Raw genomic sequence first — 40,632 nt, 5'->3', positions numbered from 1 at the left:
TTCCCTTCCCGTCCCCGAGGGCTTCGCCCCCGGACCCCCCGATCGGTCTCGTCCGCAGGCTCCCCCGGAGGTGGTAACCCCAGGCGGGCCGGAGGACGACCCTCACGCCCTGATCACCGCCGCCGTCCAGGCCGGTGACCATCCCGCCGCCGACGTTCTCGCCGCCCGGTGGGAGCACGCCGCTCTCCTCGCGCACGGGGCCGGGTCGGCGGAGGTCCTGCACTGGTCCGAGGTGCGGGCGGATCTGGCGATGTTCGCGGGCGACGCGGAGCGCAGCTGCCGTACCTGGATGGCGGTCGCGGCGGCGCGGCTGGCCGCGGGGCAGCCGGCCGACGCGGTGCCGGTGGAGGCGGCCGTGGACCGGGCCCATCACCAGTGGGGGCGCATCACGGACCGGGACCGGGCCCGTGCTCTCGGGCCGGCGCTCGCGGAGCTGCGCGGCCGGGTGCCGGGCCGTCGGCAGGGTGCTCTGGACCACGTCCGCGAGCAGCTCCGCCACCTGCAGACCCAGAGCTGAGCGGGCGTCACCCGTCCGGCGGTCCCGCGAGGCCGGACGCCCTGGTGACTGCTATCCAGGACGGAGGGGGACGCTCGTCAGCCGAGGAAGGTGCCACGTATGGCCACCACCCACGCCACCACCCTTGCCATCGACTTCACCCAGGGCCTGGACGATGCCTGGTCGAAGATCGCGCAGTTCGTGCCGAAGCTCGTCGGCTTCCTCATCATCCTCGCCATCGGTTGGTTCGTGTCGAAGATGATCACCCGGATCCTGGACCGCGTCCTGCGGAAGGTGGGCTCCGAGCGGCTCGCGGAGAAGGCGGGCACCGACCGCTATCTCCGTGACTCCAAGTACGACATGACGGGCATCGTCTGCAAGATCGTCTACTACGCCCTGATCCTGATCACCCTCCAGCTCGCGCTGGGCGTCTTCGGCGCCAACCCGGTCAGCAGGATGATCGACGGCATCGTCGCCTGGCTGCCGCGCGGCATCGTCGCCGTGGTGCTGGTCGTCGTGGCGATGGCCATCGCGAACGCGGTCCGCTCGATCGTGGCCGGCGCCCTGTCGTCGGTGTCGTACGGCGGGGCCGTCGCGACCGGTGTGTGGGCCTGCATCCTCGTGCTCGGCGTGTTCGCCGCGCTCGGCCAGGCGGGCATCGCGATGACCGTCATCCAGCCGGTGCTGTACGCGGCGCTCGCGACCGTCGCCGGCATCATGATCGTCGGTCTGGGCGGCGGCATGATCGGGCCGATGCGGCAGCGCTGGGAGCGCTGGCTGACCACCGCCGAGCGGGAGTCGTCGAACGCCCGCGGCAGCATGTCCGCCTACCAGGCCGGCCGTGCGGACGCGCTGGCCAACCAGCCGGTGCGGGAGCGGACCGACCTCAACACCGACCCGATGCGGCGGCAGGACCCCGGCATGCCGCCGCGCTCCGGCGACATGTGACGGGTGGGGGACCTGCGCGGACGTGAGAGCGGCCGTCGTCGGAGGGCGGAGAGCCTTCCGACGGCGGCCGTTCGCCGTGCGCGGTCGGGCCGTCAGCGGTGCTTGGCCGGGCCGTTGGCCGGGTGCGTCAGGTCAGCGGGCACGCCCGGTCGGAGCACGGGCCTACGGCTGATAGGCCTGCCAGGGCGGCGGGCCGGGGGCGGCGGCGAACGCGCTGCCCGCGAGCCCGATGGCCAGTGCGGTGGTGGTGCCGGCCACGAGGGCGGCCTTGCCGAGGCGGGACATCGTCTTGCGCGTGCCTGTCTTGACTGCCTGGGGCATGAGGTCGTTGCTCCACGTGCGGGTGCGGGGTCGCCCGGCTGGTCGGGCCGGGCCGTCGCTGCGGCTCGGTGCAACCGACGTTCACAGCGCGGGAGTTGATTGGCACCCCTCTCCAGCAGGCCAATCAATGCAGAAACCGCTCTCTTCTTTGTTAGGACATGCTTCACTCACGTGTCATCGAGGCACCGTACGAAGGCGTATGGAGCAGCGCGGAAGCAGGTGACACATGGGGCGACCCGAGAGACCCCTGGACCCGGAGGCCGGACCCGTCCAGCGGCTGGCGCACGAGCTGCGCGCCCTGCGGCGGGCGGCCGGCGGGCCGTCGTACCGGGAGATGGCCCGCGAGGCCGGGTTCTCGGCCACCACGCTGTCGCAGGCGGCGGCCGGGGAACGGCTGCCGTCACTCGCCGTCCTCCAGGGCTACGTCCGTGCCTGCGGCGGCGACCCCGGTGACTGGGAGCCCCGCTGGAAGGAGGCCGAGACGGCCGTCGCGGTGTCCGGGGACGGGGACGACGGAGCGCCGTACCGGGGGCTGGCCCGCTTCGAGCCCGGCGACCGGCACCTCTTCTTCGGCCGCGACCGGATGATCGAGGAGCTGTGCAGGCTGGTGTCCGACCACCGCCTCGCGGTGCTGTTCGGGGCGTCCGGCAGCGGCAAGTCCTCGCTGCTGCGGGCGGGGATGATCCCCAGGATCCGCGAGGAGATCACCCGCCTCGGCGGTACGGCCGTCCTGCGGGTGTTCACCCCCGGCGAGCGGCCCGCGCAGACGTACGGGCGGCTGCTGGCGCCGTCCGCCGCGGCCGGGCCGGTGGGCTGGGTGGTCGTCGACCAGTTCGAGGAGGTCTTCACCCTCTGCCGGGACCGGGCCGAACGCGCCCGTTTCATCGACCTCCTGCTGGCCGCCCGCGATCCCGGGAACCGGCTGCGGGTCCTGCTCATCGTCCGCGCCGACTTCTACGCCCGCTGCGCCGAGCACCGCGCCCTCGCCGACGTCCTGTCCGGCGCCGGGATGCTGCTCGGCCCGATGACCGCGGACGAGCTGCGCGAGGCGGTGGTCCGTCCGGCGCAGGCGGCCGGGCTGCTCGTCGAACGGGAGCTGACCGCACGGATAGTGGAGGACGTCCTCGACCAGCCGGGCGCCCTGCCGATGCTCTCGCACGCCCTGCTGGAGACCTGGCGCCGCCGCAAGGGCCGGATGCTCACCCTCGCCGGGTACGAGGCGGCGGGCGGGGTTCGCGGCGCCATCGCGGCCACTGCCGACCAGGTCTACGACGCGCTCTCCCCGGCTCGGGCGGAGACGGCCCGCAACCTGTTACTGCGCCTCGTCGAACCGGGCCGTACGGGGGCGGTGACTGGGGCTGGGACTGGGGGCCAGGACGCGTCCGCCGGTTCCGGCCCGGTGGGTCAGCTCCCGGCCGGGGCCGTGGGCGGGGAGCCGTCCCCGGTCCTCCGTGATCCCTCCCGCCGGCTGCTGTCGCGGTGGGACGGGGCACGGCCGGGACGCCCGGCGGCAGCCGCGCCGGACACCCGACGGCCGGTCAGCCGGGCCGAGTTGGCGGAATGGGCCGATCCCGGTGTGCCCGCGGTGGTGGAGCGGCTGGCGGAGGCGCGGCTGGTCACCGTCGACGAGGAAGGGGTGCAGCTCGCCCACGAGGCGCTGCTGACCTGCTGGCCCCGGCTGTGCGGCTGGCTGGACGAGGAGCGGGAACGGCTGCGCCACCACCGGGCGCTGACGGACGCCGCCCGCGTCTGGCGCGAGCACCACCACGACCCGGGCAGCCTGTACCGGGGCAGCCGCCTCGCGCGCGTGGAGGAACTGTTTCCCGACCGGGCGTGGGACCGCGCGCTCACCGCGCCGGAACGCGACTTCCTGCGGGCCTCGCTCCAGTCCCGTACGGCGGAGCGGGACGCGGCCGAGCGGTCCGCGCGCCGGGCGCGAACGCTGGTGACGGCGCTCTCCGCCGTGCTGGCCCTCGCGCTGCTCACCGGCGTGGCCGCCTGGGATCAGGCCTGCGAGGCCCGGCGCCAGCGCACCGACACCGCCGCCCGCCGGATCGCGGCCGTCGCCGACGCGCTGCGCACCACCGACCCGCGGGCGGCGATGCGGCTCGGCGTGGCCGCCTGGCGCATCTCCCCGCTGCCCGAGTCGCGGCGCGCACTGCTGGGTGCGCTCACCCAGCCGGAGCGCGACGCGTTCTCCGACCCGGCCCCCGGTGACGGGCCCCGGCGTTTTCTGATCGGCTCCGGCCGGACCCTGCTCAGTGTGGCCGACGGCCGCTGGACGGCCTGGGACGTGGCCGCGCACCGCCGTACCGGCTCGGGGCGGCTGCCCGCGGGCCCGCACACGGTGGACGCGGTCTCCCCGGACGGCCGGCTGCTCGCGCTGGCCACGGCGGAGGGCCCGCGCCTGTGGGACACCGTGACCGGCACCTGGACCGGCGGCCCGCCCCGCCGGACCGCCGCCCCGTACGACCTGGTCTTCACGCCGGGCGGCGACGGGTACCTCCTCAGCGGAACCGGAACCGGAACCGGAACCGGCAGCGATATGGGCAGCGGCGGGCGTGTCGAGGACGCTGCCGACGACGACCGGGTGGAGCTGCGGTCGGTCGTCGACGGCCGTCCGCTGTCCGTGACGCGGGGCACGGCGGGCGCCGCGAACGTGGCCGTCTTCCCCGGTGGCCGCACGGTGGCGACCTGCCCGGTCGGCGGCGCGCCGACGGTGCGTGAGGCGGGGCGGGTCCTGGCCGGGGACTGGGACCGGGCGCGCGGAATGTGCGGGGAGACGTCGGCGCTCGTGCCCGGCCCGCGCGGCACGACCCGTTTCGCCGTTCTGTCCGAGTCGGGCGTGCGGGTCTGGGACACCGTCACCGGCCGCACGGTCGCGGACCTGCCCGCGCCCCTCCCCTCGCACGCGGCCTTCAGCCCCGACGGCGCCTTTCTGGCCACCGCGAACCGCGGCGAGATCTGCGTGTGGCGCCTGGCCGCCCCCGAGACGCCCGTCTTCCACCACGCCCTGAACAACCAGCGCCTGTACGGCGGCCTCGCCTGGGACCCCGGCCGCCCGGTCCTGCGCTACCTGGAGGGCGGCACGGTCCACTCCCTCGACGTGACGGCACCGACGACCGGCGCCTGGCGGAACCGCCCCCTGGACCGCGTCCTGCTCAGCCCCGACGGCCGCACCCTGGCCACCGCCGAACGCACCGGCACCCACTACACGTTCCGCCTCATGCCGACGAACGGCGCCGGCACCTCCCGCACTCTCCCCGTCCCCCCGCCGCCCGTCTCCCGTGACCGCGCCCTGCCGGTCGTCCCGGCCGACACCGTCCCGCTGATGGCGTTCGGCCCGGACGGCTCGACGTTCGCCTACGGCGTCTCGGCGCCCGGCCGGCAGGCGGCGCCGCAGCGGATCACGGTGTGGGACGTGCGCGCGGGCCGCCGGACGGCGGCGCTGGACGCGACGACCCCGGACGAGGCCGGCGCGGTGATCTCGCTGGCGCTCTCCCCCGACGCCCGCACCCTCTACACCGCCCGCACGGACGCCTCCGGCGAGACCGTCGACGAGGAGTGGGACGTCTCCTCGGGCCGTCGCACCACCGTCCTGCACGGCCTGGCCGGCGTCCATCTGGCGGTCCACCCGGACGGCAGCCTGCTGCTCGCGGACGACGGCATGGTGACCCGCCCCCTGGGCCGTCCGGTACGGCGCGCCCTGGTCCGGGGCGACCAGGTCGGCGCCCTCGCCTTCGACCGCTCCGGGACGCTGCTGGCGGCCGGGGACGTCTCGGGCCGGGTCGCGCTGTGGGACGGGGAGCTGCGCCGCCGCTCGGGCGTGCTGCGCAACGTGTTTCCGTCACCGGTCGGCGACACCCCGGAGGCGGTGGGCGCGCTGGCCGTGAGCCCCGACGGCCGCACCCTCGCGGTGGGCGGCGACGCGGGCACCCTCCAGCTGTGGGACGTGGCGACCCAGCAGCCGCTGGGCGGACCGGTGCCGACGGCGGGCGAGGGCATCCAGTCCGTGTCCTTCAGCGCCGACAGCACCACCCTGTACGTGGCCGCCCCGCACGTCCCGCTCCAGCGGTACGCCGTCGACCCGGCCCGTGCGGTGGACAGGGTGTGCGCGCGAGCCGCCGGCGGCCTCACCCGCGACCAGTGGCGCACCTACGCCCCGGAGACGCCGTACCGCACTACGTGCGACCAGGTGGTCCCCGCCGCACCTCGCCGACCGGTCGCCTAGCCGCCCTGGAGGAGGCCGTGGTGACGGACCAGCCAGGTGATGGCGGTGAGGCGGCACACCGCGTAGTCGTGGCCGACGGGCTCGCGCCAGTCGATCTCGGTGAGTGCGTCGAGGAAGCCGATGGCGTAGTCGGCGAGGTCCTCGCGGTGCGGCGGCCGGGGGATCAGGCCCGGCGTGGTGGCGGCGAGGCGCTCCCTTATCTCCGCGACGTGCTGGTCCACGGCGGCCGTGAAGGCAGGCTCGAAGGCGAACTCCGCGAAGCGGGGCGCGTAGGCACTGCTGATGCCGGCCAGGGGGGACATGCGTTCCACCGTACGGCGGGCGGGGTGGGAACAGGGACGGCTGTTTGTCATGGTTTCCGTCACATTCGCGGATCGCGCCGACCGCCACTCCGGACGCGCTCGTCCCCGGCCGTCGTCCCCGGCCGTCACTTCCCGACGCGCTCCACGCCGGTCGACAGTTGGGGGGTGTCCGTGGCGCGGGCCGGGACCGCGTTGGCGGCGGCGATCAGGGCCGCCGCCGCTATGACGGCCGCCGCGACGGCTCTGGCGTACCTCCAGGAGGGGCGCCCGTAGGGTGCGGATGTGCGTCCTGGCACGGCAACCTCGCAACGTCGGCGGCGACAGTGGACAAACGGCGGCGGACGAAAGACCGCGGACAAAAAGCGACAACGACAGCGGCTGTTACGTCAGCGGTGTATTAAGCATGCTTAACACGCCGTTTAACCTAGGGGCTGCGCGCTCCGAACGGCAAGAGGGTCAGGGTGAGTTGGGGTGATTCGGGCCGTGGGTGAGCGGGACGAACCGGAGGTCATCGGACGCCGGGTGCAGCGGCTGCGGGTCGGACAGGGGCTGACGCAGCGGCAGTTGGCCGAGCCGACGTACACCCCCGCCTATGTCTCGACCCTGGAGGCCGGCCGGGTGCGGCCCTCCGACGAGGCGCTCAGATACATCGCCGAGCGCCTCGGCGTGGACTTCGAGGAGCTGGCCACCGGCCGCTCCGCCCGGCTCGTCACCGATCTGCGGCTGCGCCTCACCGAGGCCCAGCGGGCCCTGGCCACCGGGGAGGCGGAGCAGGCGGCACGGCAGTACGCGGAACTGCTCGCGGAGGCCGAGGAGCACGGCCTCGTGGCGGAGCGGGCCACCGCCCTGCTCGGACTCGGGGAGTGCGGGATCGAGGCCGGTGAGCTGGAGACGGCCCGGCTCCACTTCGAGCGGGCGGAGGAATGTCTCGCGCACGCGCCGCTCCCGGCCCGCGTCCCCGCCCTGCGCGGCCGGGCCGTCGCCCACTACCTCGCCGGGGAGCTGCGGTACGCCGTCTACCTGCTCGAGTCCACCCTCGACGAGCTGAACCGGGGCGGCCTGCACGACCCCGACGCGCTGCTGCTGCTCTACGCCTCCGTCATCGGCCCGTACATGGACATGGGTGCCCAGGCCCGCGCCGCCCAGGCCGCCGAGTTCGCCCTCGCCCTCGCGCCGCAGGCCGGTGACCCCGCGCTCGTCGCCCGGATGCACCGCTCGGTGGCGCGCACCCTCCTCGCCGAGGGCCGGCTCGCCGAGGCCGACGCCTCCCTCGCCAAGGCCGCCGAACTGTACCGCCAGCTCCGGCTGCGCACCGAGCTGGCCAACTGCCACTGGATGCGCGGCTACGTCTACGCCCAGAACAACCAGCTGGAGCGCGCCGAGGACGAGTTGAAGCAGGCGCAGGCCATGCTGTCGGCCCAGCGGGCCGCCCTCTACACCAGTCAGGTCGCCGTCGAGCTGGCCGACGTCCTGCACCGCCGCGGCAAGTCCGAGGAGGCCGCCGCCCTGCTGCACGAGGTGCTCGGCGACCTCTCCTCCGAGCGCGGCGCCGTGCACGCGGCGGGCGCGCACCGGCTGCTCGGCATCATCGCCGAGGACGCCCGCGACACCGACTCCGCCGAGGAGCACTACGTCCGCGCCCTGAGCCTGCTGGAACGCGCGGGCGCCGCCGGTGACCTCGCCGACCTGTGCCGTCTCCTCGGTGACCTGCTGCGCCGCACGGGCCGGGTGGAGGCCGCCCTGGACGCGTACCGCACGGGCCTCGGGCACCGTACGGCGCCGGGCACGACGACCCTGGGCCCGGCCCCGGCCCAGCCGCCGCTGTAGCGGGCCGCGCCGAGTCGGTGGGTGGTTGCCGTGAGGCGGTCCGGTGGTCCGGCAGCCCCGCTCCCGCCGGTTTCCCCCGCCCCTGCGAGCGGTACCCGGCGGGCGACGAGGACTCCGGAGCCGTACCCGCGGGCGGAGGTGATCACCGTGCCCGACCGGAACCGGCAGCGGGTCGCCGAGGTGATCGCCCAGGAGATGCGCGGTGCCGAACCCGGTGACGTACCGGAACGGCTGTGCGCCGCGGCCGTACGGCTGCTGCCGGTGATCGACGCGAGCGTGTCGCTGCGCGGCGAGGGGATGCCCGTACCGGTGAGCGCGAGCAGCGAGCGGGCCGCGCATCTCATGGAGGTGCAGGCCACGCTGGGTGACGGACCGTGCCTGTGGGCGGCGGAGACGGGCGCGCCGGTGTTCGCCTCCGACCTCACGGCGGGCCGGGACGCCTCCCGCTGGCCGGTCTTCGCCCAGCAGGCCGCCGCCGCCGGAGTGGGCGCGGTGTACGCGCTGCCCCTGGGCGACCGGACGGTGTGCGTAGGCACCCTCGACCTCTACCGGGACCGCCCCGGCGAACTGGCCGCCGACGAGGTCCGTACGGCGCGGATCGTGGCGGACGTGCTGACGGTGGCCCTCATGGCCCTGCCCCGCGGCGAGGAGGCCGGCCGGTACGGCGACGACGTCTGGCTGAGCCCCCTGGCCACCGGCCACGACGGCGTGCACCAGGCGGTCGGCATGGTCATGGCCCGACGCGGCGTGAGCCCCGAGGAGGCCCTCGCCCTCCTGCGCGCCCACGCCTTCGCGGAGGGCCGTACGGTCCTGGACCTGTCCCAGGACGTCGTCCACGGCACGACGCGCTTCGACGGGACCGAGGAGGGGGACTGAGCGCGCCCGGACCGGACCGAACCGGTTAGCCGCCCCTACACCTGTACGCGCCCCTGCTTGCGGACCTCCGTCAGCCGCTGGACGCCCAGCTGGACCGCCGCCTGGGTGGCCTCGTTGGGGACGTCGGTGAGGCCGCCGTTGGTGAGGGTGAAGGTGTCCTGGCCCGCGCGGACGGTGGCGACGTCGAGGGCGAGGGCGACGGGGTCGCCGTCGGTGTTCCAGTTGGTGAGGATGACGCGCAGGCCCTGGCGGGCGTCGCCCACCTCGGGCAGCGGCTGCTCGGCCACGGTCGCGTCGAGGACCGTGCCGTCCGGCGCCTTGGCGGTGAAGCGGGCGCACCTCTCGGGCAGCGTCTTCAGCCAGCCGAGGGTGCGGTCGACGTCGGCGGGGCGCCGGTCGGTGAGCTGGTATCGGAGCTGGGCGCCGGTGTCGGCGTCGTCGAGGGCGACGACCGCGCGGGGCGGGGCACCGAGGAGTTCGTCGCTGTAGAGGCCGTCGAGGAGCTTCTGGCAGTCGGCGGTCGGGGTGGTGGCCTTGAGCATGCCGTCCCGCCAGGTGGCGATGGAGCGGCTCGGCGTCCACGGTTCGCCGAGGTCGGTGCCGGTGATGAGCGCCTCGTGCGCCTGCGCGTCGGTGAGGACGGGCGAGGCGGCCGGCGCGGTGGGCTTGGCCGAGGACTGCTCGACGGTGGGCGCGGCGGGCCGTGCCGTCGGCGGGTGTTCCAGACCGAGGGTGGCGCAGGAGGTGACGCCGAGCAGCCCGGTGACGACGAGGGCGGAGACGCGGGCGGAGGCGCGGGCGGAGGCGCGGAGGGTACGGCGGGTCATCGGAGTGCCTCCTGGAGTGGCCGGTGCGCACCGGGTCGTCGGGTGTGCCGCGGGGCGGGGCACGAGGCCCCGCGTCCCGGCACCGCGGGGTGCTCCCTCCCACGGCACCACCGCCACCGCCGCCCGACCAGCGAGGCGGTCCGTCCGGGCTAACGGCCGACCTGCGCGGCGATGCGTCCAGGCTGATGGCCGCCCCGTCGGCGCCCGTCCGCCGCCGTCCCGCCGGCCCCGCCGCCGTCCCGCCCGCCGGTTATTCGCTCGCCCGCCGTCTCCGCCCGTTGCTACGGTCGCCGTATGAAGCGCGCCGTACACCCGTCTCTCACGACGACGCCGGAGAGTGTCCCGGCGCGCTGACCACTGGACGCCATGTCCGAAGCCCCGGGGCGAGTGCCCCGGGGCTTCGTCGTGCGGGTGCTCGCCTCCTCACCGCAGGAGCGACGACCATGCACGATCACCGCAAGCTCGGCCGCGAGCTGGATCTCTTCGACACCGACCCGCTGATGGGCGCGGGCCTGCCCTACTGGCTCCCGGACGGCGCGATCGTGCGCCACACCCTGGAGGAGTACGTCCGGGAGGCCGAGCGCGCCGCCGGCTACCGGCACGTGTACTCGCCGGTCCTCGGCAAGCGCGACCTGTACGAGATCTCGGGTCACTGGGACCACTACCGCGAGGACATGTTCCCGCCCATGGACCTGGGCGCCGAGCAGGTCGTCCTACGGCCCAGCCTCTGCCCCCACCACGCCCTCATCTACCGCTCCCGCTCCCACAGCTACCGCGAACTGCCCCTACGCATCGCCGAGTTGGGCGGCATGTACCGCGTCGAGCTGTCGGGTGTGCTCGGCGGGCTGACCCGCGTCCGGGCGATCCACCTCAACGACGCGCACATCTTCTGCACCCTGGAGCAGGCCGTGGAGGAGGCCCGAGCCGCCCTCGCCCTCATCGCGCGCGCCTACGCCGACCTCGGCATCCGCGCCTCCCGGTACCGTCTCTCGCTGCCCGGCGAGGGCGGCAAGTACGTCGCCGACCCGCGGCTGTGGCGCCGGGCGACCGCACTGCTGCGGGAGGTCCTAGACAGCTCCGGCATCGACGGCTCCGGCATCGACTACGAGGCCGCCGAGGGCGAGGCCGCCTTCTACGGCCCGAAGATCGACGTGCAGATCACCGACCCGGCGGGCCGCGAGTCCACCCTGTCCACCGTGCAGATCGACTTCCACCAGCCCGAACGCTTCGACCTGCACTACATCGGCCCCGACGGCGCGAAACACCGCCCGGTGATGGTCCACCGCAGCGTCATCGGCAGCGTGGAACGGGCCGTCGCCCACCTCCTGGAGGAGCACGGCGGCGCCTTCCCCACCTGGCTCGCCCCCGTGCAGCTGGTGGTGCTGCCGATCGCGGAGGCGCAGGAGGAACGGGCCCACGAGGTCGTACGGCGGGCGGTGGCCCGTGGGCTGCGGGCCGAGGTGTCCGGCCCCGGCGACGGCACCCTCGGCGCCCGTGTGCGGGCGGCGCGGCTGGTGCCGTACCAGGCGGTCATCGGGGACCGGGAGGCCGACGCGGGCCTGGCGGCCGTACGGCTGCGGGACGGGAGGCGGCCGGGGGCGGTGCCCGTGGCGGAGCTGCTGGAGCGGATCGCCGCCCGAGCCGCGGATCGTGGAGCCGAACTGTGGCCCGCTGCGTAAGGTCACAGACGTAGACGTAGACGTAGACGTAGACGTAGCTCGCACGCATGCAGAGGAGCGCCGCCGTGACCGGTCAGCCCATTCCGGTGATCATCGACTGCGACACCGGGGTCGACGACGCCCTGGCCCTGCTCTTCGCCGTACGGCATCCAGGGCTGGACGTGCGGGCGATCACCTGCGTGGCCGGGAACACCGACGTGGACGGCGTCGTCCGCAACACCCTGACCGTGCTGGAGCAGGCCGGGGCCGGTGACATTCCGGTCGCTCGGGGTGCCGAGCGCCCGCTGATCGAGCCGGTGCGCACGGCACGGCATGTGCACGGGCAGGACGGGATGGGCGACCTGGGGCTGCCCGCGCCCACCCGCCGCCCCGTCGACGTGGACGCGGTGACGCTGCTGCGCCGCGAGATCCTCGCCTCGCCGAGGCCGGTGACCCTGATCCCCACCGCGCCCCTGACGAACATCGCCCTGCTGCTGCGTACGCACCCGGAGGTGGTGCGCAACATCGAGCGGATCGTGTTCATGGGCGGCGCGGTGGCGACCGGCAACGCGACGGCGGTCGCCGAGTTCAACGTGTGGCACGACCCGGAGGCGGCGGCGATCCTGCTGACGGCCGGGGTGCCGATGACGATGTACGGGCTGGACGTCTTCAAGGAGGTGCTGGTCCCGGCCGGCGACGTCCAGCGGCTGCGCGCCAGCGCGGATCCCCGCCTGCGGCTGGCGGGCGAACTCCTCGCCCACCGCGACCCGGCGACCTCGGGCGACCCCACCCCCACGGGTGGCCTCGGCGACGCGGGCGCGGTCTGCGCGGTCGTCGACCCGGGCGGCCTGACCACCGAACTGCTCCCGGTCGAGGTGAGCCTGGCCCCGGGCGCCACCCGGGGCCAGACCATCGTCGACCGCCGCCCCCGCCCCGGCGAATCCGAGATCCACCACGGCCCCCGCGAACAGTCCCTGGTGGACGTTGCCCTGGGCGTCGACGTGGACCGCTACGTGAAGCTGTGGCTGACGGTGGTGGAAGGGGCGTAGCCCCGCGCCGCTAGAGGGACCTGCGGCGCCTGGTCGCCATGACGATCGCCGCGCCGCCCAGGAGGAGGGCCGCCGCGCTCGTGGGCGACGCGGTCGGCGGTCACCCGGTCACGGGCCCCGCGGTCGGCCGTCGCACGGTCACGGGCCGCGCGGTCGGGGCTCCCGCGTTCGGCGGCGATGCGGGCGAGGAGGTCGAGGGTGAGGCCCATGCCGACCACGTCGTGCACCGCGAGCTTGAGGCGGAGCGCCTCGCGGCCGTGCCGCTCCGCCCGTTCCCAGTCGCCCTTCACGGTGTGGGCGAGGGCCAGCATCCGTTCCACGTACGACAGCACCCACTGCTCGCCGTGGGCGGCGCACAGCCCGCGGGTCTCCTCGCAGACGGCGATGGCCTCGTCGGCGCGGCCCAGGAAGCCCAGGGCGCAGGCGAGTTCGACGCGGTCGAGGCCGACCAGGCTGAGGTGCTGACCGGGGACCCGGCCGCGGTCGACACCGGCGCGGAAGTGGGCCAGGGCGCCCTCCAGGTCGTCGCTGAAGAGGCGGATGACGCCGATGACGTAGTCGGCGTGGGCCGCCTCCGCCGCGTCACCGAGGCGGTGGGCCAGGTCGCGGGCCTGTCCGGCGCGGTACCGGCCGCGGGTGAGGTCCTCGGGGCAGCCGGCGAGGAGGCCGGACACCCACAGGGCGCGGGCGCGTTCGGGGGTGGGCTCCGGGTTGGAGGCCAGGGCGCGGTCGAGCCAGTAGCGGCCCTCGCGGGGGGCTCCGCAGGCGTGCCAGTGGAACCACAGGGTGCCGGCGAGGCGGAGGCCCGCGAGCGCCTCGCCGGGGGTGGTGAGGCTGAAGTCCAGGGCGGCGCGCAGGGTGTCCTGGTCGGCACGGAGGCGGGTGACGATGCCGGGCTGGCCGGGGCCGAACCAGTCGCGCTCGCAGGTGGCCGCCCGGTGCTGCATCCAGTCGCGGAGGCGGGTGCGGGTGGCGTGTTCCTCGCCGGGCTGTTCGCGCAGGCGCTCCAGGCCGTACTCCCGGAGGGTGTCGAGGAGCCGGTACCTGGCGCCACCGTCGGGGCCGGTCTCCCGGCACAGAACGGACTTGTCGACGAGCCCGGCGACGGCGTCGAGGACGTCGTACGGCTGGAGGGGCGGGGATCCCTCCCCCGCGTCCGCATCCCCGTCCGCGTCCGTGTCCGCGCCCACGCCCGCCTCCACGCCCCCGCACACCGCCTCCGCCGTCTCCAGGTCGAAGCCCGCCGGGAGGACCGACAGGCGGGCCCACACCCGCTGTTCCGCCTCCTCGCACAGTTCGTGGGACCAGGCGACCGCCGCACGGAGGGTCTGGTGGCGGGGGGCGGCCGTGGGGCTGCCCGCGGTGAGGAGCCGGTAGCGGTCGTCGAGGCGGGCCAGGAGCTGGTCGACGTCGAGGACGCGCATCCGGACGGCGGCCAGTTCGATGGCGAGCGGGAGGCCGTCGAGACGGCGGCAGAGGCGGGCCACCGACGACCGGTTCGCGGCGGTGAGGCGGAAGCCGGGGACGACGGCCGCGGCCCGGTCGGCGAACAGGGCGAGGGCCGGGTAGCCGTCGGCGGCGGAGAGGTCGCCCTCCGGGTCGGGGACGGGCAACGGCCGTACGTCCATGAGGTGTTCCTCGGTGAGGCCGAGCCGGTGGCGGCTGGTGGCGAGGATCCGGACACCGGTGGTGCCGTGCAGCAGCGCGCCCGCGAGGGCGGCGCAGGCGGTCAGCAGATGCTCGCAGTTGTCGACGACGAGGAGCAGCCGCCGGTCCTGGAGGCGTTCCACGAGGGTGTCGAGAGCCGGGCGGGCGGAGTGGTCGTGCAGGCCGAGCGCGTCCGCGACGGCGAGCGGGACGAGTTCGGGATCGCGCAGGCCGGAGAGGTGCACGAAGCGCACGCCGTCGGGGAAGGCGCGGGCGACGCGGGACGCGATCCGCCCGGCCAGCCGGGTCTTGCCGACGCCGCCGGGGCCGGTCAGGGTCACCAGCCGGGCGCCGGCCAACAGCTCGCGCCCTTCCGCCAGTTCGCCGCGCCGGTCGACGAAGCTGGTCGTCTCCACCGGCAGGTGGCCGTCCCTGCCCGGCGCTGATCCGCCCATGATCAGCCAGTCCTCTTGGGGTGGGGTCCTCGAAGGAGCCGGAGGGCCGGACTCCTCTTGTACGCGGACCCTCAGCCTTCCCTGGGGCGTACATATATGCACGCGCCACTCACACACACGGGTGCACTTTGCCAGGGTCCGCCTCATGAGGGCCGGTCACGCGTACACTGCGCGGCCGTTATCGGCGCGGCAACCCCACTCCGGCGCGCGGTCGTTCCGTACGATTCCGGCCATTCGGCGCCTTGCGCACTCTTGACCTGACCATGTCACGCACCGACGATGAGCGGCACCCCGCACGCACAGCCCGCACACAGTTCCGTCCCCGCTCCATCCCCCACGTGTCCGGCGATCCCGGACTTCTGGAGAACCGAGGAGAACCCATGCGACTCCGCACACGCGGCGCGGGCAGCCGCGGCGCAGGCACCCGCAGTCCCGGCCGCAGCGGCAGGCGAACCGCCGCGCTGGCCGCCCTGATGGCCCTCGCCCTCGCCGCCCCGGTCTCGGCGACGGCCACGAACGCGGCGGCCGGCAGCGCCGCGAAACCGGCGTCCTCCGCCGACGACATCCGCCAGTACGAGATCCACGTCCACCACAGCACGTCGCGGATGCGCACCGCGATCGCCGCGTCCGGGGTGAGCGTCGACGAGGCCGACGAGGAGACCGTCGTCGTCTCCGGCCGCGCGGACCAGATCAAGAAGCTGCGCGCGCAGGGCTACGAGGTCGCCCCGCTCGGCGCGGCCCCGAACCGCGTCGCGGAGGGCGAGACCCGGCTCTACGACTTCCCGTCGGCCGACTCGCGCTACCACAACTACGCCGAGATGAACGCGGAGATCGACCAGCGCGTCGCGGCCTACCCGAACATCATCAGCAAGCGGGTCATCGGCACCTCCTACCAGGGCCGCAACATCGTCGCCATCAAGATCAGCGACAACGTCGGCACCGACGAGGCCGAGCCCGAGGTGCTGTTCACCCACCATCAGCACGCCCGTGAGCACCTGACGGTGGAGATGGCCCTGTACCTGATCCGCGAGCTGGGCGCCGGCTACGGCACCGACTCCCGCGTCACCAGCATGGTGAACAACCGCGAGATCTGGATCGTGCCCGACCTCAACCCGGACGGCGGCGAGTACGACGTCGCCACCGGCTCCTACCGGTCATGGCGCAAGAACCGCCAGCCCAACTCCGGCTCCACGGCGGTCGGTACGGACATGAACCGCAACTGGGCCTACCGGTGGGGCTGCTGCGGTGGCTCCTCGGGCTCGGCATCCTCCGAGACGTACCGGGGTACGGCGGCCGAGTCGGCGCCCGAGGTGAAGGTGGTCGCGAACTTCGTGCGCAGCCGGGTCGTCGGCGGCGTCCAGCAGATCAAGGCCGGCATCGACTTCCACACGTACAGCCAACTGGTGCTGTGGCCCTTCGGCTACACCTCGGCGGACACGACCACCGGGATGACCGCGGACGACCGCAACGCCTTCGCCACGGTCGGCCGGTCGATGGCCGCGAGCAACGGGTACACCCCGGAGCAGGCGAGCGACCTGTACATCACGGACGGGTCGATCGACGACTACCTCTGGGGCACGCACAAGATCTTCTCGTACACCTTCGAGATGTACCCGGGCTCGTCGGGCGGCGGCGGTTTCTACCCGCCCGACGAGGTCATCGAGCGGGAGACCGCGCGCAACAAGGACGCGGTGCTGCAACTGCTGGAGAACTCGGACTGCATGTACCGGTCCATCGGCAAGCAGGCCCAGTACTGCGGCTGATCAGGACGGCGACTCTTCGGCCGCCTTGCTGTCCGCGTCCTTGCCGTCGGCGTCCTTGCCGTCGGCCTCGTCGTCGAAGTAGGCGTCGAGAACCGCGTCCAGCTGCTCGTCCCACTCCTTGAAGCGGCCCCTGGCCGTCGCCTCGATCTCGATCGGGTACCAGCGACGGTCAGGGGTGTGCACCGTGATGGTCAACCGCTTGCCGAAACGCGGGACTTCGGTCTCGATCGCGCCGATCTCCTCCCAGCGGAACTCGCACTCCTCCTCGTCGAGGCGGAGGCGGACGCCACGGGAGTCGGCGACGATCCGCGCCCGGCGGTCGGCCGCCTCGAAGACGGGACCGTCCGAAGCCTCGCCGGACTCCGGGTCCTCGGACTCGGTGTCCTTGGACTCGGCGTCCTCGGACTCCCCGGCCGCTGCCGCCGGTTCGCTCTCCGAGTCGACCTCCGGCTTCGCGTCCTCCGGCTCCGCGTCCTTCGGCTCCGCGTCCTTCGCCGCCGCGGTCACGGGTGAGGTGAGCCCGGGGATGAATGCCGGATCGAATCCGGCGCCCTCCAGGGGCTGGCTGCTCGAACCTATACGCTGCTCCACAGCGGGCAGTATGGTCGACGATCCTGTGCCGGACACAGTCAGCCCCCACTTCGTTATGAGACGCCTACACGTGACAGAGCGACCGCGGCCGGACCAACAGGCTCAGTCCAGGACGGCGAGCGCGTCGATCTCGACGAGGAGCCCCGCGGGCAGGCCGACGTAGACGGTCGTACGGGCGGCGGGCGGGGCGGTGAGCGCCTGCTGCTCGAAGTAGGCGTTGTAGAGGTCGTTCATCTCGGCGAAGTGGTCCACGTCGGTCAGATAGACGCGGATCATCATCACGTCGTCCCAGCTCGCGCCGCCCTCCTCCAGGATCGCCTTGACGTTGGCGAGGGTCTGGAGGGTCTGCTCGCGCAGGGTGGGGCCCGCCGGTGTGGGAGGCCTGCCCTCCTCGGCGGGCAGGAAGCCGACCTGGCCGGCGACCTGGAGGATGTTGCCCTTGCGCACGCCGTGCGAGAACCTCGCAGGCGGGGTGGTGTGGGTGTTCGGGGTGAGCGCGATCTTCTCGGTCATGGTCCTACGGTGTCCTTCGCTGGGGTCCGGCCGGAGTACTCGCCGCTGATGTCGTCCGCCGTGCGGCGCACCTGCGGGAGGAGGGTGAGGAGTTCGTCGGCGGTGACGACGACGTTCGGCGCGGAGACCGACATCGCGGCGACCACCCGGCCGTCGGCGCCGCGGATGGGGGCGGCGACGCAGTTGATGGACTCCTCGTGGCCGCCGAGGTCGGTGGCCCAGCCCTGTTCGCGCACCTTCGTCAGCTCCCGCAGGAAGGCGGGGGCGTTGGGGGTGGAACGGGCCGTGTAGAGGGGGTATTCGAGCCGCTCGGCGATGGTGCGCCGCTCCGGCTCGGGCAGGTCGGCCAGGAGCAGCTTGGCGACTGCGGCGACGGTGATGGCGACCGGCTTGCCGATCCGGGAGTACATCCGCACCGGGTAGCGGCTCTCCACCTTGTCGATGTAGAGGACCTCGCCCTCCTCGTACACGGCGAGGTGCACGGTGTGTCCGCAGCGTTCGTTGAGCCGGGCCAGGTGGGGGTGGGCGATCTCGCGGACGTCGAGGTTCTCCATGGCCTCCTGGGCGAGGGCGAAGAGACGGGCGCCGAGGCGGTAGCGCTGGTCGGACTGGCGGTAGACGAGGCCGTGCTCGTGCAGGGTCCGCAGCAGCCGCAGGGCGGTGGACTTGTGGACGCCGAGGCGGTCGGCGACCTGCCCGAGATCGGCGGGCCCCTCGGCGAGCAGCGGCAGGATGCTCAGGGCGCGGTCGACGGTCTGGCTCATGGGGTGGGTACCTCCTCGGTGGCCGCCGCGGCTTGTGTCCAGCCGGGGCCGAGTCGAAGTCTGTCCCACGCGCCGTCGTCGAGGGCGGCGAGGCTGTCGGCGTGTGCGGTCCAGCCGGGGCGTGGCGCGGCCCCTCCCCGAGAGGCCGCGGGCGGGGGTACGGCGAGGTCGCCGGGGACGGTGAGGGCCGCGGCGGCCCAGAGGTGGCCGTGACGTAGGCGGGCCTTCATGGGCAGGCCGCGCAGGGTCGCGGAGAGGAAGCCTGCGGCGAAGGCGTCCCCGGCGCCGACGGCGGCGACGACGTCGACGTGCGGGGCGGGTACGAAGGTGACGTGGCCGGCGTCGAAGGCGGTGACGCCGTGTCCGCCCTGCTTGACGACGAGTGTGGCGGGGCCGGGCAGGGCCCGGCGGACGGTCTCGGCGCCGTGCGGGCCCCACACCTCCTGTGCCTCGTCGGCCCCGACGAAGACGAGGTCGGCGCCGCGGGCGAGCTCCAGCAGGACGTGTGGGCCGTCGTCGTCCGGCCAGAGTCCGGGGCGGTGGTTGACGTCGAAGGAGACGAGGGGACGGCCGGGGCGGGGCGCGGTCAGCTCGCGGAGGAGTCCGCGGCACTCCGCGGAGAGGGCGGCGGTGATCCCGGTGAGGTGCAGGACGCGTCCGGCGCGCGCGGCCGTGAGGTCCACGTTCCCCGCCGCCATCGCGGAGGCCGCCGACCCGGCCCGGTAGTACGCCACCTCGTGGGCGTCGGTCGCCCGGTCCCCGGCGGTACGGAAGTACACGCCGGTGGGCCGCGCCGGGTCCCGCCGGACGGCCGTGACGTCGACGCCGTACGCGCCGATCGTCTCGACGAGGTGGTCGCCGAATCCGTCGGCGCCGACGCCGCTGATCCATCGGGTCGAGTGGCCGGCGGCGGCCAGCGCGCAGGCCACGTTGGACTCGGCGCCGCCGATGGCCCGGCCGAAGGTGGGGACGTCGGCGAGGCGGCCGGACCGGGAGGGCAGGAAGGTGACCATGGACTCGCCGAGCGCGACGACGTCCACGACGTCGGGGGCGTTGCGCGGTCCGGTGGCGGTCACGATCGTCGTAGCTCCCTGGCCGGTGTGCGGGTCTGGTCGGCTCCGTTGACCCGCGTCGGCCGAAATGTTAGACAGCGGTGAGCGGCATACGCAATGAGCGTTGCATATAACGCAACGCAACCCGTTTCTCTTCAGGAGGCTCGCATGGCCCTGGACCCCGGAACCGAGGCGCTCGCGCGGCTCGCCGAGGAGCGCGTCGACCACCGTTTCAAGGGCCTCCCGCCGGACGCCGACGGCCTGACGGTCGGCGAACTGGCCGCCCAGCGCCGCAACCTCTTCACCGGCGGTTTCAGCACGCCGGTCCTCGCCCTGTCCGCCGAGCGCCTGGACCACAACCTGCGGCTCATGGAGACGTACGCGACCCGCCACGGCCTCGCCTTCGCCCCGCACGGCAAGACCTCCATGGCGCCCCGGCTGTTCCGGCGGCAGATCGAGCACGGCGCCTGGGGCATCACCCTCGCCGTCCCCCACCAGGTCCGCGTGGCGCGGGCGTACGGCGTCCGTCGGGTCTTCCTCGCCAACGAACTGGTGGACCCGGCGGCCCTGCGCTGGACCGCGGCGGAACTGGCCGCCGACCCCGGCTTCTCCTTCGTCTGCTACGTCGACTCCGTGCGCGGAGTGGAGCTGATGGACGCGGCTCTGCGCGGGGCGGCCCGACCGCTGGACGTGGTCGTCGAGCTGGCCGCGGGTGAGGGCGCCCGCACGGGGGTCCGCACGGAGGCGGAGTGCGCGGCGGTCGCGGACGCGGTGGCCGCGGCGCCCACCCTGCGGCTGGTGGGCGTGGCGGGCTACGAGGGCGAGGTGCCGGGGGCCGACCCGGAGCGCGTCCACGCCTGGCTGCGCCGGCTGGTGGCGCTGGCCGTCGACTTCGACAAGGCGGGGCGGTTCACGGGCGTGGACGAGATCGTCGTCAGCGCGGGCGGCAGCGCCTGGTTCGACGCGGTCGCCGACGTCTTCGCCGGCATCCCCGAACTCTCCCTGCCCGTACTGAAGTTGCTCCGGTCGGGTGCGTACGTCTCGCACGACGACGGCCACTACCGCAGGATCACGCCCTTCAACCGCGTCCCCGGGGAGGGTGCGCTGGAACCGGCGTTCCGTCTCTGGGCGCAGGTGGTGTCCCGGCCGTCCGCCGAGCAGGCCTTCGTGAACGCCGGCAAGCGGGACGCGGCCTACGACCTCGACCTGCCCTTCGCCCAGGCCGTCCGGCGTGACGGCGTCGAACGGGCGGCGACCGGCATCGAGGTGAGCGCCCTGTCCGACCAGCACGCCTGGCTGCGGACGGCCCCCGACGCGGACCTGGAGGTGGGCGACTGGGTCGGCCTCGGCCTGTCCCACCCGTGCACGTCCTTCGACAAGTGGCAGCTGATCCCGCTGGCCGAGGCGGACGGCACGGTCGTCGACTACATCCGTACCTTCTTCTAGGAGGCCCGCCGTGGAAGATCTCGTCATCCGGGACGCGGACGTGGTCGACGGCACGGGCGCGGACTCCTACCGCGCCGACGTGGTCGTCGACGGCGGCAGGATCGTCTCGATCGTCAAGGAGGCGGCGGCTGCCGGCTGCCAGCGTCCGAAGGCGGTCCGCGAGCTGGACGCCGAGGGGCTGGTCCTGTCCCCCGGCTTCATCGACATGCACGCCCACAGCGATCTCGCCCTGCTGCGCGACCCGGACCACGGCGCGAAGGCCGCGCAGGGCGTGACGCTGGAGGTGCTGGGCCAGGACGGGCTGTCGTACGCGCCCGTCGACGACCGCACGCTGGACGGAGTGCGCCGGTCCGTCGCCGGGTGGAACGGCTCGGGCGACGACATCGACTTCGACTGGCGGTCGGTGGGCGAGTACCTCGACCGGCTGGACCGCGGCATCGCCGTCAACGCCGCCTATCTCGTCCCCCAGGGCACGGTCCGCGCCCTGGTCGTCGGCTGGGACGACCGCGAGGCGACCCCCGCCGAGCTGGACCGGATGCGGCAGTTGGTCGCCGAGGGGCTGGAACAGGGCGCCGTCGGCATGTCCTCCGGGCTGACCTACACGCCCGGCATGTACGCAAGGAACGCCGAACTGACCGAACTGTGCCGGGTGGTGGCCGCCCACGGCGGCTATCACTGCCCGCACCACCGCTCCTACGGTGCGGGAGCCCTGGAGGCGTACGCGGAGATGGTGGAGCTGTCCCGGCAGACCGGCTGCCCGCTCCATCTCGCCCACGCCACCATGAACTTCGGCGTGAACGAGGGCCGGGCGCCGGAACTGCTGGCCCTGCTGGACGACGCGCTGGCCGCCGGAGCCGACCTCACCCTCGACACGTACCCCTACACCGCCGGCTGCACCACCCTGGTGGCCCTGCTGCCGAGCTGGGCGAGCGAGGGCGGCCCGCGGGAGATCCTGCGGCGGCTGGCGGACGACGGGACCGCCGAGCGGATCCGCCACGACCTGGAGACGGTGGGCTCCGACGGCTGCCACGGTGTGCCGGTCGACTGGGACACCGTCGAGATCTCCGGCGTCGGCGGTCCCGGACTCGGCGAGTACGTCGGCCGTACGGTCCGGGAGTCGGCGGCGCTGCGCGGCGAGACGCCCTGGACGACCGCCCGCCGGCTCCTGGTCGAGGACCGGCTCGCCCCGGCGATCCTCCAGCACGTCGGCCACGAGGAGAACGTCCGCGCGATCATGCGCCACCGCGTCCACACCGGCGGCTCGGACGGCATCCTCCAGGGCGCCAAGCCCCACCCGCGCGCGTACGGCACCTTCCCCCGGTATCTCGGGGAGTACGTACGGGAGTCGGGGGTGCTGTCGCTGGAGGAGTGCGTCGCCCACCTCACCGGCCGACCGGCGGCCCGCCTGCGCCTGCCCGACCGGGGTCTGGTCCGCGAGGGGCACCGCGCCGACCTGGTCCTGTTCGACCCGCGGACGGTGGCGGCGGGCTCGTCCTACGACGCGCCGCGCACGCCGCCGACCGGCATCCCGTACGTCCTGATCGACGGCCGGTTAGTCATCGAGGACGGGCGGCGGACGGACGTACTGGCGGGGCGGGCGGTCCGCCGCTCTCCCGTGGCCGGGTGACGGACCGCCCCTCCGCGTCGCCCTACGGCTTGGGCAGGGCGCACCCGGCGGCGCTCAGGTTGAGCTGGTTGCGGGTCGTGAAGCAGGCCGGGAACTGGTAGGTCTGCTGGGCGTAGTTGATGCCCTGGCGGACGGTGACGTTGCCGCTCGCGTCGATCTCGCACGGGTTGTTCACCGTGCAGGACTCGCCGTCCTCGTTGCCGGTGTTGTTGACGGCGACGACCTTGCCGGTGGCCTGGTCGACGACGGGCGAGCCGGAGGTGCCGCCGATGGTCTGGCAGGCGGAGGTGTAACGGACCGAGTCCTTCCAGGTCCAGTCGCCCTCCTCGATGCGGTACACGAACGCGTCGATGTTGCAGCTGTAGAGCCGCTTCCAGTAGCCGGAGGCGACGGTGATCGCGGTGCCGGCGGTGGGGTGCGTGTCCTGCACGGTGAGCGCGCTGATGCCGTAGGAGCTGCGGATCGTCGCGTACGTGCTGGTCAGCTGGTAGACCGTGGCGTCCGTGTCGGTCATCGTCGAGTAGGCGATCTTGCTGGCGCGCAGGGTGGCGACGCGGGTGCCGGCGGAGTTGAGCAGCCCGAAGGTGCGGCTGGAGGCCCGATTGACGATGACCTGGCCCGGCGCGGGGAAGCCCGTCTCCAGGCAGTGGCCGTTGGTGAGGACCAGGGCCGGGTCGGTGTCCAGGGAGTTCGGGAAACGGACCAGGGAGCCGGAACAGTTGCTCAGCGAGACGGTCCCGGCCAGCGTGACGGCCTGAAGGGTCGGCGAGGCCGCCGCCTTCGTGTCCGCGACCGGCTGCGCCGAGGTCCTGCTCACGGCTGCCGGCGCCTCGCTCACGGGCGCGGCGACCGCGGGCGCCGCACCGGCCCCGGCGATGGCCAGGGCGATGAGCGCGGCGACGAGAGGCTTTCTCATGTGGGGGTCCCCTCTGACGACAAGGCGACCGGAGATCTTCCGGCCGCCGCTGCTGTGACACGCGCGATGGATCATGCGCGCTTTTTGTCATGCGCATTGTTAGCGCAGGGGGAGGGGACGGCAAGGATCACTTTTCAGCCGCCGAGCACGATGGCTGACGGAAGCGGCGGGGGGTGTCAGGGAGTCCAGGAGTCGGGGACTCGGGGACTCGGGGAGAGCGGGCCGGGATGCTCGGTCGGCAGGAGGCGGTGCAGCCGCAGGGCGGCGGCACGCTTGTCGGCGGCGGCAGCGGCACCGTTCCGCGTCGCCGACCGGGGGGCGCCGGGAGCCACCCCCGCCGCCGAAAGCCGGCGTGAGCCGTGCGGCGTGCGCTCCGGACAGGTCCGAAGGTCAGCCGCCGGGGGCGGCCGGAAGGCGCGGGCGTCTCACCGCGTTCCGCCGCTCTCCCTTCCCCACCTACCTCGGCCTTTTGCCCCGCCCTTTGGGGTTCCCTTTGCCCGAGTCGGCCACCGGGGCGGAACTGGCCGCGGAGGGTGCCGAGCCGGTCGCCGGAGCGGCCGAAGGGGATGCCGCCGGCGGCTCGGAGGACGTGGGGCCCGACGAGGGCGTGGACTGCGCGCCGGTGGGCGAGGTGCCGGTCCCGGCGGACCGTCCGGCATCCGTCTCCGGGGAGAGGGACGGCGACTGCGCCTCCCCCGCCGAGTCCGGCGCTGCCGACCGGGTGCCCTCCGGCCCGCCCTTCTGCGTGCCGTCCGACGATCCGGTGAAGGCGAAGCCCGCGACCAGCGCGGCCACCGAGACGACGCCCACCGCACCGAGGGCGGCGACCGCGCGGCGGGGCCTGCGGACGGCCCGCCGCCGGTCCGCGCGCCCACCGGCCGCCTGCGGGTCGTCGTACGCCCGCGGGTCGTACCCGTCGGGGTCGTACGCGTGCGGGTCGTACGCGTGCGGGTCGTACGCGTGCGGGACCGGCTCCTGCGCGATACGGGGCAGCTCGCTGGTCTCGTCGTAGGCGTTCTCCCACCCGTGCGCCGCGGCCGGATCCCGGTACGCCTCGTACGGCGGCGGGTCGGCCTCGGCGTACGGGAGGTACACGTTCGGCTGAACCGGACGGTTCGTGCTCTCACCTGGCCTGGACATGGCCGGGGATTGTAGAGAGGCAAGGGGCCTCCGGGACAGCGGGCGGCGATACCGCCATAAACCCGGCGTCTCACGTGGCGGAAAACACGCCCCGAGGGGCGTTACCGGGCCGTAAGCTCCCAGACATGCAGGTGATCCAGTCGACCAAGCTCAGCAACGTCTGTTACGAGATCCGGGGCCCGGTTCTCGAGGAGGCGATGCGCCTGGAGGCGGCAGGGCACCGCATCCTCAAGCTGAACACCGGGAATCCGGCCGCGTTCGGCTTCGACTGCCCGCCGGAGATCCTGGAGGACATCCTCCGCAACGTCTCCTCGGCGCACGGCTACGGCGACGCCAAGGGCCTGCTGGCCGCGCGCCGCGCGGTGGTCATGCACAACCAGACGCTGGGCATCGAGACGGACGTCGAGCACGTCTTCATCGGCAACGGCGTGTCCGAGCTGATCGTGATGGCGATGCAGGGCCTGCTGGACGACGGCGACGAGGTCCTCGTCCCGGCGCCCGACTACCCCCTGTGGACCGCCGCCGTGGCCCTGTCCGGCGGCACCGCCGTGCACTACCGCTGCGACGAGCAGTCCGACTGGATGCCGGACCTCGCGGACGTCGAGCGCAAGGTCACCGACCGCACCAAGGCGATCGTCATCATCAACCCGAACAACCCGACGGGCGCGGTGTACGACGAGGCCATGATCCGGGGCCTCACCGACATCGCCCGCCGGCACAACCTGCTGGTCTGCTCGGACGAGATCTACGACAAGATCCTCTACGACGGCGCCACGCACATCGCGACCGCCAAGGTCGCGCCGGACCTGCTCACGCTCACCTTCAACGGCATGTCGAAGGCGTACCGGGTGGCCGGCTACCGGGTCGGCTGGATGTCGATCTCCGGGCCGCGCGCCCACGCCGACTCCTACATCGAGGGTCTGACGATCCTGGCGAACATGCGTCTGTGCGCGAACATGCCGGGTCAGCACGGGGTGGTGGCCGCGCTCAGCGGGCGGCAGACGATCAACGAGCTGGTGCTGCCGGGCGGGCGGCTCAAGGAACAGATGGACACGGCGTACGAGCTGCTGACGCAGATCCCGGGTGTGACGTGCGTCCGCCCGAAGGGGGCGCTGTACCTCTTCCCGCGCCTGGACCCGACGGTCTTCAAGATCAAGGACGACCGGCGGATGGTCCTCGACCTGCTGCGCCGAGAGAAGATCATGGTCGTCCAGGGGACCGGCTTCAACTGGCCGGAACCCGACCACTTCCGGGTGGTCACGCTGCCGACGGTGACGGATCTGCGGGACGCGGTGGGGCGGATCGGGCGCTTCCTGGACGGCTACGGCCAGCCCTGACGGCAACGCCCGGCGAGCCTTCAGGTCCGGTTTTAAGATCGACTCAACTTTAGACGAGTTCCAAGCTAGGATGGTTTCCTGCAAGCACACGGGAGGCCGTCTCATGTACGAACCGATCCGCACCAAGTCGGTCCACAGCACGATGGCCGGCACCTCCGACTTCCCTCACCGGACCCGCGAGGAGGAGCTGGACATCCAGCTCGCGAGTCATCTCGCGGCGCTGCTGGCCGTCACCGACGAGCTGCGCGCCCAGGGCCCCTCCACCGACCTCGACGCCGCGGCCGAACGGCTCGCACGGCAGGTCGCCCGGCTGCGCGGAGGCAGGCCGCCGGCCCGCGCCACGACCACCGGACCCACCCGCACCGCGGCCCTGCACCGACGGGCCCACGCCCTCGCCGGACGCGCCCTGGTCGTCGCCGCGTCCCGAGCCGACACGGCGGCGGCGATCCTCGCGGCGGAGCGCATGGACGCCCACGCCGCCGCCCTGGCCACCGACACCTCGGCGACCGGCACCCTGGCCGCCACCGCCTGACCCACCGGGTCCCCTGAACGGCCCCGGTCCGCGTGCACCCGCAGCGACGCGCGGACCGGGCGCCACAATCTCATTACCCTGAGCGCATGGGTATGGAGTACGCGAAGATGCGCGCGATCGCCGAAGAACTCGGGGCCTACGCCGAGCGCCTCGATGGGGCTTGGAGCGTCGAGATCGGCCCGTCCGGCCCGATACTGGCCATGATGTGCCCGTCGAAGCGTCACGAGGGCACGATCCGCCGCGTCTGCAAGCAACTGGACGCACAGCTTCCCGTCACCCACCCGGGGTACATCTGCGCGAACGGCCCCGAGATCGAGCACCCCGCGTTGGGCCGCATGCGCCTCCCCGACGCCCTCGTCGTCCCCGAGGAGGCTCTGGACGAAGAAGGCCTCGCCGTCGACGCCACGCAGGTGCTCGCCGTCGTGGAGATCATCTCGCCGTCCAACCCGAACAACGACTACATCGACAAGCTCGCCGACTACCCCGCCATGGGCATCCCCCACTACCTGATCGTCGATCCGCGCACCGGCACCGTCGAGGTGCACTCCGAGCCCTGCATGGGCCGCTACACGCGCAAGGATCCGTACATCTACGGAGACAAGGTCCCGTTCGGTCCCTGGACGGTGGAGACCGCCGACTTCCGCCGCTACGGCAAAGCCGGGAACAGCGCGGACTGAGCCGGGCTCCCGGCGCCGGACACCGCCGCAACAGGAACGGTCGGTTCCCGTTGTGTTCCGGGGCCGCTCCTTCACCCTCCGTTCATCCGGGGCACCCGGGAATGTGCGCTTCCGGGAGCACGCTCCCGGCGTGAGACGTATCGCAGGAATCGTCCTCGCGGTGCTGCTGATCGGTGGCGTGGTGGCCGCCGTCGTCGCAGGCCGGGACAACGAGGAGACAGGCACGGCAACGAAGACCGTGCGGATGGTCATCGGATCGGAGAAGGCCGAGTTCTTCGCCGATCCGGACGTGGTGAAGGCCCTCGCCGCCAAGGGCTACACCGTGAAGGCCGAGACCTCCGGGTCCTGGGCCATGGAGGGGCTGGACCTCAAGGGGTTCGACCTCGCCTTCCCTTCCAGCCAGGCGCCCGCGGCCGAACTAGCCGCCAAGTACAAGGTCACGGGGACCCTCCCCCGCCCGTTCTACTCGCCCCTCGTCGTCGTGGCCCACCGCGGGGCCGCCGAGGTGCTCGCCGGGAACGGGCTCGCCACGCTCGACGGGAAGAGCCGCGGCACCCTGGACATGGCCGCCCACCTGGACGCGGCCGGAGACGACCGCACCTGGCAGCAGCTCAAGGGCGCCGCGGTGTACGGGGAGCTGACCGGCACCCTCTACATCTCCAGCACCGACCCGGAGACCTCCAACTCCGGCGCCCTCTACCTGGCCGCCGCCTCCTACGTCGCCAACGGCGGCAAGGTGGTCGCGAGCGACGCCGAGGTCGAGAAGACCACGCCGCTGCTGCGCAAGCTGGTCAGCGTGCAGGGCGCCCAGCAGTCCAGCACCGACGCGGCCTTCCGGGACTTCGTCAGCGGCGCCGGCAATCCCCTCGTCCTCGTGTACGAGTCCCAGGTGGCCGCCCTCCTCGACGAGCAGGCCAACCCCGGCGACCTGGTCGTCCTCTACCCGGACACCACGGTCAACAGCGACCACACCGTCGTACCGCTGACCGAGCGGGGCAAGGCCGTCGCCGAACTCCTCGGCAGCGATCCGGGGTTGCGCAAGCTCGCCGTGCGGCACGGCTTCCGCCCGCAGGGCGACCTCGCCGAGTTCGCGGCGGCCACCGCGAGCCGCACCGCCTATCTCAAGCAGCAGCTGACCGGCGTCCGCCAGGCCCCCGTGCCCACCTCCGCGGTGCTGCACGAGCTGGCGCGGCGGGCGCGCGGATAAGGGGGAACACAGCAGATGAGCACCAGCGACAGCGACTTCACACTCACCCCGCCGGAGGCCGTCACGGCCGTACCGCGGGAGAAGGCCGGCGGGCTCATCCCGGTCGACGACGGGGTCCGCACCGACATGGCCGCCAAGGCCGCCGCCTACGTCGACGGTCTGGCCGCCCTGGACGCCCGCTCGCCCGAGTTCGCCGGCAAGGTCGGCGAGATCACCGCGCTGGGCGCGGGCGAGATGCGCACCGCGACCTCGCAGTCCAACCGGATGCTGGAGCGCACCGTGCGCAGCCTGCCCGACAAGGGCGGGGACGCCCAGTCGAAAGTGGCGGGCTCGCTCGTCGAACTGCGGCGCGTGGTCGAGGACCTGGACCCGCGGGACCTGCCCGCGAGCAGGGGCCGCAAGTTCCTCTCCCGGCTGCCCGGCGGCAACAGACTGCGCGACCACGTCGCCAAGTACGCCTCCGCGCAGGGGACATTGAACAGGATCGTCGGCTCGCTGCGGGGCGGGCAGGACGAACTGCGCCGCGACAACGCCTCGTTGCAGACTGAACGGGTCCGCCTGTGGGAGACCATGGGCAAGCTCCAGGAGTACGTCGTCCTCACCGAGGCCCTGGACGGCGCCGTCGAGCGGCACATCACCGGCGTCGAGGCCACCGACCCCACGCAGGGCGACACCCTGCGCGCCGACGTCCTCTTCCCGGTCCGGCAGAAGCACCAGGACCTGCTGACCCAGCTCGCGGTGTGCGCGCAGGGCTACCTCGCCATGGACGTCGTACGCCGCAACAACGAGGAGCTGATCAAGGGCGTCGACCGGGCGGCCACGACGACCGTGTCGGCGCTGCGGATCTCGGTGATGCTGGCCTCGGCGCTGGACAACCAGAAGAAGGTCGTCGAGCAGGTCAACGCCCTGCGCGGGACCACCGAGGACCTGATCCGCGGCAACGCGGAGATGCTCGCCACCCAGAGCGGGGAGATCCAGCGCATCGCCGCCGACCCGGCGGTCGGGGCGGAGACGCTGCGGACCGCGTTCCAGCAGATCTACCGCACGCTCGACGCCATCGACAGCTACAAGGTCCAGGCGACCGAGGCGATGGCGGTGACGGTGGAGAACCTGACGTCGGAACTCCAGCACGCGAGCACGTATCTGGACCGCAGCCGCAAGCGGGGCGCCCTGGAGGGTGGCACCGGATGAGACGACTCCTGGCGCGAACCCTGTCACGACCCCTGGCGCGACCCCTGGCCGCCGTCCTCGCGTCCGCCGCCCTGCTCACGGCCACGGCCTGCTCCGGGCAGAGCGACGGGAAGGACGGTGAAGGCGACGCGAACGCCCCGAAGCCGGGCACCCTGCGCGTCCTGGCCTCCAGCGAACTCAGCGACATGACCCCGGTGTTCGACCGGGTCGAGAAGGACACCGGCGTCACCCTCCGGCCCACCTACATGGGCACCCTCGACGCCGTGGACCTGCTGGCCACCGGCAAGACCGACGGCCGCTACGACGCCGTATGGCTGTCCTCCAACGACTATCTGCGGCTGCGCCCGGACGCGGCGAAGAAGGTCGTGTCCGAGACCCCCGTCATGTCCAGCCCCGTCGCCATCGGCGTCAGGACCGCCACGGTCGGCAAGCTGGGCTGGAAGCCGGCGGAGGTCACCTGGTCGCAGATCGACCAGGCGGTCCAGGACGGCCGGCTCACCTACGGCATGACCGACCCGGCCCGCTCCAACTCCGGCTTCTCCACGCTGGTCTCGGTCGCCTCGGCGCTCTCCGGCGCCCAGTCGGCGCTCACCGACGCGGACGTGACGAAGGCCCGGCCCCGGCTGAAGGAGTTCTTCCAGGGGCAGAAGCTGACCTCGGGCTCCTCGGGCTGGCTGGCGAGCGCGTACGCCCGCCGTGGTGACGTCGACGCCCTCCTCAACTACGAGTCGGTCCTCAAGGGCATCCCGGACCTGACCGTGATCCGCCCGAAGGACGGCGTCGTCACCGCCGACTACCCGCTCTCCTCGCTCGCCTCGACGGACCCGACGACCCGCGAGAACGTGCGCCGGGTGACCGAGGCGCTGCGTACCGAGCCCGTCCAGCGGCTGATCACCGACCGCACCCACCGCCGCCCGGTCGTCGCCTCGGTGCCGCCCGCGGCGGGCCTCGACACCGGCCGGCGGCGCGAACTGCCCTTCCCCGGCAGCCGCTCCGTCGCCGACGGCCTGCTCGACGCCTACGAGAACGAACTGCGCCGCCCCTCGCGGACCGTGTACGTCCTGGACACCTCCGGCTCGATGGAGGGCGACCGCCTCAGCCGGCTCAAGACGGCCCTCACCGACCTCACCGGGGACTTCCGCGACCGGGAGGAGGTCACCCTGATGCCGTTCGGCTCGGACGTGAAGAGCGTGCGCACGCACGTCGTCGACCCCGCCGACCCGGACAAGGGCCTCGACGCGATCCGCGCCGACGCCAAGGCCCTGGAGGCCGAGGGCGACACCGCGATCTTCACGTCCCTGGAGAAGGCGTACGGCCATCTCGGCACCGGGAAGGACACGTTCACGTCGATCGTGCTGATGACGGACGGCGAGAACACCGCGGGCGCGGACGCCGGGGACTTCGACGCCTTCTACGCGAAGCTGACCGGCGACCGCCGGGACATCCCCGTCTTCCCCATCCTCTTCGGCGACTCCGACCGTGCGGAACTGGAGCACATCGCCGAGCTGACCGGCGGCCGTCTCTTCGACGCCCAGCAGGGCTCGCTGGACGGCGCCTTCGAGGAGATCCGTGGCTACCAGTAGGTTCACGGGCTACCTGGAGTCCCGCAAGAACATCGCGGGCAGCGCGTGCGGGCTGGCCGGCCTGGTGCTGACCTTCACGAGCGTGGCGGGGCCGTACTGGCCGGTCGTGGTCGTCGGTCTGTACGGCGCCGGCGCCCTGATCGCGCCGCCGGAGCGGCCCGCGCTCCCGGACTTCCCGGACCCTTCGGCGCAGCTCGACGAGGTGCGGGCCGACTTCGACCGGCTGAAGGCCTATCTCGCGGACGTCGAACTGCCGCCCGCCGCGGGCGGCCGGCTCACCGAACTGACGGAGCTGCTCACCGCGTTGCTGGATCCCGGCTGGGTCACCGAGATCCTCGTCCAGGACCCGGAGGGGGTGCACTCGCTGTCCCGGGCGGTACGCCAGGACGTTCCGGAGGCGGTCGACACGTTCGTACGGACCCGCTGGTGGACGCGGCTCGTGCCCGGCCAGGAACCCCCCGAGCGGCACTTGGAGCAGCAGCTGACGCTGCTGCACGAGGAGGCGGAGCGGCTGGCGGCGGGGCTGCGCGAGACGGAGGCGCGGCGGCAGGAGTCGCACACCCGGTATCTGGAGGACCGCTCGCAGTAGTGCCAGGCCCCAGCTAGCCGGCGAACTCCCGAAGGGCGCGTTCCACGATGGCCTCCAGCTGCTCGTGGTGCGCGCCCTTCCAGTACGCCCGCCCGCACTCCCCGCACCGCGCGAACACGTCGTACGTCTTGCGCGTGCCGCCCTTGAGCTGGTCGGCGACCTCTTCCTTGGTGGCCTCGCGCAGCAGCCCGTTGCAGGCGGTGCAGCGCGTCCAGGGGCGTAGTTCGGGGGCGAACCGGTCGAGGACGTCGCGGAGTTGCTCCTCGGGGTTCGTGCTGTAGACGAAGCCGCCCGCCCACAGTTCCCGGCGGCGCAGCAGGCCGCGGTCGCGGCTCAGCATGACCCGCCGCTCGGCCGCCGAGCGGGCCGCGAGCGCCGGGTCGCCGATGTCGGCCGACTCGTACGCCGTGTCCACGCCGAGCAGCCGCAGCCGGCGGGCCAGGGTGCCGAGATGGACGTCGAGGAGGAACCGCAGAGGGGCGCCCGGCACCCGCTGGGGGCGGCTGACGGGGCGTACGCTCACCGACTCGCCGTCGGCCGGGATGTGGGAGACCGGCACCTCGCGTCCGTCGACGCGCAGGGTGCCGACCTCGGTGAGGGGCACCCCGAGGGACTCGACGACATGGCCGAGGGTGGAGACGCCGTCGACGGCGAGTGCGGTGGCGCCGGAGCGCCGGGCGGGCGGGACGAACAGGGCCAGCTCGGGGGCGACTTCGACGCGGATCTCGGGTGCGTTCACCTGGTCAGGATGGCATGGGGACACGGGGGGACCTCAGGGTTTTTCCGTCCCGAGGCCGTGCTCCAGGACGTCCAGCGCGCGGTCGACGAGATCGGTGAAGTCGCCCTGGTGGCCCTTCTCCGCCCAGTACAGGGAGGCCTCCATCAGGCCGCCGATGAAGGACATCGCGTAGACGCGGACCTCCAGGCTGTCGGGGTCGCGGCCGGTGCGTTCGGCGAGCGCACCGCAGATCATGCGGCCGGTGACCGACATGCTCTCCATCATCCGCGAGCGCACGGCCGGGATCTCGACCATCAGCCGGGTGCGCAGCCGTGCCACGCGCAGGTCCTCCTCGACGCCCACGCGGGCGGCGGCCAGCATCACGTCCCGGATGGTGTCCGGCCACGGCTCGTCGGCGGGCCGGGACCGCAGTTCCTCCAGCAGGATCGGGTCGTACTCGTCCGTGAGGACGATGTCCTCCTTGGTCGGGAAGTAGCGGAAGACGGTCGACGGCGACACCTCGGCCCGCTCGGCGATCTGCTCGACCGTCGTCGCCTCGTAGCCCTGCTCCTCGACCAGCGCGTACATCGCGGTGCGGATCGCCTCGCGTGTCTTGATCTTCTTGCGCTCGCGGAGCCCGAGCTGGGGGCGGTCGGCGGGCGAGAGGGGGGAGCGTGCGGCCGTCATGGTGGTCATTGTCGGGCATCCGCCGCCGGAGCGGCCAGGTCGGGGGCGGACGGGTCGGGGGCGGACGGCCGGCTGCCGCGCACGCCGCCCGGCAGGAACGCGGCGGCCAGCAGGGCGGCCACGAGGGCGGCGACACCGCAGACCAGCATCGTGACGCCCATGCCGTGCACGTATGCGCTGTTCGCGGAGGCCACGAGGTCCGCCGTGCCCGCCCGGTCGGCGACGACATGCGCGGCCACGACGGATTCCCCGGCCGTGTCGGCGGCCCCCGAGGGCAGTCCGGTGACGTCGAGGCGGTCGCGGTAGGCGCTCGCGAGGAGGCTGCCCAGCAGGGCGATGCCGATCGCGCCACCCACCTGCCGCAGGGTCATCAGCAGGCCCGAGCCTCCCCCACTGCCTTAAAGGCGTGGGGGGACCCCCAGCCGGCCCGGTCGGTGGGCAGGGTGCCCAGGGCGCCGGACATCGCGGGGACGATCGAGAGGCCGAAGCCGGCCCCGGCGACCGTCAGCCACAGCGCGGTGAAGCCGTACCCGGAGTCCACCGTCGTACGGCTGCCCAGGAGCGCGGCGAAGGCGAGGACCACCAGGCCGGCGCTGACCACGGCCCGTGACCCGAACCGGGCGACGACCGGCTGCGCGGCCCGCGCGGCCACCGTCAGACCGCCCATCAGCGGCAGCAGCCGTACGCCGGTACCGAGGGCGTCGTGTCCGAGGACGGCCTGGAGGTACGGCGGCAGCAGGAACATCAGGCCGGACAGCACGAACATCACCAGGGTCGCGGCGAGGGCGTTGAACAGGAAACCGCGCTGCGCGAGCAGCGTCATGTCGAGCATGGGCCGCGCCGTCCGCCGCTCGCGCAGGACCAGCGCGGCGATCAGTACGGCGGCGGCGCCGAGCAGGGCCAGGACCAGCGGGTCGGTCCAGCCGCGGGTGGGGGCCTCGATGATCGCGTAGATGAGCGCGCCGAGCCCGGCCGCGGTGAGCGCGGTGGAGGTGGCGTCGACCTTGGGGGAGGCGGGGTCGCGGGTCTCGGGGAGGAGAAAGACGCAGGCGGCGATGCCGACGGCGGCCATCGGCAGGTTGACCAGGAAGACCGAGCCCCACCAGTAGTGGTCGAGCAGCCAGCCGCCGATGATCGGGCCGAGCGGCAGGCCGAGCGTGGAGCCGGCGGAGACGATGCCGACGGCCTTGGTGCGCTCCTCGGGTGCGAACAGCGAGGGCAGCACGGACAGGGCGAGGGGGGTGACCAGCGCGGCACCGACGCCCATCACGGCGCGGGCGGCGATGACCGCGGTGACACCGTCGGCCAGCGCCCCGGCCAGCGAACCGGCCAGGAAGACGCCGAGCCCGGCGATCAGCATGCGGCGCCGGCCGAACCGGTCGCCGAGGAGTCCGGCGGGGAGCATCAGCGCGGCGAAGACGACGACGTACGCGTCCGCCATCCATTGCTGCTCCCCGGTGGAGGCGCCCAGGTCGCGGGCCATCGTCGGGAGCGCCACGTTGAGGATCGTCATGTCGAAGCCGAGCGTCAGCATGCTCGCGACGAGGGCGGCGAGGGCCCACCAACGGCGGGGATCGGGTGAACTGATAGTAACCATGAAATGAGAGTAACTCTCAAAAGGTGCTCACTGTCAACCAAGGCGCGCGCACGAGAAAGGGCCACGGCTCGAAAGCCGTGGCCCTTGGAGGGGGAGTGGGTCTACCCGTGCTGGTACGCCACCAGTGAGATGCCCACGTAGTGCGCGATGAACGCGGCCAGCGTGAAGGAGTGGAACACCTCGTGGAAGCCGAACCAGCGCGGTGACGGGTTGGGGCGCTTGATGCCGTAGATCACGCCGCCCGCGCTGTAGAGGAGGCCGCCGACGATCACCAGGACCAGTACGGCGATGCCGCCCGCGCGCATGAAGTCCGGCAGGAAGAAGACGGCCGCCCAGCCCATCGCGATGTAGCAGGGGGTGTAGAGCCAGCGCGGGGCGCCGACCCAGAAGACGCGGAAGACGATCCCGGCCGCGGCGGCTGCCCAGATGCCCCAGAGCAGCACCTGCCCCTTGCCGCCCGGCAGGAGCAGCATCGTCAGCGGCGTGTAGGTGCCCGCGATGATCAGGAAGATGTTGGCGTGGTCCAGGCGGCGCAGGACGCCGTCCATCCGCGGACTCCAGTCACCCCGGTGGTACAGGGCGCTCACGCCGAACAGCAGGCAGGCGGTGAGGGCGAAGATTCCGCAGGCGATGCGGCCTCTCGTGGAGTCCGCGAGCGCGGTGAGCACGAGGCCCGCGACCAGGGTGGCGGGGAACATTCCGAGGTGCAGCCAGCCGCGCAGCTTCGGTTTGACCGGATGCGGCAGGGGGAGCGCGACGGGACCGCGGCCGGCGGCCGGCGTGTCCGTACGCGCGTCGGGGGCGGACGCAGTCATGCCTTGCATCGTACCTACGGAACCGTAAGTTACGGGCCGGTGGGGCGACATGAGGCGTCAGGAGTGGCCATCGTCTCACGCCGGCCGGGGGCACGGCAGGGGTGCGCGGAGCAACACGTGGCGAGCCTCACGCCGCTCATCTGTGATGCCCTCTGGACAGATGCGCTGTCGCGTCGGATGATCAAATGAGTGCGGTCGGCACCGGATGAGCGCTCAGCAGCTCGCTGCGAAGCATCCGGGCCGCGGCCCCCACGGGGCAGACAAGGACAAAATCCCTCACCTAGGAGCGATCGTGGCGCGCGACATCGCGGCTCCCCCCGTCATCCCCACCCAGCACCAGGAACTGATCTCGTGGGTCAACGAGATCGCCGAACTGACGCAACCGGACAACGTGGTCTGGTGTGACGGATCCGAGACCGAGTACCGGCGGCTGAGCGAGGAACTGGTCGAGAAGGGCACCTTCAAGAAACTCGACCCCGTCAAGCGCCCCGACTCCTACTACGCGGCATCCGACCCGACCGACGTCGCCCGGGTCGAGGACCGCACCTTCATCTGCTCCGAGAAGGAGGAGGACGCGGGCCCGACCAACCACTGGAAGGCCCCCGCGGAGATGCGGGAGATCTTCCAGGGCGAGAAGGGCGTCTTCCGCGGCTCGATGAAGGGCCGGACGATGTACGTCGTCCCGTTCTGCATGGGTCCCCTCGGCTCGGACCTCTCCGCGATCGGCGTCGAGATCACCGACTCCGCCTACGTCGCCGTGTCCATGCGCACCATGACCCGCATGGGACAGCCCGTCCTCGACGAACTCGGCACCGACGGATTCTTCGTGCGTGCCGTGCACACGCTCGGAGCGCCGCTCGCCGAGGGCGAGACGGACGTGCCGTGGCCGTGCAACTCGACCAAGTACATCTCGCACTTCCCCGAGTCCCGCGAGATCTGGTCCTACGGCTCCGGCTACGGCGGCAACGCCCTGCTCGGCAAGAAGTGCTACGCCCTGCGCATCGCCTCCGTCATGGCCCGCGACGAGGGCTGGCTCGCCGAGCACATGCTGATCCTCAAGCTCACGCCCCCGCAGGGTGAGTCGAAGTACGTCGCCGCCGCCTTCCCGAGCGCCTGCGGCAAGACCAACCTCGCCATGCTGGAGCCGACCACTCGCGGCTGGACCGTCGAGACCATCGGCGACGACATCGCGTGGATGCGGTTCGGCGAGGACGGCCGCCTGTACGCCATCAACCCCGAGGCCGGCTTCTTCGGTGTCGCGCCCGGCACGGGTGAGCACACCAACGCCAACGCGATGAAGACGCTGTGGGGCAACGCGGTCTTCACCAACGTCGCCCTCACCGACGACGGCGACGTGTGGTGGGAGGGCATGACCGAGGAGCCGCCCGCTCACCTCACCGACTGGAAGGGCAACGACTGGACGCCCCAGTCACCGACCCCGGCCGCCCACCCCAACGCCCGCTTCACCGTGCCCGCCGCGCAGTGCCCGATCATCGCGCCCGAGTGGGAGGACCCCAAGGGCGTGCCGATCTCGGCGATCCTCTTCGGCGGCCGGCGCGCCACCGCCGTACCGCTGGTGACGGAGTCCTTCGACTGGAACCACGGCGTCTTCCTCGGCGCCAACGTGGCCTCCGAGAAGACCGCCGCCGCCGAGGGCAAGGTCGGCGAGCTGCGCCGCGACCCCTTCGCCATGCTGCCGTTCTGCGGCTACAACATGGGCGACTACATGGGCCACTGGGTCGACGTCGCCAAGGACAAGGACCAGGCGAAGCTCCCGAAGATCTACTACGTCAACTGGTTCCGCAAGGACGACGAGGGCAAGTTCGTCTGGCCCGGCTTCGGCGAGAACTCCCGTGTCCTGAAGTGGATCGTGGAGCGCCTGGAGGGCAGGGCCGAGGGCGTCGAGACGCCGATCGGCGTCCTGCCGGCGCCGGGTGCCCTCGACACCGAGGGCCTCGACCTGGCGGAGAAGGACCTCGACTTCCTCCTCACGGTCGACAAGGAGATCTGGCGCGAGGAGGCGTCCCTGATCCCCGAGCACCTCAACACCTTCGGCGACCACACGCCGAAGGAACTGTGGGACGAGTACCGCGCTCTCGTGGAGCGCCTGGGCTGAAACAGCCCCCCAAGAACGCCGCGGCCGGTTCCGATTGAGCCCTGACCAGCAATATCGTCACGGCCGGCCGCGGTGACAGCACCACAGACCGGCGAGGCCCCGCACAACGGCGTGGGGGGCCCTGGGCCTGTCGCCGCCCACCCTTCGGCCCCGACGGGACGGGCGGCGGCAGGCCTTCGCCCATGAGGCCATGAGGCCCCCGCACCGAGGACCCGCTACCGAGTGCATCGGCGTTCACGCCGGTGGTGAAGCCGATCTCGTGACTGTGGGGCGGAGCGCCACGGGGGCGTTCCGGCGGAGCCGGACGCTGCGGCCCCAGGGTGAGACAGGGAATGGATGTTCCCGGCGACATCGAGTGCCGCTTGTTCGTACGATCGCCGAATGCAGCTTCGGTACGCCTTCCGGTTGTACCCGGAGCCCGGTCAACGCGCCGCGTTGGCAGGGGCGTTCGGGTGTGCCCGTGTCGTGTTCAACGACGCGGTGCGCGCCCGTGAGGATGCCCGCGCGGCCCAGCAGCCCTACCCCAAGGCTGCCGTCCTGTCCCAGCAGTTGATCACCCACGCCAAGAACACCCCCGAACGTTCCTGGCTGGGCGAGGTTTCCTCGGTCGTCCTGCAGCAGGCGTTGCGGGATGCGGAGGCCGCGTACCGGAACTTCTTCGCCTCGCTGAAGGGCGAGCGCAAGGGGAAGCGGGTGGGTGCGCCGCGTTTCAGGTCACGCAAGGATTCCCGGCAGGCGATCCGGTTCACCACGAACGCCCGCTGGAAGATCACCAGCGGCGGGCGGCTGTCCCTGCCGAAGATCGGCGACGTGAAGGTGAAGTGGTCGCGGGTATTGCCCGCCGTGCCGTCCAGTGTCACGGTGATCCTTGGCTCGGCCGGCCGGTACTTCGCCAGCTTTGTCATCGACACCGACGTCGACACCGACCGGGCCCGTTGGACGGAGCCGGACCCCGAGGCCGCCATCGGCATCGACCTGGGGCTCACCCACTTCGCGGTCCTCTCCGACGGCACGAAGATCGACAGCCCGCGGTTTTTGCGCCGCGCGGAGAAGAAACTGAAGAAAGCGCAGCGGGAACTCTCCCGCAAACAAAAGGGATCGAGGAACAGAGCCAAGGCCCGGCAGAAGGTCGCCCGCGCCCACGCGGGCGTGGCCGATGCGCGCAAGGAGTTCCACCACCAGCTCTCCACGACGTTGATCCGCGAGAACCAAGCGGTCGCAGTGGAGGACCTGGCAGTGGCGGGACTGGCGCGCACGAGCTTGGCCAAAAGCGTGCACGACGCGGGCTGGTCCCAGTTCGTGACCATGCTCGAATACAAGGCGCAGCGGTACGGACGGACCTTCGTGAAGGTCGGCCGGTTCGAGCCCACCAGCCAGAGGTGCTCGACCTGCGGCCACCGGGACGGGCCCAAACCTCTGGCCGTGCGGGAATGGACCTGCCGCGCCTGTGGCACCGTCCACGACCGGGACCACAACGCCGCGATCAACGTGAAACAGGCCGCCGGACTGGCGGTATCGGCCTGCGGAGCGCCGGTAAGACCAGAACCTGTTCTGGCACAGCGCGAAGAAACAGGAAGCCACGGAATCCCTGCCGGTTGCCGTGCCGCGTAGCGGCACGGCAACCGGCAGGGACGGCCAGAATCCTCGGGCTTCAGCCCGAGGAGCATGTCAATTCTTCCTCACGTCACCCTTTCCGCAGGCGATGCCGTCCTTGGTGCGGTCCAGGCCGTGACGGTCGCGGCCGGAGACCTTCAGGCCGGTGCCGTAGCCGCTCTTCTTGAGCCAGTCGCAGCGCTCGGCGACGGTGTTGAGCTTCTTCGGGAAGGTCCACGGCACGCACTGGCTGATGGTGCCGTAGGAGTGGTCGCAGCCGTCGAAGCCGGCGGGCATCTCGACGCCTTCGTGGCCCTGGTTGTTCTGGTGGTCGCCGTGGTCGGTGCTCTCCGGTACGGCGGTGTCGCTCTCGCTCGCGGGAGCGGCCCGCAGGTCTTCCGCGAAGTCCTGGACCCGGGCCGTCGCGACCTGGCCGGCCGCGCCGATCCGCACCCACTTCGACACCGACGGCACGCCGTTCGCGTCGACGACCGACAGCATGTACCAGCCGGGCGGGGCCAGGTTGGGGTTGCTGGTGAGGCTGAGGTCGATGGTGTTGCCGTCGACCGTCATCGGCAGGTCCACATAGCGCTGGTTGGGGTCGGAGGAGTGGGTGATGGCCGCCGGGCGGATCAGGGAGGCCTTGACCACCGGCTTGTCGACCGTGACGCGCTGGTCGGTGCCGTAGGCCCAGTCGGTGCTCGCCACCGAGGTGATCTGCGGGCGGGCGCCCTTGAACAGGTACGGCGGCTTGTAGATCGAGACGCGCTGGTCGAAGGAGCCGTCGCCGGGGTTGTCGCCGACGCTCAGGACGCGGCCGTCGGGCAGCAGCAGGGACGAGGAGTGGTAGGTCCGCGGGACCGGGTCGGTCGCCAGGCCCGCCTGGAAGGTGTTGGTCGCCGGGTCGTAGAGCGACGCCTCGAAGACGGGGTCCTCGCGGTAGGTGTGCAGGGCGCCGCCGGTCTCCAGGACCTTGCCGTCCGGGAGGATGACCGCGGAGACGTACACCTTGCCCTGGGCGCCGGTCTGCGGGGTGCCGTCCTGGTAGCGGCCCTTCGGCAGATCGGGGCCGGGTACGTACTGCGGCGAGTCGGCCTTCATGTCGATCAGGTCGACGAGCCCGTGCGCGTCGGGCGACACGGTGTGGTTGCCGCCGCCGATCGTGGCGACCTTCTGGTCCTGGGCGGGCGGCAGCAGCACCGACATGGACTGGTCCCGCTCGTCCTTCTTGCGCAGGCCCGGTACGTCGGCGATGGTGCCGGCCTGGTAGTCGTACACGGAGGCGCCGGTGCCGGGCAGGCCGTTGCCGAAGACATGGCTGCCGGTGTAGAAGAGGCGGCCGTCCTGGAGCAGGATCATCGACGGGTACAGGCCCCAGAAGGACCAGGCCTGCTTGGCCTCGCCGAGCGGCAGCCACTTGTTCTGGGCGTAGGAGAAGTGCTCGTTGACGACCGTGCCGGAGGAGTCCTCGGCGAGGCCGCCCAGCGAGACGACGTCACCGTTGCCCATCGCGGTGGCCGACGGGTACCAGTGGCCCGCCA

The 40,632-nt window shown here is 72.6% G+C and carries 33 protein-coding genes and 2 pseudogenes; 19 read left to right on the top strand and 16 right to left on the bottom strand.

The genetic code is table 11. The features are described from left to right. Positions 1 to 517: pseudogene (locus BZL64_RS07275) on the top strand (hypothetical protein); the annotation flags it as partial. 99 nt (positions 518 to 616) lie between these two features. Further along, entirely contained in the window at positions 617 to 1,444 is an 828-nt protein-coding gene (locus BZL64_RS07270) for a mechanosensitive ion channel family protein (protein WP_086767274.1), read from the top strand. 162 nt (positions 1,445 to 1,606) lie between these two features. On the opposite strand, the gene BZL64_RS39760 is transcribed toward BZL64_RS07270, so the two are convergent. Beyond that, positions 1,607 to 1,765 (bottom strand): hypothetical protein, encoded by a 159-nt coding sequence (locus BZL64_RS39760; RefSeq protein ID WP_158101511.1) that lies wholly within the window; start codon positions 1,763 to 1,765, stop codon positions 1,607 to 1,609. A gap of 226 nt (positions 1,766 to 1,991) precedes the next feature. Between BZL64_RS39760 and BZL64_RS07265 the strand changes: the two genes are divergently transcribed. After that, positions 1,992 to 5,996, top strand: coding sequence for an nSTAND1 domain-containing NTPase (locus BZL64_RS07265; protein ID WP_086767272.1), 4,005 nt, complete (start codon positions 1,992 to 1,994; stop codon positions 5,994 to 5,996). On the opposite strand, the gene BZL64_RS07260 is transcribed toward BZL64_RS07265, so the two are convergent. Beyond that, positions 5,993 to 6,298: a DUF6401 family natural product biosynthesis protein gene (locus BZL64_RS07260; RefSeq protein ID WP_086767270.1), complete on the bottom strand. Its 306-nt coding sequence runs from the start codon at positions 6,296 to 6,298 to the stop codon at positions 5,993 to 5,995. The genes BZL64_RS07265 and BZL64_RS07260 overlap by 4 nt on opposite strands. Positions 6,299 to 6,423: 125 nt before the next feature. After that, a complete protein-coding gene (locus BZL64_RS40175; protein ID WP_167396100.1) occupies positions 6,424 to 6,594 on the bottom strand; it encodes a hypothetical protein in 171 nt (56 codons plus the stop codon). A gap of 187 nt (positions 6,595 to 6,781) precedes the next feature. Here BZL64_RS40175 and BZL64_RS07255 point away from each other — a divergent pair, with 187 nt between their 5' ends. Further along, positions 6,782 to 8,125 carry a helix-turn-helix domain-containing protein gene (locus BZL64_RS07255; RefSeq protein ID WP_086767268.1) on the top strand — a complete coding sequence of 448 codons (1,344 nt, stop codon included), beginning with the start codon at positions 6,782 to 6,784 and terminating at the stop codon, positions 8,123 to 8,125. Between the two features lie 147 nt (positions 8,126 to 8,272). Beyond that, positions 8,273 to 9,001, top strand: a complete 729-nt coding sequence (locus BZL64_RS07250) for a GAF and ANTAR domain-containing protein (RefSeq protein ID WP_425276021.1) — start codon at positions 8,273 to 8,275, stop codon at positions 8,999 to 9,001. A gap of 35 nt (positions 9,002 to 9,036) precedes the next feature. Here BZL64_RS07250 and BZL64_RS07245 read toward each other — a convergent pair whose 3' ends face one another. Continuing rightward, on the bottom strand, positions 9,037 to 9,828 hold the full coding sequence (locus BZL64_RS07245; protein WP_086767266.1) for a hypothetical protein: 792 nt from the start codon (positions 9,826 to 9,828) through the stop codon (positions 9,037 to 9,039). A 443-nt stretch (positions 9,829 to 10,271) separates the two neighbouring features. Between BZL64_RS07245 and thrS the strand changes: the two genes are divergently transcribed. Together thrS and BZL64_RS07235 are read left to right on the top strand one after the other, a co-directional pair. Further along, a complete protein-coding gene (gene thrS / locus BZL64_RS07240; RefSeq protein WP_086767264.1) occupies positions 10,272 to 11,507 on the top strand; it encodes a threonine--tRNA ligase in 1,236 nt (411 codons plus the stop codon). A 65-nt stretch (positions 11,508 to 11,572) separates the two neighbouring features. Further along, positions 11,573 to 12,535 (top strand): nucleoside hydrolase, encoded by a 963-nt coding sequence (locus BZL64_RS07235; RefSeq protein ID WP_086767262.1) that lies wholly within the window; start codon positions 11,573 to 11,575, stop codon positions 12,533 to 12,535. Here the strand turns inward: BZL64_RS07235 and BZL64_RS07230 are convergent. After that, entirely contained in the window at positions 12,496 to 14,637 is a 2,142-nt protein-coding gene (locus BZL64_RS07230; RefSeq protein WP_107430226.1) for an ATP-binding protein, read from the bottom strand. The two genes, BZL64_RS07235 and BZL64_RS07230, sit on opposite strands and share 40 nt — an antisense overlap. A gap of 380 nt (positions 14,638 to 15,017) precedes the next feature. Between BZL64_RS07230 and BZL64_RS07225 the strand changes: the two genes are divergently transcribed. Then, positions 15,018 to 16,400, top strand: coding sequence for a M14 family metallopeptidase (locus tag BZL64_RS07225; RefSeq protein WP_086767261.1), 1,383 nt, complete (start codon positions 15,018 to 15,020; stop codon positions 16,398 to 16,400). Here BZL64_RS07225 and BZL64_RS07220 read toward each other — a convergent pair whose 3' ends face one another. The 4 genes from BZL64_RS07220 to BZL64_RS07205 form a co-directional block, all read right to left on the bottom strand. Next, positions 16,401 to 16,991 carry a hypothetical protein gene (locus BZL64_RS07220; RefSeq protein WP_086767259.1) on the bottom strand — a complete coding sequence of 197 codons (591 nt, stop codon included), beginning with the start codon at positions 16,989 to 16,991 and terminating at the stop codon, positions 16,401 to 16,403. It abuts the gene before it with no gap. A gap of 102 nt (positions 16,992 to 17,093) precedes the next feature. Continuing rightward, complete coding sequence (locus BZL64_RS07215) at positions 17,094 to 17,504, bottom strand: RidA family protein (protein WP_086767258.1); 411 nt, start codon at positions 17,502 to 17,504, stop codon at positions 17,094 to 17,096. After that, positions 17,501 to 18,268, bottom strand: a complete 768-nt coding sequence (locus BZL64_RS07210) for an IclR family transcriptional regulator (RefSeq protein WP_086767256.1) — start codon at positions 18,266 to 18,268, stop codon at positions 17,501 to 17,503. The genes BZL64_RS07215 and BZL64_RS07210 overlap by 4 nt, the downstream gene beginning before the upstream one ends. Then, complete coding sequence (locus BZL64_RS07205; protein ID WP_086767254.1) at positions 18,265 to 19,344, bottom strand: PfkB family carbohydrate kinase; 1,080 nt, start codon at positions 19,342 to 19,344, stop codon at positions 18,265 to 18,267. The genes BZL64_RS07210 and BZL64_RS07205 overlap by 4 nt, the downstream gene beginning before the upstream one ends. Positions 19,345 to 19,488: 144 nt before the next feature. On the opposite strand from BZL64_RS07205, the gene BZL64_RS07200 reads away from it, so the two are divergent. Together BZL64_RS07200 and BZL64_RS07195 are read left to right on the top strand one after the other, a co-directional pair. Further along, entirely contained in the window at positions 19,489 to 20,766 is a 1,278-nt protein-coding gene (locus tag BZL64_RS07200) for an amino acid deaminase (RefSeq protein ID WP_086767253.1), read from the top strand. A 10-nt stretch (positions 20,767 to 20,776) separates the two neighbouring features. Next, the gene (locus BZL64_RS07195; RefSeq protein WP_086767251.1) at positions 20,777 to 22,393 is read left to right on the top strand and encodes an N-acyl-D-amino-acid deacylase family protein; all 1,617 of its coding nucleotides are present in this window, start codon (positions 20,777 to 20,779) and stop codon (positions 22,391 to 22,393) included. A 22-nt stretch (positions 22,394 to 22,415) separates the two neighbouring features. On the opposite strand, the gene BZL64_RS07190 is transcribed toward BZL64_RS07195, so the two are convergent. Continuing rightward, positions 22,416 to 23,309, bottom strand: a complete 894-nt coding sequence (locus BZL64_RS07190) for a S1 family peptidase (protein ID WP_086767249.1) — start codon at positions 23,307 to 23,309, stop codon at positions 22,416 to 22,418. Between the two features lie 456 nt (positions 23,310 to 23,765). Further along, on the bottom strand, positions 23,766 to 24,449 hold the full coding sequence (locus tag BZL64_RS07185) for a hypothetical protein (RefSeq protein ID WP_143663026.1): 684 nt from the start codon (positions 24,447 to 24,449) through the stop codon (positions 23,766 to 23,768). A 125-nt stretch (positions 24,450 to 24,574) separates the two neighbouring features. Between BZL64_RS07185 and BZL64_RS07180 the strand changes: the two genes are divergently transcribed. The 7 genes from BZL64_RS07180 to BZL64_RS07150 all read left to right on the top strand — a co-directional run bounded on the left by BZL64_RS07180 (position 24,575) and on the right by BZL64_RS07150 (position 31,565). Continuing rightward, positions 24,575 to 25,786, top strand: coding sequence for a pyridoxal phosphate-dependent aminotransferase (locus BZL64_RS07180; RefSeq protein ID WP_086767245.1), 1,212 nt, complete (start codon positions 24,575 to 24,577; stop codon positions 25,784 to 25,786). Between the two features lie 103 nt (positions 25,787 to 25,889). Further along, a complete protein-coding gene (locus BZL64_RS07175; RefSeq protein WP_086767243.1) occupies positions 25,890 to 26,318 on the top strand; it encodes an SCO4983 family protein in 429 nt (142 codons plus the stop codon). Positions 26,319 to 26,410: 92 nt separating this feature from the next. Continuing rightward, entirely contained in the window at positions 26,411 to 26,995 is a 585-nt protein-coding gene (locus BZL64_RS07170) for a Uma2 family endonuclease (RefSeq protein WP_086767241.1), read from the top strand. Positions 26,996 to 27,125: 130 nt separating this feature from the next. Next, positions 27,126 to 28,202, top strand: a complete 1,077-nt coding sequence (locus BZL64_RS07165; RefSeq protein ID WP_086767278.1) for a substrate-binding domain-containing protein — start codon at positions 27,126 to 27,128, stop codon at positions 28,200 to 28,202. Positions 28,203 to 28,217: 15 nt separating this feature from the next. After that, the gene (locus BZL64_RS07160) at positions 28,218 to 29,393 is read left to right on the top strand and encodes a toxic anion resistance protein (RefSeq protein ID WP_086767239.1); all 1,176 of its coding nucleotides are present in this window, start codon (positions 28,218 to 28,220) and stop codon (positions 29,391 to 29,393) included. Next, positions 29,390 to 30,976, top strand: coding sequence for a vWA domain-containing protein (locus BZL64_RS07155; RefSeq protein WP_086767237.1), 1,587 nt, complete (start codon positions 29,390 to 29,392; stop codon positions 30,974 to 30,976). The genes BZL64_RS07160 and BZL64_RS07155 overlap by 4 nt, the downstream gene beginning before the upstream one ends. Further along, positions 30,963 to 31,565, top strand: a complete 603-nt coding sequence (locus BZL64_RS07150) for a hypothetical protein (protein WP_086767235.1) — start codon at positions 30,963 to 30,965, stop codon at positions 31,563 to 31,565. Before BZL64_RS07155 ends, BZL64_RS07150 begins: the two co-directional genes overlap by 14 nt. 13 nt (positions 31,566 to 31,578) lie before the next feature. Here the strand turns inward: BZL64_RS07150 and BZL64_RS07145 are convergent, their stop codons facing one another. From BZL64_RS07145 to trhA, 4 genes and pseudogenes are all read right to left on the bottom strand, one after another. Then, positions 31,579 to 32,304 carry a Mut7-C RNAse domain-containing protein gene (locus BZL64_RS07145; RefSeq protein ID WP_086767233.1) on the bottom strand — a complete coding sequence of 242 codons (726 nt, stop codon included), beginning with the start codon at positions 32,302 to 32,304 and terminating at the stop codon, positions 31,579 to 31,581. A gap of 33 nt (positions 32,305 to 32,337) precedes the next feature. Next, positions 32,338 to 32,970, bottom strand: coding sequence for a TetR/AcrR family transcriptional regulator (locus tag BZL64_RS07140; protein WP_483025095.1), 633 nt, complete (start codon positions 32,968 to 32,970; stop codon positions 32,338 to 32,340). Positions 32,971 to 32,975: 5 nt separating this feature from the next. Continuing rightward, positions 32,976 to 34,567, bottom strand: a pseudogene (locus tag BZL64_RS07135) (MFS transporter). Positions 34,568 to 34,668: 101 nt separating this feature from the next. Continuing rightward, the gene (gene trhA, locus BZL64_RS07130; RefSeq protein WP_086767228.1) at positions 34,669 to 35,382 is read right to left on the bottom strand and encodes a PAQR family membrane homeostasis protein TrhA; all 714 of its coding nucleotides are present in this window, start codon (positions 35,380 to 35,382) and stop codon (positions 34,669 to 34,671) included. 292 nt (positions 35,383 to 35,674) lie between these two features. Here trhA and BZL64_RS07125 point away from each other — a divergent pair, with 292 nt between their 5' ends. Both BZL64_RS07125 and BZL64_RS07120 read left to right on the top strand, forming a co-directional pair. Beyond that, positions 35,675 to 37,498 (top strand): phosphoenolpyruvate carboxykinase (GTP), encoded by a 1,824-nt coding sequence (locus BZL64_RS07125; RefSeq protein WP_086767226.1) that lies wholly within the window; start codon positions 35,675 to 35,677, stop codon positions 37,496 to 37,498. A gap of 381 nt (positions 37,499 to 37,879) precedes the next feature. Beyond that, on the top strand, positions 37,880 to 39,109 hold the full coding sequence (locus BZL64_RS07120; RefSeq protein WP_086767224.1) for an RNA-guided endonuclease InsQ/TnpB family protein: 1,230 nt from the start codon (positions 37,880 to 37,882) through the stop codon (positions 39,107 to 39,109). 57 nt (positions 39,110 to 39,166) lie between these two features. On the opposite strand, the gene BZL64_RS07115 is transcribed toward BZL64_RS07120, so the two are convergent. Beyond that, on the bottom strand, positions 39,167 to 40,632 hold a 1,466-nt coding region (locus BZL64_RS07115; protein ID WP_143663024.1), incomplete at its 5' end, for a galactose oxidase early set domain-containing protein.

It is taken from the genome of Streptomyces bobili (genome assembly GCF_002154575.1).
GTDB classification, from domain to species: Bacteria; Actinomycetota; Actinomycetes; order Streptomycetales; family Streptomycetaceae; genus Streptomyces; species Streptomyces bobili.
Note: the sequence above shows the minus strand (reverse complement) of the source record. Positions and strands in the feature narration are given on the sequence as shown.

Excerpts from the sequence above, each read along its gene's own strand:
- BZL64_RS39760 (WP_158101511.1), bottom strand. The coding sequence starts at position 1,765 with ATGCCCCAGGCAGTCAAGACAGGCACGCGCAAGACGATGTCCCGCCTC.
- BZL64_RS07230 (WP_107430226.1), bottom strand. The coding sequence starts at position 14,637 with ATGGGCGGATCAGCGCCGGGCAGGGACGGCCACCTGCCGGTGGAGACG.
- BZL64_RS07210 (WP_086767256.1), bottom strand. The coding sequence starts at position 18,268 with ATGAGCCAGACCGTCGACCGCGCCCTGAGCATCCTGCCGCTGCTCGCC.
- BZL64_RS07260 (WP_086767270.1), bottom strand. The coding sequence starts at position 6,298 with ATGTCCCCCCTGGCCGGCATCAGCAGTGCCTACGCGCCCCGCTTCGCG.
- BZL64_RS07190 (WP_086767249.1), bottom strand. The coding sequence starts at position 23,309 with ATGAGAAAGCCTCTCGTCGCCGCGCTCATCGCCCTGGCCATCGCCGGG.
- BZL64_RS07175 (WP_086767243.1), top strand. The coding sequence starts at position 25,890 with ATGTACGAACCGATCCGCACCAAGTCGGTCCACAGCACGATGGCCGGC.
- BZL64_RS07155 (WP_086767237.1), top strand. The coding sequence starts at position 29,390 with ATGAGACGACTCCTGGCGCGAACCCTGTCACGACCCCTGGCGCGACCC.
- BZL64_RS07180 (WP_086767245.1), top strand. The coding sequence starts at position 24,575 with ATGCAGGTGATCCAGTCGACCAAGCTCAGCAACGTCTGTTACGAGATC.
- trhA (WP_086767228.1), bottom strand. The coding sequence starts at position 35,382 with ATGACTGCGTCCGCCCCCGACGCGCGTACGGACACGCCGGCCGCCGGC.
- thrS (WP_086767264.1), top strand. The coding sequence starts at position 10,272 with ATGCACGATCACCGCAAGCTCGGCCGCGAGCTGGATCTCTTCGACACC.
- BZL64_RS07245 (WP_086767266.1), bottom strand. The coding sequence starts at position 9,828 with ATGACCCGCCGTACCCTCCGCGCCTCCGCCCGCGCCTCCGCCCGCGTC.
- BZL64_RS07120 (WP_086767224.1), top strand. The coding sequence starts at position 37,880 with ATGCAGCTTCGGTACGCCTTCCGGTTGTACCCGGAGCCCGGTCAACGC.
- BZL64_RS07265 (WP_086767272.1), top strand. The coding sequence starts at position 1,992 with ATGGGGCGACCCGAGAGACCCCTGGACCCGGAGGCCGGACCCGTCCAG.
- BZL64_RS07215 (WP_086767258.1), bottom strand. The coding sequence starts at position 17,504 with ATGACCGAGAAGATCGCGCTCACCCCGAACACCCACACCACCCCGCCT.
- BZL64_RS07270 (WP_086767274.1), top strand. The coding sequence starts at position 617 with ATGGCCACCACCCACGCCACCACCCTTGCCATCGACTTCACCCAGGGC.
- BZL64_RS07200 (WP_086767253.1), top strand. The coding sequence starts at position 19,489 with ATGGCCCTGGACCCCGGAACCGAGGCGCTCGCGCGGCTCGCCGAGGAG.
- BZL64_RS07160 (WP_086767239.1), top strand. The coding sequence starts at position 28,218 with ATGAGCACCAGCGACAGCGACTTCACACTCACCCCGCCGGAGGCCGTC.
- BZL64_RS07185 (WP_143663026.1), bottom strand. The coding sequence starts at position 24,449 with ATGTCCAGGCCAGGTGAGAGCACGAACCGTCCGGTTCAGCCGAACGTG.
- BZL64_RS07140 (WP_483025095.1), bottom strand. The coding sequence starts at position 32,970 with ATGACGGCCGCACGCTCCCCCCTCTCGCCCGCCGACCGCCCCCAGCTC.
- BZL64_RS07225 (WP_086767261.1), top strand. The coding sequence starts at position 15,018 with ATGCGACTCCGCACACGCGGCGCGGGCAGCCGCGGCGCAGGCACCCGC.
- BZL64_RS07170 (WP_086767241.1), top strand. The coding sequence starts at position 26,411 with ATGGAGTACGCGAAGATGCGCGCGATCGCCGAAGAACTCGGGGCCTAC.